The 57671-nt window shown below is 71.1% G+C and carries 50 protein-coding genes, 1 tRNA gene and 2 rRNA genes (2 of these 53 running past the window's edge); 14 read left to right on the top strand and 39 right to left on the bottom strand.

The genetic code is table 11. The features are described from left to right. From ACN269_RS32075 to ACN269_RS32065, 3 genes are all read right to left on the bottom strand, one after another. Positions 1-848, bottom strand: partial view of a hypothetical protein gene (locus ACN269_RS32075; protein ID WP_421476130.1) — the 5' portion only. Its footprint begins 601 nt before the window's first position; only the first 848 of its 1449 coding nucleotides appear in the window; its start codon is at positions 846-848; the stop codon falls past the left edge of the window. 5 nt (positions 849-853) lie between these two features. Further along, positions 854-1192, bottom strand: coding sequence for a pilin (locus ACN269_RS32070; protein WP_357108047.1), 339 nt, complete (start codon positions 1190-1192; stop codon positions 854-856). 307 nt (positions 1193-1499) lie between these two features. Beyond that, entirely contained in the window at positions 1500-2297 is a 798-nt protein-coding gene (locus tag ACN269_RS32065; protein ID WP_421476128.1) for a hypothetical protein, read from the bottom strand. 388 nt (positions 2298-2685) lie between these two features. Here ACN269_RS32065 and ACN269_RS32060 point away from each other — a divergent pair, with 388 nt between their 5' ends. The 4 genes from ACN269_RS32060 to ACN269_RS32045 all read left to right on the top strand — a co-directional run bounded on the left by ACN269_RS32060 (position 2686) and on the right by ACN269_RS32045 (position 5606). Then, positions 2686-3498: a hypothetical protein gene (locus tag ACN269_RS32060; protein ID WP_421476126.1), complete on the top strand. Its 813-nt coding sequence runs from the start codon at positions 2686-2688 to the stop codon at positions 3496-3498. Between the two features lie 333 nt (positions 3499-3831). Then, positions 3832-4488, top strand: a complete 657-nt coding sequence (locus tag ACN269_RS32055; protein WP_421476124.1) for a hypothetical protein — start codon at positions 3832-3834, stop codon at positions 4486-4488. A gap of 9 nt (positions 4489-4497) precedes the next feature. Next, entirely contained in the window at positions 4498-4815 is a 318-nt protein-coding gene (locus tag ACN269_RS32050; protein ID WP_421476123.1) for a hypothetical protein, read from the top strand. Between the two features lie 41 nt (positions 4816-4856). Next, entirely contained in the window at positions 4857-5606 is a 750-nt protein-coding gene (locus ACN269_RS32045; protein WP_421476121.1) for a hypothetical protein, read from the top strand. A 12-nt stretch (positions 5607-5618) separates the two neighbouring features. Here the strand turns inward: ACN269_RS32045 and ACN269_RS32040 are convergent, their stop codons facing one another. After that, positions 5619-6215 (bottom strand): hypothetical protein, encoded by a 597-nt coding sequence (locus ACN269_RS32040; RefSeq protein ID WP_421476119.1) that lies wholly within the window; start codon positions 6213-6215, stop codon positions 5619-5621. A gap of 98 nt (positions 6216-6313) precedes the next feature. Between ACN269_RS32040 and ACN269_RS32035 the strand changes: the two genes are divergently transcribed. Then, positions 6314-6571: a transcriptional regulator gene (locus tag ACN269_RS32035; RefSeq protein WP_421476117.1), complete on the top strand. Its 258-nt coding sequence runs from the start codon at positions 6314-6316 to the stop codon at positions 6569-6571. Between the two features lie 14 nt (positions 6572-6585). On the opposite strand, the gene ACN269_RS32030 is transcribed toward ACN269_RS32035, so the two are convergent. From ACN269_RS32030 to ACN269_RS32010, 5 genes are all read right to left on the bottom strand, one after another. Beyond that, on the bottom strand, positions 6586-6954 hold the full coding sequence (locus ACN269_RS32030; RefSeq protein WP_421476115.1) for a hypothetical protein: 369 nt from the start codon (positions 6952-6954) through the stop codon (positions 6586-6588). After that, positions 6951-8474, bottom strand: a complete 1524-nt coding sequence (locus ACN269_RS32025) for a hypothetical protein (protein WP_421476113.1) — start codon at positions 8472-8474, stop codon at positions 6951-6953. The genes ACN269_RS32030 and ACN269_RS32025 overlap by 4 nt, the downstream gene beginning before the upstream one ends. Positions 8475-8887: 413 nt before the next feature. Then, a complete protein-coding gene (locus ACN269_RS32020) occupies positions 8888-10246 on the bottom strand; it encodes a WXG100 family type VII secretion target (RefSeq protein ID WP_421476112.1) in 1359 nt (452 codons plus the stop codon). 1 nt (position 10247) lies between these two features. Then, a complete protein-coding gene (locus ACN269_RS32015; RefSeq protein ID WP_421476110.1) occupies positions 10248-10841 on the bottom strand; it encodes a hypothetical protein in 594 nt (197 codons plus the stop codon). A 33-nt stretch (positions 10842-10874) separates the two neighbouring features. Next, positions 10875-12257 carry a S8 family serine peptidase gene (locus ACN269_RS32010; RefSeq protein WP_421476109.1) on the bottom strand — a complete coding sequence of 461 codons (1383 nt, stop codon included), beginning with the start codon at positions 12255-12257 and terminating at the stop codon, positions 10875-10877. An 832-nt stretch (positions 12258-13089) separates the two neighbouring features. Between ACN269_RS32010 and ACN269_RS32005 the strand changes: the two genes are divergently transcribed. From ACN269_RS32005 to ACN269_RS31990, 4 genes are all read left to right on the top strand, one after another. Further along, a complete protein-coding gene (locus ACN269_RS32005) occupies positions 13090-13662 on the top strand; it encodes a hypothetical protein (RefSeq protein WP_421476108.1) in 573 nt (190 codons plus the stop codon). Further along, entirely contained in the window at positions 13655-14233 is a 579-nt protein-coding gene (locus tag ACN269_RS32000; RefSeq protein ID WP_269679783.1) for an XF1762 family protein, read from the top strand. Before ACN269_RS32005 ends, ACN269_RS32000 begins: the two co-directional genes overlap by 8 nt. Before the next feature lie 136 nt (positions 14234-14369). Then, on the top strand, positions 14370-15311 hold the full coding sequence (locus ACN269_RS31995; protein WP_421476106.1) for a tyrosine-type recombinase/integrase: 942 nt from the start codon (positions 14370-14372) through the stop codon (positions 15309-15311). A 539-nt stretch (positions 15312-15850) separates the two neighbouring features. Further along, positions 15851-16411: a hypothetical protein gene (locus tag ACN269_RS31990; protein ID WP_421476105.1), complete on the top strand. Its 561-nt coding sequence runs from the start codon at positions 15851-15853 to the stop codon at positions 16409-16411. 140 nt (positions 16412-16551) lie between these two features. On the opposite strand, the gene ACN269_RS31985 is transcribed toward ACN269_RS31990, so the two are convergent. Beyond that, entirely contained in the window at positions 16552-17109 is a 558-nt protein-coding gene (locus ACN269_RS31985; protein ID WP_421476104.1) for a hypothetical protein, read from the bottom strand. Between the two features lie 312 nt (positions 17110-17421). On the opposite strand from ACN269_RS31985, the gene ACN269_RS31980 reads away from it, so the two are divergent. Further along, positions 17422-19470, top strand: coding sequence for an NACHT domain-containing protein (locus ACN269_RS31980; RefSeq protein WP_421476102.1), 2049 nt, complete (start codon positions 17422-17424; stop codon positions 19468-19470). A 119-nt stretch (positions 19471-19589) separates the two neighbouring features. Here the strand turns inward: ACN269_RS31980 and ACN269_RS31975 are convergent, their stop codons facing one another. The 11 genes from ACN269_RS31975 to ald all read right to left on the bottom strand — a co-directional run bounded on the left by ACN269_RS31975 (position 19590) and on the right by ald (position 30043). Next, a complete protein-coding gene (locus ACN269_RS31975; RefSeq protein ID WP_421476101.1) occupies positions 19590-20204 on the bottom strand; it encodes a maleylpyruvate isomerase N-terminal domain-containing protein in 615 nt (204 codons plus the stop codon). A 391-nt stretch (positions 20205-20595) separates the two neighbouring features. Continuing rightward, entirely contained in the window at positions 20596-21552 is a 957-nt protein-coding gene (locus ACN269_RS31970) for a tyrosine-type recombinase/integrase (protein WP_421476100.1), read from the bottom strand. Between the two features lie 116 nt (positions 21553-21668). Then, positions 21669-21742, bottom strand: a tRNA-Pro gene (locus tag ACN269_RS31965). Positions 21743-21907: 165 nt separating this feature from the next. Further along, complete coding sequence (der, locus tag ACN269_RS31960; RefSeq protein WP_421476099.1) at positions 21908-23314, bottom strand: ribosome biogenesis GTPase Der; 1407 nt, start codon at positions 23312-23314, stop codon at positions 21908-21910. Further along, positions 23311-23994, bottom strand: a complete 684-nt coding sequence (gene cmk / locus ACN269_RS31955; RefSeq protein WP_421476097.1) for a (d)CMP kinase — start codon at positions 23992-23994, stop codon at positions 23311-23313. Before cmk ends, der begins: the two co-directional genes overlap by 4 nt. Positions 23995-24188: 194 nt before the next feature. Beyond that, positions 24189-24959 (bottom strand): pseudouridine synthase, encoded by a 771-nt coding sequence (locus ACN269_RS31950; protein ID WP_421476096.1) that lies wholly within the window; start codon positions 24957-24959, stop codon positions 24189-24191. Beyond that, complete coding sequence (gene scpB / locus ACN269_RS31945) at positions 24946-25830, bottom strand: SMC-Scp complex subunit ScpB (RefSeq protein WP_421476095.1); 885 nt, start codon at positions 25828-25830, stop codon at positions 24946-24948. Before scpB ends, ACN269_RS31950 begins: the two co-directional genes overlap by 14 nt. Beyond that, complete coding sequence (locus ACN269_RS31940) at positions 25823-26788, bottom strand: segregation and condensation protein A (protein ID WP_421476093.1); 966 nt, start codon at positions 26786-26788, stop codon at positions 25823-25825. Before ACN269_RS31940 ends, scpB begins: the two co-directional genes overlap by 8 nt. 41 nt (positions 26789-26829) lie before the next feature. Continuing rightward, positions 26830-27753, bottom strand: a complete 924-nt coding sequence (locus ACN269_RS31935; protein ID WP_357120878.1) for a ParA family protein — start codon at positions 27751-27753, stop codon at positions 26830-26832. 182 nt (positions 27754-27935) lie between these two features. Next, on the bottom strand, positions 27936-28916 hold the full coding sequence (locus ACN269_RS31930; RefSeq protein WP_421476092.1) for a site-specific tyrosine recombinase XerD: 981 nt from the start codon (positions 28914-28916) through the stop codon (positions 27936-27938). Positions 28917-28927: 11 nt separating this feature from the next. Then, positions 28928-30043: an alanine dehydrogenase gene (gene ald, locus ACN269_RS31925; RefSeq protein ID WP_421476090.1), complete on the bottom strand. Its 1116-nt coding sequence runs from the start codon at positions 30041-30043 to the stop codon at positions 28928-28930. A gap of 292 nt (positions 30044-30335) precedes the next feature. Between ald and ACN269_RS31920 the strand changes: the two genes are divergently transcribed. Next, positions 30336-30593: a TM2 domain-containing protein gene (locus ACN269_RS31920; RefSeq protein ID WP_421476088.1), complete on the top strand. Its 258-nt coding sequence runs from the start codon at positions 30336-30338 to the stop codon at positions 30591-30593. An 88-nt stretch (positions 30594-30681) separates the two neighbouring features. Here ACN269_RS31920 and ACN269_RS31915 read toward each other — a convergent pair whose 3' ends face one another. The 9 genes from ACN269_RS31915 to recN form a co-directional block, all read right to left on the bottom strand. Then, entirely contained in the window at positions 30682-31281 is a 600-nt protein-coding gene (locus ACN269_RS31915; protein WP_421476087.1) for an NUDIX domain-containing protein, read from the bottom strand. Beyond that, the gene (locus ACN269_RS31910) at positions 31278-33023 is read right to left on the bottom strand and encodes a CTP synthase (protein WP_421476085.1); all 1746 of its coding nucleotides are present in this window, start codon (positions 33021-33023) and stop codon (positions 31278-31280) included. The genes ACN269_RS31915 and ACN269_RS31910 overlap by 4 nt, the downstream gene beginning before the upstream one ends. 163 nt (positions 33024-33186) lie before the next feature. Then, positions 33187-35589 (bottom strand): hypothetical protein, encoded by a 2403-nt coding sequence (locus ACN269_RS31905; RefSeq protein WP_421476084.1) that lies wholly within the window; start codon positions 35587-35589, stop codon positions 33187-33189. Further along, positions 35589-36737, bottom strand: a complete 1149-nt coding sequence (locus ACN269_RS31900) for a glycosyltransferase family 4 protein (protein ID WP_421476082.1) — start codon at positions 36735-36737, stop codon at positions 35589-35591. Before ACN269_RS31900 ends, ACN269_RS31905 begins: the two co-directional genes overlap by 1 nt. Before the next feature lie 31 nt (positions 36738-36768). After that, the gene (murJ, locus tag ACN269_RS31895) at positions 36769-38460 is read right to left on the bottom strand and encodes a murein biosynthesis integral membrane protein MurJ (protein ID WP_421476080.1); all 1692 of its coding nucleotides are present in this window, start codon (positions 38458-38460) and stop codon (positions 36769-36771) included. A 1-nt stretch (position 38461) separates the two neighbouring features. Then, positions 38462-39328, bottom strand: coding sequence for a hypothetical protein (locus tag ACN269_RS31890; protein WP_421476078.1), 867 nt, complete (start codon positions 39326-39328; stop codon positions 38462-38464). Between the two features lie 43 nt (positions 39329-39371). Next, positions 39372-40313: a copper transporter gene (locus ACN269_RS31885; protein WP_421476076.1), complete on the bottom strand. Its 942-nt coding sequence runs from the start codon at positions 40311-40313 to the stop codon at positions 39372-39374. Between the two features lie 27 nt (positions 40314-40340). Next, the gene (gene steA / locus ACN269_RS31880) at positions 40341-41519 is read right to left on the bottom strand and encodes a putative cytokinetic ring protein SteA (protein ID WP_234591007.1); all 1179 of its coding nucleotides are present in this window, start codon (positions 41517-41519) and stop codon (positions 40341-40343) included. A gap of 119 nt (positions 41520-41638) precedes the next feature. After that, a complete protein-coding gene (gene recN, locus ACN269_RS31875; protein WP_421476074.1) occupies positions 41639-43396 on the bottom strand; it encodes a DNA repair protein RecN in 1758 nt (585 codons plus the stop codon). 102 nt (positions 43397-43498) lie between these two features. Between recN and ACN269_RS31870 the strand changes: the two genes are divergently transcribed. Continuing rightward, entirely contained in the window at positions 43499-44518 is a 1020-nt protein-coding gene (locus ACN269_RS31870) for a helix-turn-helix domain-containing protein (protein ID WP_421476072.1), read from the top strand. A gap of 82 nt (positions 44519-44600) precedes the next feature. Here ACN269_RS31870 and ACN269_RS31865 read toward each other — a convergent pair whose 3' ends face one another. The 5 genes from ACN269_RS31865 to ACN269_RS31845 all read right to left on the bottom strand — a co-directional run bounded on the left by ACN269_RS31865 (position 44601) and on the right by ACN269_RS31845 (position 51272). Continuing rightward, positions 44601-48314 (bottom strand): S8 family serine peptidase, encoded by a 3714-nt coding sequence (locus ACN269_RS31865; RefSeq protein ID WP_421476070.1) that lies wholly within the window; start codon positions 48312-48314, stop codon positions 44601-44603. Between the two features lie 158 nt (positions 48315-48472). Continuing rightward, a complete protein-coding gene (locus tag ACN269_RS31860) occupies positions 48473-49357 on the bottom strand; it encodes an NAD kinase (RefSeq protein WP_421476068.1) in 885 nt (294 codons plus the stop codon). Between the two features lie 88 nt (positions 49358-49445). Continuing rightward, positions 49446-50300 carry a TlyA family RNA methyltransferase gene (locus ACN269_RS31855; protein ID WP_421476066.1) on the bottom strand — a complete coding sequence of 285 codons (855 nt, stop codon included), beginning with the start codon at positions 50298-50300 and terminating at the stop codon, positions 49446-49448. Positions 50301-50337: 37 nt separating this feature from the next. Continuing rightward, entirely contained in the window at positions 50338-50619 is a 282-nt protein-coding gene (locus tag ACN269_RS31850; RefSeq protein WP_421476065.1) for a hypothetical protein, read from the bottom strand. After that, entirely contained in the window at positions 50616-51272 is a 657-nt protein-coding gene (locus ACN269_RS31845; protein ID WP_421476062.1) for a hypothetical protein, read from the bottom strand. Before ACN269_RS31845 ends, ACN269_RS31850 begins: the two co-directional genes overlap by 4 nt. A gap of 111 nt (positions 51273-51383) precedes the next feature. On the opposite strand from ACN269_RS31845, the gene ACN269_RS31840 reads away from it, so the two are divergent. Continuing rightward, on the top strand, positions 51384-51722 hold the full coding sequence (locus ACN269_RS31840) for an SCP2 sterol-binding domain-containing protein (RefSeq protein ID WP_355050207.1): 339 nt from the start codon (positions 51384-51386) through the stop codon (positions 51720-51722). Between the two features lie 129 nt (positions 51723-51851). Here the strand turns inward: ACN269_RS31840 and ACN269_RS31835 are convergent, their stop codons facing one another. Both ACN269_RS31835 and ACN269_RS31830 read right to left on the bottom strand, forming a co-directional pair. Beyond that, positions 51852-52877, bottom strand: coding sequence for an HAD-IIA family hydrolase (locus ACN269_RS31835; RefSeq protein ID WP_421476060.1), 1026 nt, complete (start codon positions 52875-52877; stop codon positions 51852-51854). Further along, positions 52874-53815: a Replicase polyprotein 1ab gene (locus ACN269_RS31830; protein WP_421476690.1), complete on the bottom strand. Its 942-nt coding sequence runs from the start codon at positions 53813-53815 to the stop codon at positions 52874-52876. Before ACN269_RS31830 ends, ACN269_RS31835 begins: the two co-directional genes overlap by 4 nt. On the opposite strand from ACN269_RS31830, the gene ACN269_RS31825 reads away from it, so the two are divergent. After that, the gene (locus ACN269_RS31825; RefSeq protein WP_421476058.1) at positions 53804-55552 is read left to right on the top strand and encodes a hypothetical protein; all 1749 of its coding nucleotides are present in this window, start codon (positions 53804-53806) and stop codon (positions 55550-55552) included. The genes ACN269_RS31830 and ACN269_RS31825 overlap by 12 nt on opposite strands. 90 nt (positions 55553-55642) lie before the next feature. On the opposite strand, the gene rrf is transcribed toward ACN269_RS31825, so the two are convergent. Both rrf and ACN269_RS31815 read right to left on the bottom strand, forming a co-directional pair. After that, positions 55643-55759, bottom strand: a 5S ribosomal RNA gene (rrf, locus tag ACN269_RS31820). Positions 55760-55844: 85 nt separating this feature from the next. Further along, positions 55845-57671, bottom strand: a 23S ribosomal RNA gene (locus tag ACN269_RS31815); it runs 1282 nt beyond the window's last position.

Here is a 57671-nt window from a genome sequence, read left to right as displayed (position 1 = left end):
CCGACGACGTTGTTGGACTGGCCCCCGGTGACATAGCGGCGCATCAGGGCGGGGATCTTCACCACGGCCAACAGCAGGCAGCAGATGATGAACAGGTTGAACGTCCCGGTCGGATCGTCGGGCAGGCCGAGGGCGGGCAGGTTCGCCGTCGGACTGAGGAAGACGGTCAGCGCGGTGTGCAGGGCGAGGGCTTGAGCGATGACGGTGGCCAGGGCACCGATGAAGGCCCGCCACCACAGCTTCGCCGCGGGTTCCGTCCACGGTGTGGCGTGGCAGGCCAACGCCACCGGTGCGATGCCGACGAGGATCACCAGCAGGCCGAGGCGCAGGATCCAACCAACCATGATCATTGCGACGAGAGCGGCGATGGCTATCCCGATGATCAGTGTGAGGAGCGCGTTGGCGGGGTTGGTGAGGGCGTCAACGACGGTGCGTTTCATCTGGGCGAGGGAGCCGTCGGTGGCGACGGAGTCACTGGTCAGTGCCTGGGTGAGCGCGTTGCCCAGTTCGATGAGCCCCTTCGACAACGGCGTCGCGAAGTTGGCTGCGATGAAGCCGATGACCAGGCGCGGCGCCAGCTCACCAACGCCGTAGCGTGCCTGCAGGCTGTCCCGACCTATGATCACGACACCGCAGGCGATGATCGCCAGCACGAAGCAGGTGTTAACGATCATCAGGGCTCGGGCGCTGATCGACTCCACCTGCGGCAGCCCAGTGACATCGGGTACGACGAGGAACGCCGAGGACAGCAACGACCACAGGGCGTCGATGATGTCGGCGACCCGCTGTGCCAGCCAGGTGAGGATCTCGTCCAGCAGGGTTCCGACTCCGACGATGTCCCAGAACATCGGAGTCAGGTCCCCAGGATGCCGCGCAGGATGGTCAGCAGCACCGGGGCCAGCACGGCGAGCGCGTAGCCCGTCGCTGCGCCCTTGAGTGCGCCCTTGGCCTTCTCCACCTGCCCGGGGTCGCCGCCGGCCATCAGGTACAGCGCCCCACCGTAGGTGAGGAACAGGGTGGCGACGCCGACGAGGATGCCAACGATCCACACGACCAGGTTGTTGATGACGGTCGGGAGGTCATTGACGGCAAGCAGGTCAGGCGCTCCGGCGATGGCCGGCGCGCCCAGGCCGAGCAGGACACTGGCGTTGGTCGTAGTGGACAGGGACAGTCGGTTCAGGATGCGGCGCATCGGTGGTCACCTCCCGCCCCACCTCTCGGTGGGGCGTGCTCGAAAGCGGTTGGGAGGCGCCGCCCGCACGAGCGGGGACCGTGGAAGCACTGCTCCTTCCACACCGGGTTCGGTTTCGTGGTGAGCACGGGCCTAAAGCCGGACCGAGTCACCACCCGTACCGGGCGGCGCCCGAGACCGCTCGCGCACCCCGGCTGGCATGTCGGAGGGGTGATCGGTCTCGTGACCGCCAAGAGCCCGTGTTGGGCCCGGTTCCCCGGGGCTGACCGGCCAACGCTGGCCAACCGTCACCCAACGGGTCGCCTGGTCACTGGCCGGGCCACGACCGCAGGGACGTGCGGCGAACCGGCTTGGCCGGACGGGTACGCAGCCTGACGTGGGCCAGTTCCCCGGCGCGGATGGCGTCCACCAGCCTCGACTCAGCCCGGTCGCGCCAGTGCGAGGCCAGCTGACCGGCGATGCCCCACCGGGCCGCCGCCGCTTGCACCGATGCGCCTTCCAGCCGCGTTTCGGCGATGATGTTGGCGTCGTCGGCGTCGATCACCCCGATCGCCACCGCGCGGGCCAGAACGAACTCCGGGTGGTCCCACGGCTGCAGCGGGGTACGCGGCCCGGGCGGCTCACTGTCGAAGGGTTCGGTGGTGACGTCGGCGTATCGCACCTTGAGTCCCGCCCGCCCGGCAGCGTCGAGCATGCGCGGAAGGATTCGCGGCTGGTCGACGTCCACCCTGCGCATCAGGCGGTCCCAGAAGGTCCCCAAAATCTCCGCGTCGATATCGTCGCTGTCGCCCCGGTAACCCCGCGCCAGCCCGCCGGCCAAGGCCCGCAGGCCGGGCATCGCGAGGCCGACCGCCCCCAACCCCCAGCCGGGGCCGTCCTGGCGCGACCGGACGACGAGTTCCCGCCAAACCAGGTCGCGTACCTGCCGCGAGGTGTCCCGGTCGAGGAGGAACCGCTTCAGCTCGTACAGGGACATCAGGCGGTCCGGGCAGCCGTCGAACCGGCAGCCGTCGAACTGGAGAGTCGTCGGCGGGTGGACGAGCAGGTCGAAAGCGCGCTGGGCGGAGTCCAGCGGAGACTCGGGCCACTCGGAAAAGGAGGGCATCGCAATACTCCCGGTGTGTGGCGGGCTGCCGCCGGCGGCGGTAGCTCTCGAGGCACATCCACACACGCGCACCCAACGCGACCTGGAGTTCGCCGATGCGCCACGGCTTCAGAAATCGGTGCACGCACGCTTGTTGTCCGCAGGCCAGAACGCCGGGACCGCCTGTTGGCCAACAGGACGTCGTACTTCGCGGGACCCCCTACGGAGATCACTAACAGGGCCTGTTTCGGCAGTTCAATAGTGCTGTTGGCTGGCGTTGGGTAGAAACTTTGCCAACGGGGTGCGTCCGGCTTTTCGTCTGCCCGTCCGCCGCGAGGTGGCACCTTACGGACCGAGTTGGCACCGTCCGGCTCGAGGCGGTCCAGCGTCGTAGGCGAGTATCGGATCTGTGGAGATCGTGGAGCAGTTCGTGCTGGGCAAGTCCGGCGATCCGCAAGTCTGCGAGGACTCAATCGTCGTGACCGCCGAGCATGCGGCTGTCATTGACGGCGCCACGGATGTGAGTGGCCGGCGCTACGGGAGCGCGGCGGGTGGATGGTGGGCTATGGCGGCTTGCCGGGACGTCCTGCAGCAGCTGCCGCACGACGTTGACTCACATCGAGCGGTTGCGGCCATGACCTCGGAACTGGCGGCCCGCCTCGACTCTGGGCTGACAGCAGCCGAGCGGCCGAGCGCGGCGGTCACCGTCTTTTCGCGAGCGCGTCGGGAGATCTGGCAAATCGGTGACGTCAGATTCTCCTATCGCGGACTCCCCGCGTCGGTCGGGCAGCCACGCAAACGTGTCGACCGCGTCGCTGCGTCGTTCCGGGCTGCGGTTCTCGCTGCGGAGGCCGCTGCCGGGACAATCAGCATGGATCGGGTGGTGGAAGCGGACCCAGGGCGGCTCGCGGCGCGAGCTCTGACCGGGCGGCAGGGTGCCATGCGCAACACCGTCGGGCCATATGGGTACGCCGCAATCGATGGGCAGCCCGTTCCTCCGTCGTTGGTGGTAGTGCATCCGGTGCCCGACGGCATCGACGAACTGGTGATTGCCAGCGACGGATATCCGGTCATCGGCGAGACACTGGCCACGTCCGAGTCAGAGCTTGCCTTGCTCCTGGCGAAAGACCCCTGGTGCGTAGCGGAGCTCGCCGGTACCAAGGCGATCTTGCCGGGACAGGTGAGCTTCGATGACCGGGCCTACCTACGTATTCGCCTCTGATCCAGCCGGGATCAGGTCGAACAACGGCAACCAAACCCATCGCCGAAAGTGCCGCTTAGACCCGGACAAGCAACCTCGATCTTGTCCGAGCGCACCTGGAACGACCGCAGCTCAGCGCTCACCACCAGATGCCACCTCTACCCGGACGGGACACCACCACTGAGATCGGCGCGGCCCCCGCAGACTCTCTGCCGCGACAATCTCCTCGCCGTGGCGAGACGTCCAGCCCAGCGCCCGGGGTCCCACGGATCTTGGTCATTCACGTACCGTGGTCCTACCTCGCCGTGGCGGGCGAATTACGGAAAGCGTTGACGAGCAGGAGGCCGGGGGCGAATGCAGCACGGCAGCAGGCGTGAACGCCCCGAACTGGCAAGTCTGGACTTCCTGGGCGACGATTCCGTCCTGCGCGAAAAGGCCGATCGTGCGCTGCGCGAGACGGGACGTGGGCTGCGACCCGAGGACTGCTCCGGGGCGGACCAAACCGGCTCCGTCCGCGTGGTGGTCGACACCCAACGAGAGGTCTCAGCTGTCACGATCGCTCGCGACTGGCGCAGCCACCTCGGCCCCAGCGGGTTCGCCGATGCGCTCTTCGAGGCGTACGCCGCCGCCGTGCAGGCTGCCCTCGAAGCGGCGGCGCTCCTTCATCTGCAGACGCAGGAGAGAGATCCTGCAGCGTCGGATCAGGCGCCGCTAGACAGGAGCCCCGATCGGGACGTCGACGAGTACACGTGGCTGCGCGACACCTGGCGAACTCTGTCCGACCTCGACGCTGAGCTCGACGCTGCGACTCGCTTGCCCAGGCGGACGGACGAGTCGAGCATGTCGAGCCCCAACGGCTGCCTGACGTTACACATCCGCGCCGGCGGCATCGCTGGCATCACCGGCGACGTCAGGCGGATCGCACGGGCGGACGCGGGTCAGCTGCAGTTCGAGGCCCGTTCCCTATTCCGCGCGTTCGAGCTGGCCAGCCCCGGACGGACTGGATCGTGAGGTAGTGAGATGGCTGACCTGAACGTCATCACCGATTCGCTACGCGATGAGGGAGGTAAATGGCTGACGCTGTCGGACCGTGTCGCTGCCATCAAGGTCGCTGCGGAGCAGCTGCATCTCGACCCGTCGGCCTTCTTCATCGGTGATGCGAACGTCCTTATCCACTCGCGGGCATACAACGACTTCCATACCTTCATGGTCGCCGTTCTGAGTGGGGCGGTGACCGAATTCGAACAGGTGGGTAAGGCCCTGCGACACATCGCCGACGAGTACGACCGGGCCGACGAGATCGTCTCACTGGACCTAAACAAGATCTACAAGGCCTAGCGGCCCACCGCGCGACGTTCGGAGAGGGCACGGAGCACCCCATGCAGCCAGGGACCACTGATCTTGAATACGGGGAACCGTTCAACAAGGCGTTCGACCAGATCCGCGCCGGCATCGACACCGCGATCGTCAAGTTCAATGAGATCGTCGAGCAGGTCCAGCAGTGGAAGTGGCTCCTCGGACCCGCAGCACTCTTGTGGATCAAGCACAGCCTGGACAGCACCAAAACGGCACTGAACGCCGTCCTCGACCGCGTCGAGCAGGCCTTGGAGCATCAACTGCCGGTGCTCTCGCTGATCGAGGTCAGCTTCCGCTGGGTCAACGACGTGAAGACCCCGGTCTCCGAGCTGTCGTCTGCCACCACCGACCCCGCCAACGAGAACCTGCCCAAGTGGACCGGCGACGCCGCGAGTGCCTACAACGCCAAGGCACTCAAGCAGAAGGCCGCGGTCGACGAGTCCGTCGTCAAGTCCGAGTTCATCAGCCAGTGGCTGTTCACGATCGCCAAGGCGAACGTCGACTACGCCGTTGAACTCGCGAAGATCGTGACGGGCCTGGTCGGCAAACTGGTACAGGCAGCCGGTGAAGGGGGAACCGTCATCGACCTACCGTGGGCCATCTCCACCCTCGCCGAGTCGGTCGGGGACCTGGTCACTGCCGGCCTGGACGTTCTGCTCACCATCGGCCAGCGTTTCGTCGACGCGCTGGGCAACGTCCGGGACATCGCGACGCAGGTCGGCGATCATTCGAAGCTGCCCGGTGGGCGGTGGCCGGAGGCCGTCCGGGGATGACCGACGGGCGCATCACCCCGTGGGTACGGCCGCCTGGGTCGCCTTGAGCAACGTCAGCGCCTTCGGCGCAAGTGTCTCGGTGGCGGCGTACGAGGCACCGCCGACGGCCAGCCAGACCTTCACCACCAGGTTGCCCGTGCGCGCGCGGACCATGTACTCGGCGTACTTGAAGCCGGGCTCGGAGCGCCTGGTGAAGGCTTCGGCCTCGTCGCCCACGCCGGTGATGACGCCGGCGGGAGTCATCACCGTCACCTGCGCCGTGGCCCGGTAGAGCAGCCGAGCCTCCTGCTCGCTGGCGGGCGTGGCCGCCTCCACCCGCAGGTTCGCCTGGTGCCCGTCCTTCGTTCGCATTTCGAACAGGCACGACGCACCCGGTTGCCCCAGCGGCGGCTTGGGATCGGTGCGGGTCACTGTCAGGGACAGCTCCGCCAACGGCCGAAGATCAGTACGCTTGCACAGCTCCAGATCTTGAGCGCGATACATGGGGCCGGCCGAGCCGGTGGGCGCGGTGGAGGCAACGCTGCTGGTGGCTGGCCCGACGGTCGGCGCACCGGCAGGATCCGGGGCACCGTCACAGGCGGCAGTGGCGAGCACCGCGACGAGCGCCACGACAAGACGAGAAACACCGGCCGGCGCAGACACGTCTCGAACATACCGCCTGCCCGGCTGGCAGACTGCCCGAGCGACGAGCCACTATGGTGCCGGGTATGACCGCCACAGAGACCCCGGAGCACATCGCCCGGACCCGCATGGTCACCGCCCGGGCGGTCCTGCAGGGCCAAGCTGATCTTCGGACGTACCCCTATCGTCTCTTGGCCGTGGTCTCCCACCACGGCGTCAGCGGCGAGAAGGTCAGCGAAGCGGTTGCTGCCGCCGAGGTCCTCGGCCAGTTCGGCTGGGACCTCGTCAACATCTCAGAGTTCGCCTCCAACAAGATCGTCTACGCCTTCCTGCGGCGACGGTGACGATGAGGCGGACGCTACCCCTGCGGACGGGCGTTGATCCGCTCGACGGGCGGGAGCCGCCGAACGGGTTCGTCACCGATGGAGTAAACCTCCAGGCAGCACAGATAGCCCTCACCATCAACGAGTAGCACGATGCCGGCGGAGAACTCGTCGTCGCAGATGTCAGCCGAGACTGGTACACCGGACAACACCGGAGCCGGCGCTGCGACGCGATCCACAGCAAGGTTGACGGTCACACAGCCGCACCCGCACCGACCCTCGACTGCGGCGAACGGCAACTGCGCACGCAACTCGTCGCGCCCAGGGAACGGCACGGACAACAGCCGCGCGATGACGTCCCGCTCGATGTCGCTGAGCGAGCGAGGCATGTCATTGCCGGTCATAGCGCCGCCTGATGGGGCAGGCCGGCATGGAACCGCAGCAGCCGGACCTTGTCCTCGCCCAGGATCGGACGAGCACGCTCGATCAGCGTGTCGAGTTCGGCGGCACGATCGCGGGATGGACCGTGATAGGTCGTGGCGGCCTGCCGATTGAGCCACGCGGTGAGGTCCGCCCGCGCGCTGCCGCGCAACCGGTCGTTGGCATCATCGATCAGCCGTAGGTTGGTGACCAGCCGTTGCCAGGCGTTCCCCGCGACCAGTAACCGGTAGCCCGCGAACCGGATATGCGGCGCGTTGCCCGGCCTGAGCAGGGCCTCAAGCATCTCCGGGTCAAGTGCGGGGAGGTCGTGTCGCAGGGCCGCCACCACCTGGCGGGCCACTGCACCAGACTCGTCGCGCAGCAGTGGCACCAGTTCGGCCGACCGGGTCACGCCGAGGCGACGCAGCGCTCGGACCGCTTCGACCCGACCACGCGAACGTGGATGCGCCAGCCACCGTCGAACCAGGCCGGCATCCTCGACGTCACCGGTCTCGCCCAGCCCGGCGATCACCCCCGGCGCCGGCGCCTCCCGCCGAGCACGCAGGCGATAGAACTCTGCCGGATCCGCTCCGCCGCGGCGGAGCGCGGCCTGAGCGATCGCCCGCACCAACGGATGCCGATCAGGCAACGCCGCCTCAGCAGCGCCCAGATCACCGACCGCAGTCACAGCCTGCAGCGCCTCAGCCCGAACCAGCGCAGTACGGCTGACCAGCAACCCCCGCAATTCAGCCGGGCCCGTCGCGGCCTGGACGGCACCACGGGCGCACAGGGACCGGATCGGCAGGTCGTCGTCCTTCATCGCCGCCGTGATCAACCGGCTCACACTCAACAGGCCACCGGCCGTCGCTGCCCGGTACGCCGCCCGCCGGGTCCGACGATCCCGCGCCGCCAGCAACGGCTCCAGGCCGCTCAAGGGCAGGTCCCGCAGGACACCGTCGACGCGCTCGGCCAACCAGGCGCCCTGACCCCGACTGCGCAGCGCGAACGCCATCTCCGTGAGCTGGGTCAACGACTCCAGCGATGACGCCAGCCGACCATCCACCGCCGCCCTTGCCCGCTGGCGCACCTCGGCCACCCAGTCCGCGCTGCGAAGCGCCAGCACCGCCACCGCAGCCGGATGCGCGTGATCAGCCAGGTGAACGACCGCCGCTTCACGGATCCGCCCGTCACGGTGACAGCCGGCCACGACCAGGCGCAGTAACTCCACCTCACCGTCAGCCAGGTCCGCCGCGAGTCTCCGCGACCAGCGCGGCGCCGACCACCACCGCTCCCGCAGCGCTTCATCCACCGGCAACCACCACCGCGAATCAGCGGAACCGAGCGCATCCACAGTTGCGTCCTTCAGGCCGGGCTCACCGTCGCGGGCCACCGTCAGCAACACGGCAGAGAACTCTGCAGGGCTGACGCTTCGATCGTCGCCGCCGGCCGCAGCCCGCAGCCACTCGGTGGCCGGCAGGTCAGGCAGGTAATCACGTTCAGGCAACTCGCTCGAGCCGGCAGACATGGCTCGCAGCCACCGCCGCAGCACTGTGCCCAGCGACATCGCGCCCCCGTCCCCTACCGCCGACCACCATGATCGCAGCCATTCTGTCGCCCATGAGCCGACAGGGCGAGCGCATTCACCCGCAGCCTCGCGGCGACTCCGAAGCGGGTGGCGACCAACCGTCAGACATCGCCCAGACCAACTAAATGATCTTCGCGGTACGGAGAAGGCGGCCAGCCGCCGTTGGACCGAAACTCGTCGTCGTTGGGTGACGGCGCCCCCGCTGTTGGGCTGACCTGGCGGGCACGTCGCTATCCCTGTTCTCCGGATGAGTCTGCCGCGATCATTTGTCGGGCACGACCCCAGGGACGACCGCTGCCGTCAACGTGCGGAGCGCTGGTCGATGGCGAGCCTCAGCGCAACACGCCGTCCGTGCCGTCGTCGTCCGCGCCCCATACGTCGTCGTCTTCCCTGAGCCAGGTGCCGTGTTGGGACTCTTCGTTGCCGTCGTCGGCCCCGCTGTTCGTCCCAGCCAGGCCGCCCCGGACGCCACCGCCGGCAGCACGGGAGCCCGTGCTGCCGGACCCACCCCGGCCGCCCGCGCCGACCATGCCAGGTGCCATCGCCGCACCGCCCCTGCTGGACGGACCATTGGCACCGCGCCCCGCCCCACCGGCACCAGCCGCGCCGCCCATCATCGGCGACATGCCGAGGCTGACCGGGCGGCCCAGGGAACCGCCGCCCGGAATAGGGGCACCGGCCCCGCCCAGGCCTGCCGTGCCACCAAGACCACCGCCCCCAGCGCCCAGGCCAGTCGCGCTGGGCACGCCACCGCCGGCACCGAACCCGGAGTTCACGCCGGTGAGGGTCGCCGTACCTGCGCCTGCCCCGGCCAAGCCGCTGCTGTACTCGCCGGCCAGAACGCCGTCACCGAGGTCGTTACCGACGCCCGAGGACGCGCCGCTGCCGGTTGGGGTGTTGGCGTCGTAGCCGCCGGTGCCGGAGGAGAGATCCGGGTGGCTGGCCGAGCCGAGGCCTGCCCCGCCGGAGCTGACGTGGCCGGTTCCCAGAGAAGGTTCACCGCCGAGACCGCCGGTTGAAGGCCCTCCACCGAGGCTGGCCGCCTGGCCGGCACCGCCGGTGCCCGTCGGACCTTCCAGGTCCACCCCGCTCGGACCGCTGCCTGTGCGCTTCTCCGACAGATCACCTCCGGGCGTCTCCCGCTCCCGGGCTGCGTAGTCGTTGCTGACCTGGTCGTAGGCTTTGCGCGCGTCCTCGGTGTTGTTGTTGAAGAATTCGCCGATCCGGTCGTTGAGCTGGCCGAGCTTCTCCATCGGCCAACTACCCGCGAAGTCGGCCCGGATGCTCGCCTCGAACAGCCCCGTCTCGATGACTATGGCACCATTGCGGGCCGCCGCCAGGTCGCCCACGCACCCCTGTGGGACCGGCATCGCGTTCTGCGCACGCTCCAGATCCTGCGCCGCGGTTTGCAGGACGGTCACGATGCTGTGCTGACCGCTGCCCGACTCCCGGGCGCCGTCCACAATCGTTTCGGCCTGCTTGGCCAGCCCTTCCATGTGCGTGCGAAACGCGTCATACGCCGGGCCCTTCCAGCTCTCGCCCAGGTCGATGACGTCGGCGTCCACCAGCCGCTTCACCTCCTCAACGTTGCCCAGCAGCGCCTGCCAGCCCAACGCCGCGCTGGTGATATCGGCCGGCCGGCCGGCGACCAGCACCTGCCGCGCCATGTCCTCCCAGCTCAGGGCGCTCACGTCAGACTCCTTCCGCGCTGGGGCCTAGACCCAGGCCGCTGGCCTTCAAGGTCCGCTGCATCTCCTGCGCTGACATCTTGTTCGCGTCTTCGGCGGTGTCGTACTTGCGCTTGACCTCGCGCAGCGCATCGGCCGCCCGGTACATGTCGTCGGAGAGCTTCGTCAGCGACTCCGAGGTCGTCCGGTGCAGAGCATGGTGCGCCGCGGCCAGGCTCAGCCCTTTGGGAAAGCTGCCCAGCGCGCCGCCCGGGCTGGCCAGCGCCGCTTCGCCGCCGAGCAGGTCCTTGATCTCCTCCATGTCGACGGCGAGCCGGCGCAAGTAGCTTGCATGCCGCTCGATGTTGTCGGCGGCCGCTTCCAGACGGTCCGCCTCCCACTCGGTAACGTCGCGCTGACCGGGCCCATCCACGAGCTGCGACGGCGCCGATCCTGCGCCGGCGCGGACGTCATCCTGGCGGAACCCAACGGACGGCCCGTGCGCAGCCACCGTGGCAATAGGCCGCAACGGGCCGCCCGCCGGCATCGCATCAGCGACGCCGGGCGGCACCCGCATCCAGGCCTCCACCTGCGGTGGGCTGTTGCCCTCGTCGCTCATCTCCGTCCTCCCCGTTGATCGGTCAGTGGTGTATCAGCGCTGGTGCGGGCCGCCCAAGCCCTGGGGCGGTGCGGTCCCGGGCTGCCCCGATCCACCGGGCTGCCCCGGTAGCGCCGCGGGCGGAGGGAGTGGGGGTCCGGGCTGCGGCCTGGGCTGATGTGGATGAGGATGCTGCGCATCCGACCGCGGGGGCGGCGAAACTCCCGGCGGGCCGTAGCCGGGCGGCGGGACGCCCGGGTGGCCGTACCCGGGCGGCGGGAACTCCGGACCACCCACCAGCGCTCTGCCCGGTCCGGGTCCGACCGGCGGCGCGGTGCGACGGCGCCGACGGCGGGCGACGACTACGGCCAGCACCACCGCGCCGATGACGACGGTCAGGCACAGCACGCCCGCGACCATGATGCCGGTCTTGTTCTTAACCTTGATGGCGACAGCCGGCCCTCCAGTCTGCCCGCCTGCGGGGGAGGCCGTCGCTCCGTCCGGCTGCGCGCCGGCAGCCAGCAGCGGGTTGACGTCTACGGCTGACACCGGCCGCTGCAGCGCCGCAAGCACATCCACCGCGCCGAAGCCGAACTCCGGATCCCGACCCGGCACCCCCACGTCCCGGGCCGTCCGGATCAGGCGATTGATCACGTTCGCCGCGTCCAGGTCCGGGTAGCGTGACCGCACCAGCGCGACCACCCCGGCCGTGATGGCAGTCGCCTGACTAGTGCCCGAGGCAACCGCGTAACCGTTGCCCTCGACCACCGTCGGCACGGGAGCGATGATGTCGTCACCCGGAGCGGCGAGGACCACCTCGGAGCCGCCGACCGAGTAGCGGGAGAGGTCCCCCGACCTGGTTGTCGCATTGACCGCAATCACACCGGGCGCGATCGCCGGAGAGTTGACCGTCCGCCCGCCCTCACCGGTTGCGGCGACCAGCACGACGTTCTTGCTCAGGGCGTACTGGACCGCCTCGACGATCCGGACGCTGGCGGGCTGCTCGAAGCCGATGGACAGGCTGATCACGTCGGCTCCGGCATCGGTGGCCCAGCGGATGTCCCGCGCCACCTCAGCGTCGTTGCCGTCGCCCTCGCTGCCACTCAGCGCGATCGGCAGGACCTTCGCCTCCGGCGCGATCCCCAGCTGCCGGTTCCGGTCGCCGCCCCGCCCGACGATCAGGCCAGCCATCGACGTGCCGTGTCCCGCCTCCTTATCCCGGTCGATCTGGCCTTGCGGAGATCCCGCTGGGGCGGCACCGGGGCGGCCGGTCAGTTGGCCCGCGAGCGCCGGGTGCGTCGCGTCGACACCGCTGTCGATGACAGCGATCGTCACCCCACGTCCCTTAGTGATCTCGTGGGCCTGCGGAATCTGCAGCGCGTCGAGATACCACTGCAGACCGCGTACCGTGTCGGCCGCCGACGCTGGAGCTGGCACGCCCACCACCCCGGACCCAACCACCACGCCGACCATCGACACGGCGACGGCGAACTTCAGCCCTGATCGGCGACCCTCACCCGTACGCACGGCACTCCCCGAACCTCGTCGACTAGCTACACGCGGCGGCTCCGGTCCGGCTCGAGCCGGACCGGAGCCGCACGTCTGATGTTCTCAGCCCCGCACCTTGGTTGGCCTCGCCCATCTTGGTGGAGACGTCGCTGCGCGGCCAGCACCGGCGGCGCCGCCGATCTCATTCAAAATCTTGCCAACGTCCCGGACGGCGGGGCAGTCGCTGCTTCGATCTCAAACACCAGTTCACGCCCTTCCGTCTCTTGTGGCGCTGGAACCGCAAGGCGGCCCTCCACCGCATGGCCGCCAACCAACCGGCCGCGTTGCAGGTGAGACGCTAGCGCAACGCGTCAAGATCCCGCCACCCTGTGTTACCAGCTGAGCCGGCACGACACCTCGTGCAGGTGATCCGACGGTCGCCATCCACGCCGGACTCGTCGGCAACCCGCCGCACAGTCCGACACCACCGCCGGACCGGAGGTTGGCCAACCGTTGGCCAACGGTTGGGTAGCCAACGCGCTGCTCCCCCAGCAAAACCCACCGTCACGACCGCTCTTGGTGGTCGTGAGCACGGGCCAGCCGGTGTGGAAGCCACCCACCGATGACCAGATCCTCCGCGACACCCGAGAATCCCAGCGGGCCGGACCCATCGTCCCGAGACGGCAGACCCGACCCATACGCCGACAGCTCCACCTTCGGCCACCACCACGACTTCCTTCACGTCGACGTCACCGTCGGTGGCTCGCCGACCTGGATATCGGTGTGGCGCAGCGGCGCCCTTGGCGAGATCAGCGAGTCCACGTTTCGCCGCCAGCTGGCGCGTCGGATCATCGCCGTCTACAGCCGGCGCGGCACGACCGTGGTCGACTTCGACGGCGACCCGACCGTTCGCGACGAGAGCATTGCCGCAGGCCGCGCCTACCGTTCTGTCACCCATGATGCGGACCTGGCCGGTCTTGACACCGTGGAGCAGGTCGACCTGGTCGTACTGCGCTGGCCGCGACCCCAGCCGCTTGCGCGACCCAGGCCGGTCGACGGTGCGGTGGCCGATCTCTTCCGTGCCCTCCGGCTGGTCATTAGCCCGGACGGCTTCGCGGTCCTCATCGTCGAGCAACGTCCGACCCAACCGTTTCCGACCGAGGTCGTGCACCTGGCCGGGCTTGTCCCCGAGGCCCACGCCGGTGGGATGGACTACCTCCAGCACATTCTCGCGATCACCACACCAGTAGGCCTCGCTGCGGACAGCGCAGACGCCGAACGGTCAGCGGCCAGTCAGTACGGCTCGCCGACTCACCTGCTGGTCTTCGTCGTACGAGCAGGCCACCGTGACTGACCAGCCGGAGACTGCCGCCCACCACCGTCCGTCGCGTCGCCGCCCAGCCCGTCCGCGGGTACGGCCAATCAGCTACCGACAGGCGTGCGCCTACATCAGCGGCCACCATCAGCAGCGCGAACGACCGCAGGGACACACGTTCTCCCTCGGTCTGACCAACCAAGCCGGCCACCTCATCGGGGTCGCAATGGTCGGCCGTCCCGACGTCCGCCACCACGACGACGGCCTGACCGCCGAAGTCACCCGCCTGGCGACCGACGGGCCACGCAACGCGCACTCGGTCCTGCTTGCCGCCGCATGGCGAGTCGCCCGGCGCATGGGCTACCGACGCATGATCACCTACACCCGCACCGACAGGCCCGCCGCCGGCCTGCGGGCCGCGGGTTGGAAGGTCGTCACCGAAACGCCTCCCGCGCACGGGCGAAATCGGCTCAGCCGGCACCGAGCGCCGCGCAGCACCGGCGACGCAACCCGCACACACTGGCAGGTCACCACCGAGGACTGGCGTACCCGAACCGAAGCCGCCGACCGCGTCCCCCGGCAGGCCAGAGAGGTACAGGACCCACGGTGACCGGCCACACCACAGCCGCGCACGCACCAGCAGATCGGTTGCTCAACCACCGCGACGGGCCCATCGGCACCCTGCGGCCGGCCCTCGACGAATGCTCGACCTGGAGCGTCACCCCATGCCAATAGACGCAGGAAAGATGCTCGCTGACCTGTCCACTCCCTGGCGCGGCTTCCTGGAGGACTGGCATCGGTCACTGCGGTCCGGAAACTATCCGGAGACGACCCGCTACAACTATCTGCTCGCCGCGGCACAGCTGGCCCGCTACCTGCAGGACCGTGCGGCATCGGCACCTGACACGTCGGAGGCAGCCCACGATCCCACCGCCGTGGCCCGGGCACATGTCGAGGAGTTCCAGGCGTGGATGGTGGAGACACGCTCACCCGCAACCGCCCTGAACAAGCACAAAGCTCTGCAGCAGTTCTTCAAATGGCTCGCGCTCGACGAGGAGGAGATCGATCGATCTCCGATGGAGCGCGTCCGGCAGCCCAAGACGCCGCAAAAGCTGATACCGATCATGCGGGACGACGACACGCGACGCATCCTGGACACGTGTCGCGGCAGAGCGTTCGTCGACCGGCGAGACGAGGCGATCATCCGCCTGCTGTACAACACGGGTGCGCGGCTGTCCGAGGTCGCCAACCTTCATGTTGACGATGTCAGCCTCGCCGACACGGACACTGTCCGCTACCACGGCAAGGGCGCCAAGGACCGCCGGGTACGGCTGGGACCCAAGACCGCACGGGCCATGAGCCGCTATCTCCGAATGCGGTCCCAGCACAAAGGGTCACTCCTTGCCGAGCTTTGGCTCGCGGAGCGAGGCACACGGGCACTAGCGGCCAACGGCATCAAGCTCATGCTGAAACGCCGCGGCCGGCGCGCCGGCGTCGCGAACGTCCACGCCCACCGCTGGCGGCACAACTTCGCCCACGAGTGGAAGCGCGCCGGCGGCGACACGGGCGACCTGATGCTGCTGCTCGGCTGGACCTCAGACGACATGCCCCGGCACTACGGCGCCAGCGCAGCCGCCGAACGCGCCCAGGAGAGCCAATCCCGTGTCGGGATCGGTGAGCGTGTCTGAGCCCGACGAACCGACAGCCGGGTCGACGGGGCTGACACCGGAGCAGCGTCGCCGCCGGGCACGCATAGCCGCCCACGCATCCTGGGCCAGAACGACCGACCGCCGCGCCCGCACGGCAGCCGGCACGCAGGGCTTCCTCAAGCGCTTCGAACGACAGGTCGACCCCGAGGGCCTGCTCGATCCAGATGTACGCACGGAAATGGCACGACACGCCAGGACGGCGTACATGTTGCAGCTGGCGGAGCTGTCCCGGAAGTCCCGCCGTCCGCGCACAGATCCGAGTCCATAGGCAGGTACGCCGTGACGTACAAGGATCGGCATGGCAAAGGGCTCCTGCGGCGCGCCGGTGAAGCCAGTCCACCACGATGGTCCCTCCAACCGAGACAATCGCGCCAACAAACAGGGGTCTGCTGTCACCGGATTCGTCTGTAGGCCGGCGTGGATGCCACCGGCAGCGCGGCCGGCGCCGCCGGCATGGCAACTGACGGTAGTGAAATCATGGCTGACGGGCTGGGTCCAACCACGGCGAGGGGACGTCGATGAGACTAGTGGAGACGATGATGCCGCAGGTAGCGGCGCTGATCGGCGTGGTGGTCGGCACTGTCGGCACGATCATTGCCACGACAGTGGCCGAGCGGGCTCGGTGGCGGCGCAGTCAAATGGTGCGATGGGACGAGCGGCGGCTGGACGCCTACGCCGATTTCACACGTGCCGTGAAGGAAATCCACCTGCTGGCGCTGGGAATGCTCAGCGCCCATCGGCCCGGCGCCCGTACCCCCGCACTTGACCGCGAGGAGGGGTTGGCGCGGTTGGCTGAGGCGGATGTGCGGCACACGCTGACATGGGAGGCAGTTCTGCTGCTCGGCGATGAGGTCACCGTAGGGGCGGCCTCCGCATGGCGTCACGCGGTGCGCGCTTTAGAGCAGGCCGCGCGGTCCTTACCGGACCCGCCCGACGACCTTACGGACCTGGTTCGGCAGGCCGATGAGACTCGTGACGGCTTCTACCGCGCCGCGCGGGGGAGCCTCGGTGTCCGCGGCGGCATCGTCGACCAGGTGCGGCGGCCGGCCGGCAATGGTGTGCCGGCCATTCGCCTCTGACGTAGGTCCATAACACGAGCACTTGGCGGCGGGCGGCGGTGGTGGGTGGCGTCGCGCTCAGTGAGCACCGGCTTTGCCCTATGGGCCGCCGCATTCGCTGACCCACCGCCGGCAGGCCGGTGGGTGATGTGCGGTTCGTGTCAGTCGTGGCGTCGGGGTGCGGGTGGGTGACCGCGGTTCGGATCGTGTTTTCGGAGGGAGTCCTCGCTTTCGTTGGCGAGTCGTTGTAGTAGCCATTCGGTTGCCGCGTGCACCTCGGTGGCGGCACCGAGCGGGGTCTCGACCGGCGGACAGGTCTGGGCGTCGACCTGGTGGCCGCCGCAGCCGGTGGGGTCGGAGTCGCAGCTGAGGGAGATCGTGGTGTGCACCTGCCATGGCGGTCCGGGTCGGTGGTAGGGCATGCTGCCTGCCGGGGCGCAGAGGACATCTACCCAGATCTGATTCGATCCCCCTTCGCCCGCCAGTATCGTGACCGGGAACTCCGGTTCGGGCCCGAGCCGCTGATAGCGGAAGCGGTTCAGGGTTACGCCCCAAAGCTGAGCGTCGGATCGTGCACCCAGCCGCTGTCCAAGCCGGAAGAGGGTCTCGTCGGCAGACTGCAGAAGCTGACGAACGCGGTCGTGTTCCGTCCGATCCGCCAGGGCGGGGAACAGCCAGCCGATCTCGCCCAGCGGCAGCGGAATATCCCGAGAGGTCACGACTCAGTCTGTGTTGCCGAACCACGCAACGTCCACCCTTTACCTGCGCGCCGCCGCGCGGTCAGCGGCAGATCAGCGTACCCGATCTTGACGGCAGCAGCCGGTGGCTCGGTGGTTCCGCAATAGGTCGGATGCAAGTAAGACGTGCCCGTCCGGCTCCTGAAGCGACGGCGAGGCAACTGGTTGTCGCATATCCGACTCGAAGGGATGCGCTTTACCACGCCGGTTGCGGTCACAGGTCATGCGAACAGGCAGCAGAGTTCAATAACCGCGGGAACCACCGGTGTGCGCGGTGCTGGCATGATGCCCGTCATGAATTGGGGACCAGTTAGGCGCCAAACGCTGAGACGCTTCGTTCTCGTTCCGCTGATCGTGGCGCTAATGCTCTTCGGCGGTGGGTTGATTCTGAAAGCGTTTGCCAGCGGCGATGCCGAGGTGGCCCGACTCGCTGGGTATGCCGGCATAGGCTCGTTCGTGTTGGCTGTCCCTGCATCGGTGGCCGCTGTCTGGCAATTGGTCGCGAGCCGTTCCTCTCGGGCGGACGTTCTTCAGGTGCTGGCGGGTGCGGTGTCCAAGCAATGGTCGGAGGAGTCCAGGTGCCTGGATCTCGACGATCGGCTGAACGTCGCATGGAAGCCGGTCATTGCCCACAACACCGCACGCGCTTCCGGCCGTCGGCAACCCGACCGGGTACGCCCCCCAGCCAGAACGCTATCCGAAGCGTTCCTGCGGCTACCGCACCGGCGCCTTGTACTCCTCGGATCTGCCGGAGCGGGCAAGACTGTCGCCGCGATCATGTTGGTCCTTGATCTTGCTAGGGAATCGCGTGACAACGTCCCCGTACCCGTTCTCATCGGCCTCGCGGGCTGGGATCCCAGCGCCGAGGACCTGGACCTCTGGCTAGCTCGTCGGCTCGCCGAAACATACCCCGTCCTCAGCAGCGCCAGCGCCCGCGACCTGCTCGAGCGCGGATCGGTCATGCCGATACTCGATGGGCTTGACGAAGTCGCCCCGCAGCTACGGGCACGCGCCCTACAGCGAGTCAGCGAAACGGCCGTGACTGGCCGCCCGTTGGTGCTGACCTGCCGAAAGAATGAGTACGACACGCTGATCGCCTCAAAGGCACTCCTCGTCGCCGACGCGTCTGTCTGGTGCCTTGAACCCGTTAGCCGGACCGAGCTAGAGCGCTATCTGAACCGCAGGCGTCCACGCGGGGACCGGCACTGGCGAGTGATCGTTGACCATGTCCGGGCGAAGCCGAATGGTCCGCTGGCCGTCGCACTAACTACGCCGCTCATGGTGAGCATGGCTCACGCCGTCTACTCGTCGGCCGACGCGGATCCCGCTGACCTGCTGAACTTTCCCGACCGGGACAGCGTCGAGCTACACCTCCTCGACGCGTTCCTCCTCCGCGTGTACGGCCGTGACAGCGCTCGCGTCCGCCAGCACCTAGCAGCCTTAGCCGAACTGATGGGAGACGGTGGCGAGTTCGTGTGGTGGAAACTCCACCACACCGTCTCGACATTCCGACCAGGGTGTCTGTTGGCCCTTGCGGGCGGACTGTTCGGCGGATGGGTCGGCTCTATAATCGTGCTTCCAGCCGACGCAGGGTGGCGTCGGATTCTAGTGGTCGCTGCGTTCGCCGTCCTGGGATTCTTCGCCCTATTTAGTAACTTCACAACGGAGCCCGCGGCTGGAGGCCGACGCAAAGCGGGGCCAAGACCGCGTCGGCTGGCATGGACATTCGCCCAGCGCAAGCGTGGCGACAGCTTGATCCACTACCCGGATCTCGTTCACCGGTACTTGTATGCCGCCGGTCTTGGCACCCTGGCTGCTCTCGTAGTGTTCTGCGGGTACGGCTCGTGGGACCTGGGAATCATCCTTCTCGCATATCTTGGTCTCGCTGGCATCGGCGCTATCAGTGGAGCCATGTTGGAGATCCTGTACCGATGGCTTAGCGCTCCAGCGCCGGTTGAACGTGCGGCCAGCCCGCTGTCGGTGTTGCGGCAGGACCGGACCGCGGCGCTGCTGGCGCTGCCGCCGTACCTGCTGGTCGGCGCGATGGCCGGAGTATTCCTCGGCACCGACCTGAGTCAGATGCCGCCCGGACCGACGAACGTCGCCGCCGTCGTGATCGGATTCGCGGTCGGGTTCCTAGCATGGATCGGGCACACCCTGACCTCTACCGCGTGGGGTTGGTTCTGCCTAGCCCGTGCACGGTTGGCAACGGCCGGGACGCTGCCGTGGTCATTGATGAGATTCCTTGCTGGCGCACATCGACGCCAGTTGCTGCGCCAGGTAGGGCCAGCGTATGAGTTCCGGCACAGCAGGCTCCAAGAGTTTCTACGCTCGCCCCGGTGATTGAGGTTCAGTCGCACACCCTCGATTGCTGCTGGTTCGCGGAAATGGGCTGGACCCTTTTCGACGGACAGGGTCGATGTGTTGATCTTAGTCAGTCACTCCACAAGAGGCTCCACCAGCTAGAGGGCAGAGATGGACGTAAGAGCTCGTTCTTGCCGAGCTAGCGCGCGTATCACGTTCAAGGATCCGTGTCGCCAAGCCGCGAGTCTGCACAGCAGCTGGATTGTCGCTTCAGTCGCTGTCTGCGGCATCGGTGGGGTCGGCAAGCCGAGGCTGACTGCCAGGTCGTCGGTGTGCACGACCAGCTCCATGACCCGGGTCAGCAGGAAGTCGTCGACCTTTAGGCCCCAGTTGCCGAGGTCCACGATGCGGTCGGGCGGCTGGGCTGTCACCATGGCACCCAGGTCGGTCAATGCCGCATCGACCGCGTCCGCCAGCTCCCTGGGGTTCGTCGCTGCAGCTGTCTGCTCACTGCGGCGCCGGATGTCGATGTTGTCGGCACTGTCCACGCCTGAGGTCACCCAGGCGTTGCCGGTGAAGTGCTCCAGCACCGAGACCGCCGAGCCTCCCGGCGGCGCGGCGAGGAACGTCACGGTCTGAGTGACCTGGTTGGCCAGATGACGGGCGAGGCCACCGGTGGAGAAGTCCGGCAGTGCGCTGGGCGAGGACCATCGCTCGGCCAGTATCGGATTGCGCAACAGGGCCAGGGCAGTCGCGGCGGCGTCCAGGAACACGGGTCGGATCATCGAGTGCACGTTATGCGCGCACAGGAACCCTTGTCATCCCCCGCACGAGCCAGCGAGGAGCGGCTCCCCGTTTCGAATCGGTGATCACCGGCAGATCTGAACGCCGAGCCGCGCGTCGCTGGCACGCCATCCGTTACGCAACGTCGCCAATCGGAACGTCCGCCGGTCCTCCACGCATCACGAATGCCGATCAGGCGATCAGGCGATCAGTGGGAGGCCAGCCACCCCGATGCAGCTCTGCACGACAAGACGTACCGGAATCTGCACCGGAGCCAGTGCGCCGAACCCCGCCTGACTCGACTTGGGTCCGCCGATCAACGACGAAAGCAACGCGGTCGGTCGAGCCGGTACTCGGACCGGCCGACCGCGTTGCCGGCGTCTACACCCCTTCCCCGATGCCCAGCTGCACCTGGATCTCCTGGGCGCGTTCCGCCGCCGCGCTGGCGCCGTAGTGCCGGGGCATGTCCTCCGAGGTCCAGCCCAACAACAGCATCAGGTCACCGGTGTTCCCGCCGGCACGCTTCCACTCGTGGGCAAAGTTGTGCCGCCAGCGGTGGGCGTGCACATTCGCAACGCCGGCGGCGAGGCCCAGCCGCTTCAAGCGAATCTTGATGCCGTTGGCCGCCAACCTCCGACCGCCACGGTCGGCGAGCCACAGATCCGGCAGTTCAGAACCCTTGTGCTTGCCTCGCGCCCGTAGGTAGCGGCTGATGGCCCGGGCCGTCTTCGGCCCGAATCGCACCCGGCGATCCTTGGCACCCTTGCCGTGGTAGTGCACCGACTCCGTGTTCAGGTCGACGTCATCGAGCAGCAGGTTGCCGACCTCCGACAGCCGCGCTCCGGTGTTGTAGTACAGGCGAATGATCGCCTCGTCGCGCAGGTGCGGAAAGGTCTTGCCCCTGCAGGCGTCGAGGAGCTTCTTCGTGTCCTCGTCCCGGATGATCGGGATCAGCTTCTGTGGCGTCTTGGGCTGTCGGACCCGATCCATCGGAGAACGGTCGATGTCCTCCTCAGCCAGCAACCACTTGAAGAACTGCTGCAGACCCTTGTGCTTGTTCAACGCGGTCGACGCGGACCGGGTCTCGATCATCCACGCCTGAAACGCCTCCGCATGTCCCCGGGTCACCTCGGTGGGGTCCTCCGCGGCGTCGGCGGCATCAGGGTCGGGCGAGTGCTCGGCCAGGTAGCGGGCCAACTGCGCTGCCGCGAGGAGGTAGTTGTACCGGGTCGTCTCCGGGTAGTTGCCCGCCCGCAGCGTCCGGTCCCAGTCGCGCAGGTATCCCGCCCAGGTCGAGGACAGGTCGGTCGTGAGCTTGGTGAGGTCCAGTAGAGCCATGTCGGTCACCCGTCGAGTCAAGGGGTCGATAAGCGGCGTGCTCGACCTCGACGAACCACCGTGAACACGAAAAAGAGGGTTTCCACAGGCTCTGACCTGTGGAAACCCTCTCGCTGTCGGGACGGCCGGATTCGAACCGACGACCCCTTGACCCCCAGTCAAGTGCGCTACCAAGCTGCGCCACGTCCCGCCCCCGCAGAGTTCCCCCTGCGACAGCCGGTACAGCTTAGCGCAGCACTTCTGCCCCGTCCGCACAGGCCCCACCCGCGTTGTCGGAGCGGCGAACCACCCCACAACCCCTAGAGCGTCCTAGGAGGGTGGGCCAGGAGGAAGCCTGGCCCACCCCTTCGGAAGGTCAGCCGTGTGCCTTGCCCCGGCCGCCGGGGCCGAGCTTCTTGCGGGGGCGTACGGAGATCTCGATGGGACTGCCCTCGTACCCGAACTCCTCGCGGAGCTTGCGCTCGACGAACCGCTGGTATCCGGCGTCGAGCGGGCCCGTGGTGAAGAGCACGAACCGCGGCGGCGCCACCCCGGCCTGCGTGGCGAACAGGATGCGGGGCGCCCGTCCACCGCGCACCGGGTGCGGGGTGGCCTGCACGAGCGCGGTGAGCCACTGGTTGAGGTGCGCGGTCGGTACGCGCAGTTCCCAGCTCGCCAGGGCCTTGTTGAGGGCCGGGGCCAGCTTGTCCACCGCGCGGCCGGTCATGGCCGACAGGTTCAGCCGGATCGCCCAGGGGATGCGGCGCAGCTCCCGGTCGATCTCCTTGTCCAGGTAGTACCGGCGGTCGGCGTCGACCAGGTCCCACTTGTTGAACGCGATGACCAGCGCGCGGCCGGCCTCGGTCACCATCGTGAGGATCCGCTGGTCCTGCTCGCTGATCGGCTCGCTGGCGTCCAGCAGCACGACGGCCACCTCGGCGGCCTCGATCGCGCCGGCGGTGCGCAGGCTGGCGTAGTACTCGGTGCCGCTGGCCTTGCCGACCCGCTTGCGCAGGCCGGCGGTGTCCACCAGCTGCCAGGTCTGGCCGCCGATCTCGACCAGGCTGTCCACCGGGTCCACTGTGGTGCCGGCGACCGAGTCGACGACGGCCCGGTCCTCGCCGGAGAACCGGTTGAGCAGGCTGGACTTGCCGACGTTCGGCCGGCCGACCAGCGCCACCCGGCGCGGCCCGCGCGGCCGGTTCTCGACGATCGCCGGAGCCTCCGGCAGCGCGGCGAGGATGGCGTCCAGCAGGTCACCGGAGCCGCGCCCGTGCAGCGCGGACACCGGGAACGGCTCGCCGAGGCCGAGCGACCAGAGCGACACGGCCTCCATCTCGATGGAGTTGTTGTCGGCCTTGTTGGCCACCAGGATGACCGGCTTGGCGCTGCGCCGCAGCATCTTCACCGCGGCCTCGTCCACGTCGGTGGAGCCGACCATCGCGTCGACCACGAACAGGACCACGTCGGCGGTGACCACCGCCGTCTCGGCCTGCGCGGCGATGGCTGCCGCGCGGTCCTTCGCGTCCGGTTCCCAACCGCCGGTGTCGACCACGGTGAACGACCGGCCGTTCCACTGCGCGTCGTACGGCACGCGGTCCCGGGTCACCCCGGGAATGTCCTCCACGACCGCCTGCCGGCGGCCGATGATCCGGTTGACGAGCGTCGACTTGCCCACGTTGGGGCGGCCGACGACCGCGACCACCGGCTGCGGACCGGTCGGCTCCTCGACGGCGAGGTCCGGCTCCCGCAGCTCAACCCACCCAGCGGAATCGGCGCTCATGCCGCCACTCCCCGCTCGGTGAGCAGGTCCCGCAGCCGGGCCACGACCTCGTCGATGCCCAGCTCGGTGGTGTCCAGCACGACGGCGTCCGTCGCCTGGGCCAGCGGGTTGACCTTGCGGGTCGAGTCGAGCCGGTCGCGGCGGGCCAGGTCGGCGGCGGTGGCCGCCACGTCGGAGGCGTCCTCGGCGCTGCGCCGGGCCGCGCGGGCCGCCTCGGAGGCGGTCAGGAAGACCTTCAGGTCGGCGTCCGGCGCCACGACCGAGCCGATGTCCCGGCCCTCGACCACCATCCGGCCCGCGTTGACGATCATCTCGCGCTGCCGGGCGACCAGCAGCTCACGGACGGCCGGCACGGCGGCGACGGCGGAGACCGCCTGGGTCACCTCGGGCCCGCGGATGTCCGCGTCCACGCTCACGCCGTCGACGGTCACGCCGTACCCCTGGGGGTCGGTGCCGATGCGCAGGTCGGCCTCACCGGCGACCTTGGCCACCGACGCGGCGTCCGTGAGGTCCACGCCGGAGCGCAGCACGGCCCACGTGATCGCCCGGTACATCGCCCCGGTGTCCAGGTAGCGCGCACCGATGCCGGCGGCGAGCCGCCGCGACACGGTGGACTTACCCGAACCGGACGGCCCGTCCACAGCGACCACACATCGCTCGGCCCGTACGTTTTCCTCCACCGTGTCCTCCTCAGCCCGTACCTCGCGATCGCCCGGTGCTGGCGCCGCAAGCGGTTGTCCATCGTCGTCCATCATGCCCGGGGCCCGTGGCGGACCCACACGCGACGCCGCCCGAGGCGACCCACGCCACCCTCCGGCGGCCGCTTCCCGGCCGCTGCGGAGCCTACCGGCAGCCGTACCCGCAAGGCCGGGGGTCAGTCACCCACCGCGCGGAACAGGGCGGCGACCTCCGCGTTGGTCAGGCGCCGCAGACGCCCGGTGCGCAGGTCGCCCAACCGGATCGGACCGATGGAGGTACGCACCAGACGGGTGACCGGGTGCCCGACCTCGTCCATCAACCGCCGGACGATGTGCTTGCGCCCTTCGTGCAGGCTCAGCTCCACCTGGGCGCTCTTGCCCAGGGTGCCGACCACCTTGAACGAGTCGACCTTGACCGGCCCGTCCTCCAGCTCGACGCCCGCGAGGAGCCGCTTGCTCAGGTTGCGCGGGATCGGCCCGACCACCTCGGCCAGGTAGGTCTTCAGCACCTCGTACGAGGGGTGCATGAGCTTGTGCGCGAGGGTGCCGTCGTTGGTGAGCAGCAGCAGGCCCTCGCTGTCCGCGTCGAGCCGCCCGACGTGGTAGACCCGCTGGTCCAGCCGCCGGCCGATGAAGTCGGCCAGCTCGGTGCGGCCCTTCTCGTCCGCCATGGTGGTGACCACCCCGCGCGGCTTGTTCATCGCCACGTAGACCAGGCGGACGTCGACCTGGAGGCGCTCGCCGTCGACGTGGATCACGGCCTTCGCCGGGTCGACCTTGTCGCCGAGCTTGGCGACCCGCCCGTCCACGGTGACCCGACGCCGGAAGATCAGGTCCTCGCAGGCGCGCCGGGAACCCACGCCGGCGGCGGCCAGCACCTTCTGCAGGCGTTCCGCGCCCTCGTAGACGGGGGCGTCGGGCTTCGGGGAACGGTTATCGGGTCGCATCGGCAAGCTCTTCTACGTCGTCGGGCAGGAAGGGTGCGAGAGGTGGCAATTCGTCGACGGTGTTCAGCCCGAGCTTCTCCAGGAACAGCGTGGTGGTCCGGTACAGGAACGCCCCGCTGTCCGATTCGGTGCCGCACTCCTCGACGAGACCGCGAGTGACCAGCGTACGGATGACGCCGTCGCAGTTGACACCCCGGATGGCCGAGATCCGCGACCGGGTCACCGGCTGCTTGTACGCGACCACGGCCAGGGTCTCCAGAGCCGCCTGGGTCAGCCGCACGGACTGCCCGTCCAGGACGAACCGCTCGACGTACGTAGCGTATTCCGGCCGGGTGTACAACCGCCAACCGCCGGCGGCCCGACGCAGCTCGAACCCGTTGCCGGCGGCCGTGTAGCCAGCGGCGATCTCGTCGAGCATCGGCCCGATCCGCTCGGCCGGCTGCTCCAGCACCTGGGCCAGGACCAGCTCGCTGACCGGTTCGTCCACCACCAGGAGGATCGCCTCCAGCGCGCCGCGCAGCTCGGCGTCGGGCAGCTCGGGCGCGGGCTCCGGCACGACTGTCGCCCGCCGCCGCCCGGCCGCTGGCCGAGGGGGTACGTCCGGGGTCGCCGTCTGCGGGGCTACGGCCGGCTCGGCGGTCTCTACCGTCGGGACGGTCCGGATCGACTCGGTTGACTCGGAGGTCCCGGCGGGCTCGGTTTTCGCTGGCGGCTCGGCGGGCTCAGGCGTCTCGTCGGCTTCCGGGTGCTGCGCGGGCACCGACGCGGACTCGGGGGTGGTGGTCGGGGCCGCCGGGCGGGGGCGTTCCCACGGGGGGACCCAGGCGGCGGCCTGGTCGGCCAGCGAGTCCCGGCGTTGCTCGTCACTCATCCCGCTCATCCTCTGTCGCGTACGTCCCGGAAGTACCGCCGGTCTCCCCCACCACTTCCGGCCCCGCCAGTTCCAGCCTCGCCGGCTCCGGCCCGGGCGGCGGGTCGGGCTCGGCAGCCGTGCCGGCGTACTCGTCGACGTGCAGCTCGGTCTCGCCGTCGGCGGGCCCGGTCCAGCGCACGGTCAGCTCCTCCAGGGCCTGCTCCTGCACGAAGGCCACCAGACCCTCCCGGTACAGCTCCAGCAGCGCCAGGAACCGGGCCACCACCTCCAGTGTGGCCTCGCAGTCGGCGCAGAGCAGCGAGAACGTGGCCGTGCCGGCCCGGCGCAGCCGGGCGGTGAGGATCGCCGCGTGTTCCCGCACGCTGACCCGCACCATGTGCACGTGGGCGATGGACACCTCCGGCGTCGCCTTCGGGGTCATCGCCTTCACGGCCAGTTTCAGCAGCCGCTGCGGGCCGATGCCGAGCACCAGGTCGGGCAGCGCCTCGGCGTAGCGGGGTTCCAGGCTCACCGCGCGGGGGTAGCGGCGGCCGCCGACCGCCTCCAGCTCGGCGATGTGTGCCGCCGCCTCCTTGTACGCCTTGTACTGCAGCAGCCGGGCGAAGAGCAGGTCCCGGGCCTCCAGCAGGGCGAGGTCCTCCTCGTCCTCGACGTCGGCGGCGGGCAGCAGCCGGGCGGCCTTCAGGTCGAGCAGGGTCGCGGCGATGAGCAGGAACTCGCTGGCCTCGTCCAGGTCCCAGTCGTCGCCCATGGCGCGGATGTAGGCGATGAACTCGTCGGTGACCGTGTGCAGGGCCACCTCGGTGACGTCGAGCTTGTGTTTGCCGATGAGTTGCAGCAGCAGGTCGAAGGGGCCGGTGAAGTTGGCCAGTCGCACCGTGAACCCGGCGGGCTGCGCACCGTCGACCACGGCCGGATCGGCGGTGTCGGGCGGGTCGAGGGGTGGCGCGGTCACCGCACGACCGTAGTCCACGAGACGGGCACCGGGACGTCCGGCTACCGCTCCGACTGGGCGGCGATCACCTCGCGGGCCAGCTGACGGTAGTTGCGCGCCCCGGAGGAGGCCGGGTCCATCGTCGTGATGGGGGCACCGGCCACGGTGGACTCCGGGAACTTCACCGTCTTGGTGATGACCGTCTGGTAGACCTTGTCGCCGAACGCCTCGACCACCCGCTGGAGCACCTGGCGGCAGTGAGTGGTGCGGCTGTCGTACATGGTGGCGAGGATGCCTTCGAGCTCCAGGTCGAAGTTGAGCCGTTCGCGCACCTTGTCGATGGTGTCCAGCAGCAGGGCCACACCGCGCAGGCTGAAGAACTCGCACTCGAGCGGGATGAGCACGCCGTGCGCGACGGTCAGCGCGTTGATCGCCAGCAGGCCGAGGGACGGCTGGCAGTCGATCAGGATGTAGTCGTACTCCTTGCGGACCGAGCGCAGCACCCGGGCCAGGGCCATCTCACGGGCGACCTCGTTGACGAGCTGGATCTCGGCGGCGGAGAGGTCGATGTTGGCCGGCAGCAGGTGCAGGCCCGCGACGTCGGTCTTGATGAGGACGTCCTCGGCGGTCACGTCGTCCTGCATGAGCAGGTTGTAGACGGACAGGTCGAGGTTGTGCGGGTTGACACCCAGGCCCACCGAGAGCGCGCCCTGCGGGTCGAAGTCGACGAGGAGCACCTTGCGGCCGTACTCCGCGAGGGCCGCGCCCAGGTTGATGGTGGTGGTCGTCTTGCCGACGCCACCCTTCTGGTTGGCCATCGCGATGATGCGCGCCGGGCCGTGCCGATCGGTGGGCATCGGCTCGGGAATCGGCTTGCGCATGGTGTAGGCGGCCGGGTCGGCCGGACCCAGATCGTTGCCGAGCGCGGCCTGCTGCTCGCGGAGCTCCGACGTCCACGTCTCGGCACGGTCACCGTTGCCAGCCATGTCCTCGTTGCCCCCTCCCGACGACCCACCCGGCGTCGGAGCCGTCCGACGTCCTTCGCGGCGCCGCTGCGCACCCCGGTCTGTCGCCCCAGGAGGTCCGCGCCGATGCCGACTGTACGCCACCGACCAGCAGGGCGTTCGGCACCGGCCCGGCGTGTCGGGGCCGATGCCCGCCGGGGCCGTCAGTCACGGGCGCGCGGGTGGGCGGTGGCGTACACCTCGCGCAGCCGTTCGACGGTGACGAGGGTGTAGACCTGGGTGGTGGTCACCGAGGCGTGGCCGAGCAGTTCCTGCACGACCCGTACGTCGGCGCCGCCGTCGAGCAGGTGGGTCGCGTACGAGTGGCGCAGGGTGTGCGGGGACACCGCCGACGGTCCGTCGACCGGCAGTCCGGCGCGGGCGGCGGCGTGCCGCAGGATGATCCAGGCGCCCTGGCGGGACAGCGCGCCACCCCGGGCGTTGAGGAACACCGCCGGGGTGCCCCGGCCGGCGGCGGCCAGCGTCGGGCGGGCCCGGACCAGGTAGGCGCGGACCGCGTCGACGGCGTACCCGCCGATCGGAACGAGGCGCATTCGGCCGCCCTTGCCGCGCAGCAGCACGGTGCCCTCGTCGACGTCCAGGTCGTCGATCGCCGCGCCGACCGCCTCGGAGATGCGCGCGCCGGTGCCGTACAGGAACTCCAGCAGCGCACGGTCGCGCAGCGCGAGCGACGCCCCGTCGCCGGTCGCGGTGACCGGGCCGGCGGTCTCCAGCAGCCGGACCACGTCGTCGACTCCCAGCGCGCGGGGCAGCCGGCGGGGTGGGGTGGGCGGGCGGACGTCGCGGCTCGGGTCGGCGCCGGCCAGCCCTTCGCGCAGGGCGAACCGGTGCAGGCCCCGCACCGCGCTGGCCGCGCGGGCGGCCGACGACACGGCAAGGGGCGGGTGGTCGTCGTCGCCGGCGCGCAGTCGGGCCAGGTGCGACTCGACGACGCCGGGGGCGACCGACGCGAGGTCGGCGACGCCGGCGTCGGCCAGGGTGGCCAGGTAGCGGTCCAGATCCCGGCGGTACGAGGCGAGGGTGTTCGCGGAGAGGCCGCGCTCGACGGTGAGGTGGTCGAGGTAGCCGCGGACGGCACGGCGCAGGGCCGGCGCGGGTTCGACGCCCGCACCGGCCCGCGGCACCGCGGAGTCGGTCAGCCCAGCACCTCGGCCAGCGTCAGCACGGGCATGCCGTGCGCCTCGGCGACCGGGCCGTAGGTGACCTGGCCGTCGTGGGTGTTGAGGCCCAGCGCCAGCGCGGGGTCGCTGCGCAGCGCGTCGCGCCAGCCCTGGTTGGCCAGTTCGAGGGCGTACGGCAGGGTGACGTTGGTCAGCGCGTAGGTGCTGGTGTTCGGCACCGCGCCGGGCATGTTCGCCACGCAGTAGAAGATCGACTCGTGCACCTTGTAGACCGGGTCGGCGTGCGTGGTGGGGCGCGAGTCCTCGAAGCAGCCGCCCTGGTCGATGGCGATGTCGACGAGCACGCTGCCCGGCTTCATCCGGGAGACCAGCTCGTTGGAGATGAGCGTCGGGGCCTTCGCGCCGGGCACCAGCACCGCGCCGATGACCAGGTCGGCGTCGAGGACGGCCCGCTCGATCTCGTACGCGTTGGACGCGACGGTCTGCAGATGCCCCCGGTAGATGGCGTCGGCCTGACGCAGCCGGGCCACGTTCTTGTCCAGCAGCAGCACCTCGGACTGCAGGCCCAGGGCGATGGCGGCGGCGTTCAGGCCGGAGACGCCGGCGCCGATGACCACGGTCTTCGCCGCGTACACGCCGGAGACACCGCCGGGCAGCACCCCGCGGCCGCCGCCGGTCCGCATCATGTAGAACGCGCCGACCTGCGGGGCGAGCCGGCCGGCGACCTCGGACATCGGCGCGAGCAGCGGCAGCGACTTGTCGGGCAGCTCCACCGTCTCGTACGCGATGCCGGTGACCTTCCGGTCGACCAGCGCGTCCGTGCACTCCTTGGAGGCGGCCAGGTGCAGGTAGGTGAAGAGCACCTGCCCCTCGCGCATCCGGTGGTACTCCTCGGCGATCGGCTCCTTGACCTTGAGCACCAGCTCGGCGGTGTCCCAGACCTCGTCGGCGGTGGCCAGGATCTTCGCGCCGGCGGCGGCGAACTCCTCGTCGGTGATGCTGGAGCCGACGCCCGCGCCGGATTCGACGAAGACCTGGTGGCCGCTGCGGGTGAACTCGTTGACGCCCGCCGGCGTGATCGCCACGCGGTACTCGTGGTTCTTGACCTCGCGTGGGATTCCGACCTTCACGATGCAGACACCTCTCTTCGGGGGTGCGTTCCCCCCGACCGCTCGGTGCCACGACGGCCCCATTGCCACCGCGGTCCACCGGTCCCGCCGGCGGCAGTCTAGGCGCGTCCGACCCCGCGACGAGCCAGCACAGTGCCATCCGGTGCCCGGGCGACCTGACGGAGTGTCAGGGCACGGACCGGGCCGGCGGTGGACGACACCTCAGCCGTCAGGACAGTGTTCGCCCATTATCGTCCCATCTGCCGGCTGGCGGTACGGACAGCGGGTGAGTGGATCACTATTGTGTCCGCCCATGACCACTCCTCCTTACCACCCCGGGTACGCCCAGGGTTACTCCGACAAGAGCAAGGTCGTCGCGGGCATCCTCGGCATCCTGCTCGGCACCTTCGGGGCCGGTCGGTTCTACACCGGACACACCAAGATCGCCGTCCTTCAGCTCGTCGTCGGCGTCTGCACTGGCGGTATCGGCGGCCTCTGGGGCCTCATCGACGGCATCCTGATCCTCGTCAACGGCGGTACGGACGCGCAGGGCCGCCCGCTGCGGGACTGACCTGCCACGTCGCCACCCAAAGGGGCCCCGCCGTCGGCGGGGCCCCTTTGGCGCGTACTCGATGATCGGCTGGACCGGCGGCGGCCGCTCAGCGCGGCAGCGGCGCCTGGGCCCGGCGCAGCGCCGCGAAGCCGGTGTCCCGGCCACGCGCCGCCGCGAGCAGGCCGGCCACCGCGGACGCGTTGGTGATCTCGCCGGCCAGCACCATGCCGACCGCCTCGTCGAGATCGACGCGGACGACCTGGAGGTCGGCCTCCTCGTCGTGGCGCTCGTGCCGCTCGTCGGCCGGCACGTCGGCGAGGTCCCGGGCCAGGAACACCCGGACCAACTCGTTGGTGAACCCGGGCGAGCTGTGCAGGTCGACCAGCACGTCGATCCGCCCTGCGGTGAGGTCGGCCTCCTCGGCCAACTCCCGCAGCGCGGCGGCCGGCAACTCCTCGCCGGAGACGTCCATCAGCCCGGCCGGCAGCTCCCAGAGGTGCCGGCCCACCGGGTGCCGGTACTGGCGGATCAGCACCACCTGACCGGCGTCGTCGAGGGCCACCACGGCCACCGCCCCGACGTGCCGCACCAGGTCACGCCGCCCGGTGCCGCCGCCCGGCATGGTCACCTCCTCGGTGACCACCTCGAAGATCGGCCCGCGGTACCGCTCCTCGCGGGAGCGGACCTCGTAGCGGTGGTCGGTCACGCCGACGCCTTCGTGGCAGCGCCGTTGCGGGCTGCCTTGCGGGTCGACGGGGCCTCCGCGGCGGGCTCGAGGTCGACCGGCAACTGGTCGGCCTGCGAGTACGTCACCGCGGCCTTGACGAACGACGCGAACAGCGGGTGCGGGCGGGTCGGGCGGCTCTTCAACTCGGGGTGCGCCTGCGTGGCCACGAAGAACGGATGCAGGTTCCGGTCCAGCTCGATGAACTCGACCAGCCGGCCGTCCGGCGAGGTGCCGGAGACGTGCAGACCCGCCTTGGTCAGCGCGTCCCGGTAGGCGTTGTTCACCTCGTAGCGGTGCCGGTGCCGCTCGCTGATCTCGGTGCTGCCGTACGCCTCGGCGACGATCGAGCCCTCGGTCAGGGTCGCCGGGTACGCCCCGAGCCGCATGGTGCCGCCCAGGTCGCCCTTGCCGGCGACGATGTCCTCCTGGTCGGCCATCGTGGCGATGACCGGGTGCGCGGCCTGCTCGTCGAATTCGAGCGAGTTCGCGCCGTCCAGGCCGGCCAGGTGCCGGGCCACGTCGATCGTCATGCACTGCAGGCCGAGGCAGAGGCCGAGCAGCGGAATGCCGTTCTCCCGGGCGTACCGGGCCGTGCCGATCTTGCCCTCGATGCCGCGGACGCCGAACCCGCCCGGGATGAGGATACCGTCCACGCCGGCCAGGGCCGCCGCCGCGCCGGCCGGGGTGACGCACTCGTCGCTGGGCACCCACTTGAGCTGAACCCGGGACCGGTTACCGAAACCGGCCGCCCGGATCGCCTCGCTCACCGACAGGTACGCGTCGGGCAGGTCGACGTACTTGCCGACCACGGCGACCGTCACCGTGTGCCGGGGGCGGTGCACCCGCTCCAGCAGGTCGTCCCAGCTCGCCCAGTCCACGTCCCGGAACGACAACCCGAGCCGGCGCACCACGTACGCGTCGAGCCCCTCGCGGTGCAGCACCTTCGGGATGTCGTAGATGCTCGGCGCGTCCGGGGCGGCGACGACCGCCTCGCGGTCCACGTCGCAGTAGAGCGACAGCTTCTCCTTGAGCTTCTCCGGGATCTCCCGGTCGCAGCGCAGCACGATGGCGTCCGGCTGGATACCGATGTTGCGCAGCTGCGCCACGGAGTGCTGGGTCGGCTTGGTCTTCAGCTCGCCGGACGGCGCCAGGTACGGCACCAGCGAGACGTGCAGGTAGAAACAGTTGTCCCGGCCCAGGTCGTGGCGGACCTGACGGATCGCCTCCAGGAACGGCAGCGACTCGATGTCGCCCACCGTGCCGCCGACCTCGGTGATGACCACGTCGGGCAGGACGCCGTCCTCGTCCGGGTCCGCCATCGCCAGGATCCGCGACTTGATCTCGTTGGTGATGTGCGGGATGACCTGGACGGTGTCACCCAGGTACTCGCCGCGCCGCTCCTTGGCGATCACGTCCGAGTAGATCTGCCCGGTGGTGACGTTCGCCTTGCCGGACAGCGCCCGGTCGAGGAAGCGCTCGTAGTGCCCGACGTCGAGGTCGGTCTCGGCACCGTCCTCGGTGACGAAGACCTCGCCGTGCTGGAACGGGTTCATCGTCCCCGGGTCGACGTTCAGGTAGGGGTCGAGCTTCTGCATCACGACGCGGAGCCCGCGCGCGGTCAACAGGTTGCCGAGGCTGGAGGCGGTGAGGCCCTTACCCAGCGAGGAGGCGACGCCCCCGGTGACGAAAATGTGCCTGGTCGTCCGTGCTGATGGGGCCAAGGCCTGCTCCCGTGTCGTCTGTCGCGGTCATGCAGACCGCCGTGCTCGATCACCAAAGTGATCACGCGATCCACGGGATTCCACGGTAACACCTCCACGACGGGTACCCGCAGGCCGCACCCCGGCTGGGACCGGAACGGGCCGCCCCGGCGACACCCGGCGGTCAGGAGGCGGCGACCCCACTCGATGGCGCCGGGGTGTCCGCCGGACGCCGCTGCGCCGGAGCGGTGGCCGCCGCGCCCGCCGTCGGACCTGCCGACCGGCCGGAGTCGTCGGCCGGCGGTGGGCCCAGGTCCGGCCCGGGGACGACCGTACGGGGTGGCGCGGCGGGCGAACCGCTGACCGGCCGGGGATGACCCGCCCCGAGCGGACCACCGCCGCCGGTCGGACCGCTCCCCCCGCCGGCCGGTCCGTCGCCCCCGGAACCCGGGTCGTCGTCGGCCTCGTTCTCCCGTGCGCGGCCCGTGGCGGGGCGGGTCCGGTCGGCGGCGTGCCCGAGGACCCGCAGCGACGCCAGCGCCGCCAGCGGCACCACCAGGGCCGCCGCCGCACCGGCCACGTCCAGTGCCGCGCCGTCGAGCACACCGCCCAGCACCGCCGCGACCGCCGTGCCGCCGAACGCCGCCCGCACCGCCGGGTAGATGCCGAACAGCCGCATCAGCCCACCCCACGGCTGCAGCAGGGCGAACCACACCAGCAGTCCGCCGGCGAGCGCCAGCACCGTCAACGGGCTGTTCACCAACGTCTCGAAGTTCGCGGTGCTGGACCGGTGCACGGTGAACCCGCCGGTGCCGTCGCCGACCGCGGACAGGAACCGGCCGAGGCTGCCCCGTTCGGCCGGCGGCCGGCGCAGATCCACGACGGCGAAGCCGATACCGACCGCCAGGGCGGCCATGGTGGCCCACGCCAGTCGGCTGATCGTCAGCCAGCCACCGGCACTGATCGCCGCCGCCACGCTGAGGCCGGCGGTCAGCGCGATCGCGCCGACCGGGTCGGCACCCAGGTAGGGGCTGCCGGCCACCACCACGGCGAGGCCACCCACGGCGACCATCACCGCGGGCCGCCAGCGACGGTGCACCCGCTGGGCGAGCCACCCGCCGGTCACCAGCGCGCCGGCCAGGAACACCCCCAGCGCGACCGTGCTCAGCCCGGCGTACCGGCCGCCCTGCAACGCCGAGTAGCCGACCACGCCGTTGAGCTGGAGGCGGGCCCCGGTCAGCACGTCCACGCCGACGATCAGGGTCGTCAGGCCGGCCACCGCGCCAACCGGCCCGAGGGTCTTCGCGTACCCGGGGGCGAAGCGGACCGCGGCCGTTCCTGCCGCGACCAGCAGCGCGGTCACCGCGGCGAAGATCCATCCGGGATGCCCGCCGCGCCACCAGGGGACGGCGTCGGCCAGCAACGCGGCCGGGACGGTCAACGCCGCCGCGACCAGCAACAGCTCGACCACCCCCAGAACCCGGGCCGGGATCGGGGTCGGGCCGGTCGGGCCCGCGTGTGGCCGCGCACGGCGCAGCAGCGGCAGCACGGCCAGGGCCAGCAGCACCTGCGCCCCCGCGAGCAGGGTGAAGAACCCGCCGGAGACGGTCCGCTGGGCGGCCGCCTCCCGGTCGGCGTCCGCCGGGGCGTTGATCGCCTCCGTCAGGTCCGCCGGTCGACCGCCGGTGCGGACCGCCGGCCGGCCGAGGAACAGCCGCTCCGGCATCGGCCGGCCCAGCGCGGCCAGTGCCGTCGGCGCGAGGTCGACGAGTTGGAGGTAACCGTCCCGGCCGGTGCTGGCCGAGGTGAGCCAGCCCCGCTCCCAACCCGGCCCGTCGGCGATCGCCACGTGCAGCCGCGACGGCCGCTCGGTGTCGGAGATGCCGGCGACCAGCACCAGCGACCGCGGCGGTCGGGCGGCCAGGACCCGGGCCAGGTGGGCGTCGGCGACCCGTGCCTCCTCGGCGCGCGCCGCCGGGTCGGTCGCCTCGATCGTGCCGAGGTCGACGATGCTCAGGACGCACGAGCCGAGCAACCGACGCGGATCGGCCGGCAGGCCCGCGGCGTACCTGTCGACCCGGCCGAACGGTCGGGCGGCGGCGACCGCGGCGCCCGGTCCGACGGCGACCGAGCAGCGCACCGACTCCGACAGCGACCCGGGCAGGGTGCCCCACGGCAGCCGCTGCTGGTTGTACTGGACCACGCTCTCCTGATCGGGCAGGTTCGCGCCGATCCCGTCCGGCTGCTCCACGGCCACCGAGGTCGGCGGGCAGCCGCCGTCGGGGCGGGCGCCGTTCCATCCGGCGAAACTGCCCGCGCCGAGCGTCAACCAGCCGTCCACCGGGCAGGTGGGCCGGTGCGCGGACCGCACCGACAGCGAGCCGATCGAACCCTGCTGGGCCATCCGCCACAGCGTCGGCGTGCGCTGCTGGTCGACGTCCTCCCAGCGCAGTCCCGCGATGCCGGCGAGCACCACGAAGTCGGCGGTGCGCTGCGGCGTGCCCTGCGGCGGCCGGACGGCCAGCGCGGCCACGCCCAACGCCACCACGAGCACGGTCAACAGGGCCGGGGCCAGTCGACGCATCATCAGCGGTGTCCCGTCACGGGCGCGTCGGAGCCGGGCGATGCCGGATGGGCGGACAGTTCGGCGTAGAGGGCCGCCAGCACGGCGACCGTGTCCGCCTCGGTGGGCCACGTCGCCGCCCGTTCGGCGCCACGCCGACCCAGTTCGGCCCGGGCCGCCGGGTCGTCAAGGAGCGCGCGCACGGCCGCGTCGACCGCGTCCACGTCGACCGAGGGGACCAGCGCGGCGGCGTCACCGACCAGTTCGGGCAGGCCGCCCACCGCCGTCGTCACCAACGGCACGCCGGCCCGCATCGCCTCCTGGGCGAACAACTGCCGCGCCTCCCAGTCGCTGGTGACCACCGCGAGGTCGGCGCCGACGAGCAGGTCGGCCACATCGGTACGGTGCCCCAGCAGGGTCACCGGAGCGCGGGCCGCCGAGATCCGCGCGGCCAACGCCAGGTACGCCGGGCCGCTCCCGGCGATCACCACGACCGGCGCAGGGGTACGCGTCCGCCAGCGGGCCGCCGCGTCGACCAGCACGTCGTAGCGCTTCTGCGGGTGCAGCCGGCCCACCGAGAGGATGAGCGGCTGCTCCGGTCCCACGCCGAACTCGGCGCGGACGGCGGCGCGACGCCGACGCGGCGCGGCCAGTGTCGGGGCGGCGACCGGGGCGAGCCGCGCGTCGGCGGCGCCCAGCGCGGCGGCCCGCGCGACCAGGTCGGCGGACGCCCCGAGCGCCACCCGGACCCCCCGGGCGACCACCCGCTCGACGAGCCGGGACACCCCGCCGCGCAAACCGCCCGCCAGGACCGCGTTGTGCCAGGTCACCACGAGCGGGGCGGTCGGCCGGGCCAGGACGGCGACGAGACCGGCGCGCAGGCCGTGCGCGTGCACCACGTCGACCCGGGCCGTGGCGAGCACCCGGCGCAGGGCGAGCACCGCCCGCGCGTCGGCCGGGGTCGGGCTGGCCGGGATCTCCACCGGTTCGAAACGCGCCCCGACGCCGGTGAAGTCGAACTGCTCCTGCGTCGCCGCCGGCCCGCAGACCAGCACCCTCGCCCCGGACGCGACGAGCCCCCGTGCCACCGAACGGACGTGCTGGCCGACGCCACCGGTGCTGGACGCCAGCACCAGCGCCACCGCGCCCGACCAGCCGTTGGTCGTCGTCATGCCGGCCACCGCCGGTTGGTGTTGACAACGCTCACCGAACCGCCGTCTCCTTCCCGTCGCCCCGCTCCGGGGGCACCGCGCCCGGCGTGGACGTGCCGGCCCGGCCCCGCTGGCCCCGCCGCAGGCGGCGAACCACCCCGGTCAGTAGCGGCCGTACGTCCCGCCGGTCGACGAACCAGACCACGACGAGGAACACGACACCGACCAGAACCCCGGACAGCATGCCCTGACCGAGCGCCACGGCCGTCGTCGGGGTGCCGTCGTCCAGCCTGTCGAGCCAACGGCTCAGGGCCAGCCCGGCGAACGCGGCGAGCAGCCCGGCGACGAGGCCGGCCGCCCCGGCCCGCGCCGCGCCGGCCAGCGCCGCCGCACCGGCGGCCCGCGTCACCGCGACGACCAGCAGCGCACCCAGCACCACCATGCCCACCGAGTTCGCGGACGTCACGGCGAGCACCCGGTCGGTCAACGGCAGGATCCTGCCGAGCGCCAGCACCGCGACCGGCACCACGAGGAAACCGACGGCGGTCGCCACCGTCGCCGCCCGGGTCTGCCCGCGCGCGTAGAGCGCCCGGGTGAGGATCGCGAACAGGCCGTAGCCGACCAGGCCCGGGGCGTACCCGATGATCGCGGCGGCGGCGGTGGGCGCGGTGGACGCGGGAAAGAAGAAGTGCCCGATCGGCACGGCTGTGCCGACCAGCGCGGCCGCGCCGAGGCAACTGAACAGCAGCACCCCGCGCACGGCCGGCGCCAGGGTCGCCCGGTAGGCGTCCTCGTCGCCGGCCGACCGCGCCGCCGCGAGGGTCGGATAGGCCGCCACGGCCAGCGGCACCGCCAGCACCGCCCACGGCAGCAGGTAGACGGTCTGCGCCAGGTTGTAGACGCCGGGGTTGCTGCGCGCGCCCGCCGTCACCTGGTTGAGGCTGACGATCAGGGCGATCTGCTGGGTGGTGACGGTGACCGCGCCCGCCACCGCCAGCGCACCGACCCGGGCCCGCGCGTCGGCGGGGAACCCGAACCCGGGCCGCGCCCCCAGCCGCAACCGGCGGACCGGGATGAGCAGCGACAGTGACAGCACCACCACGCCGAGGGTCGTGCCGGCGGAGAGCAGCACCTCGCCGCCGGGGCTCACCCCGGCGACCGTGGCATAGCGGCCCTGGGTGGCCGTGAACCCCAGGTAGACCACGATCACGGTGAGGCTGGACAGCAGTGGGGCGAGCACCGGCCAGGCGAAACGGCGGTGCGCCTGGAGCACCCCGGTGAGCACGATCCCGACCCCGTACAGCGGTAGCTGCGGCGCGAAGACCCGCAGCATCCGTACGCCGCTGCGTTGCTGGGCGTCGGTGAGGTGGTGTCCCAACGACTCGACCACCGGTCCGGCGAACAACGCCACGAGCAGCGCCAGCGGCACCAGCAGGACCAGCGTCCAGGTCAGCAGCGCGCCGGTGGTCCGGGCGACCGTCGTACGGTCACCGGCCTCGACCGCGCCGGCCAGCAGCGGTACGACGAGGCTGGCCAGCGCGCCACCGGCGACGATCTCGAAGATGAAGTTCGGCACCGCGTTGGCGACCACGTAGGTGCCACCGAGGTCGGTGTTCCCGAGGCTCCAGGTGAACAGGGCGGTCCGGCCGAAACCGGCGAGCCGGCTGAACACGGTGAGGACGGCGATGAGCGCGGCTGCCCCGGCCAGCCGGCCGGCGCCGGCGAGGGGGGCCGGTCTGGTCACGTCAGTCGGTGCGCCGGCCCAGTGCGTCGAGCTCCCGCAGGCCCGGAGTCCGCTGGATCACCGCCGTGAAGCTGACCTTCTCGCTGGCGGCGGTGAGCCCGGCCAGCACGGCGAGCAGTCCGGCGCGGCCGAGCGGGCCGGTACGGGCGGCCAGCGCCACGCCGAGCAGCGCGCCGAGCGCGTTCGCGCCGCTGTCGCCGACCATGACGTCCTCGGACAGGTCGTCGCCGAGCAGGCCGGCGGCGGCGCCGGCCGCACCGGCGGCGATCCCGCCGTGCGGGCCGCCGGTCAGCGGCGCGGCCAGCAGCAGCCCGGACTTGATGGCCCGGCCGGGTCGCAGGTCGAGCAGGTTGAGCAGGTTGGCGGTGCCGGCGATCACGCCGGCGCCGAGCAGCACGTCGACGCCCCGGCCGAACGCGCCGTGGCGCTGCCGGCGCGGGTGCGCGGAGACACGGGGGTCGGCGGCGAGCAGCGCGGCGGCGCCCAGCCCGGCCGCGCCGACCCCGGCCACCTTGACCAGCCCGGCGGTGACCCGCCCCTCGCGCAGCGCGGCGAGGTGCCCGGCGAAGCCCTTGGCCGCCTTCTGCTCCGGTCGCGCCCCGACCACGTCGTCGTAGAGCCCGACACTTCCGGCGCCGAGGCCGGCGACCAGCGCGGCGCCACCGGAGGCGGCGCTCGTCGCGCCGAACGCGCCCGCGGCGCTCGCTCCGGCCGCGAGCGCCGGACCGGCGGCCAGGGTCACCGTACGGCCGCGGAAGTTGGTGCGCTCCAGCGTCGGCCCCACCGGGGCGGTTCGCACCTCGCGCAGCGCGTAGCGGGCGGCGGCCGCTCCGGCGGCGGCGACCAGCAGCCGTCCCAGCGTGCTCATGCCGGCACCTCGTCGATCACGGACACGGCGGTACGTCGTTCGCTCACTGGGGCAGTCTAGGCAGCAGGGACGCGGCGTTGTCGCCGACGCCGTACTGGCCGGCCTTCTTCTCGGTGAGCTGCTGCACCAGGGCCAGACTGGTGACCAGTTGCCCCTGGACGGTGTTGGCGTTGTCGACGGTCGAGATGGTCTGCGACAGCACCGGGTCGCCACGGACCACGGACACGACGTTGCCGCCGGCGGAGCCGTTGCCGCTCACCACGATCGCCCCGGTCCGGTCGAACTGTTCGGCGATCTTGACGACCGACTCGTCCCGCTTCTCGGAGTCCTTGTCGACGTACGGCTGGCCGCTGACCACGACGACCGCCTCCGCCGGACCGGTCACCTTGTTGTTGTCGGTGGTCAGGTAGCCGGCGTTGTTGTACGCGGCGAGCACCGCCCGCCGGTCGGCGTCGCTGACCGGCGCGGTCCCCTGGGCGCGGTCCAGCAGGACGCTGGCCAGCAGCGCGCTGGACGTCTCCACGCCGTGCCCGTTGCCGGGCAGGCCGGTGGTCTGCGCGGTGGGCCGGGCGGCGGTGACGGCCAACTCCAGCAGGTTGGAGTTGTTGTCCGGGTTGATGAACTTGTCCTGCAGGTCCACCCGACCGGTGATGGTGGCGCCGGCCTGCTGCAGCTTCTTGAGCACGCCCTCGGTGTGGTCACGCCCGTTCGGCAGGCTGAGCACCACCACCCGGCGCCCGGTGAGGGTGCCCGGCAGGACCACCTGGGACATCTCCTCGGCGAACTCCTCCTCCAGACCGAGCTGCTTCTCCATGTTGGCGACCTGCTGACGCCACTGCTGGTTGTCCTTGCGCAGCCCGGTGACCTGCTGCTTGAGCGAGTCGGCGACCGGACCGTTGAGGGCGGCGGTGCCGACCACCAGGCCGATCGCCAGGGCCAGGAAGACCGCGGTGAGGGACACCACGTGGTAGCGGAAGTTGATCACGCTTGCAGCCTCTTGATCGGTCGGGAACTAGAAGAGCCGGTACAGCTGGAACACGAAATTGTCCCACCATTCGGCGACCACACCCAGGTACGCCTTCCCGACGGTGGAGACCGCCACCGCGGAGGCCATCGCCGCGATCGCCGAGAGCACCAGCAGCAGCAACGACGAACCGGAGATGCTCTGCCGGTAGAGCCGGCTCACGCCCTTGGCGTCGACCAGCTTGCCGCCGACCTTCAGCCGGGTCAGGAACGTCGAGGCCATTCCGCCGCGGCCCTTGTCGAGGAACTCGACGAGGGTGGCGTGGGTGCCGACCGCGACCAGCAGAGAGGCGCCCTTCTCGTCCGCGAGCAGCATCGCCAGGTCCTCGCTGGTCGCGGCGGCCGGGAACGTGATGGCCGGGACGCCGAGCCCGTTGACCCGGGGCAGGCCGGGCGCCCGCCCGTCCGGGTAGGCGTGCACGATCACCTCGGCGCCGCAGCGCAGCACGTCGTCGGTGACCGAATCCATGTCCCCGATGATCATGTCGGGGGTGTACCCGGCCTCGACCAGCGCGTCCGCGCCGCCGTCCACGCCGATCAGCACCGGCTTGAACTCCCGGATGTACGGGCGCAGCACGTCCAGGTCGGCCTTGTAGTCGTAGCCGCGCACCACGATCAGGCAGTGTCGGCCCTGGATCTGGGTCTGGATGTCCGGTACGCCCACGCCGTCGAGCAGCAGGTCGCGTTCCTGGCGCAGGTAGTCCATCGTGTTGGCGGCGAACGCCTCCAACTGCACCGACAGCCCTTCCCGGGCGTCGGACATCGCCTTGGCGACCGACTCGGCGTCCTGGAGGGTGCCGTGCGCCACCGGCTCCTCGCCCGCGAACACGGTGTTGCCCTCGATGCGTACCTGGTCGCCCTCGCGGATGCGCTCGAAGACGCCCTCGCCGAGATCGTCCAGCAGCGGGATGCCGGCGGCGATCAACACCTCCGGCCCGAGGTTGGGATAGCGGCCGGAGACCGACGGCTTGGCGTTGAGGACCGCGGCGACACCGACAGCGACCAACGAGTCGGCCGCCACCCGGTCCAGGTCGACGTGGTCGATGACCGCGATGTCACCGGGGCGAAGCCGCCCGACCAGGCGTTTCGTCCGGCGATCAAGGCGCGCGGTGCCGAGGACTCTGCCCGGTTCGGCATTCCGGTTCCGGCGCAACGTGGGTAGACGCATCGTGACCATCCTGGCATGTGAGGCAGGCTTTTCTGTCGCGACATGCCTGAGCAGGGCCGCCTACCCAGGGAAGCACACGCCGACGCGAGCCGGTGTGCTTGCGCCCACAATACGCGGCGTCACAACCGCCTCTCCTTCGCCGCGACCGCCAGAAGCTCCTCGGCGTGAGCGATACCCAGATCCGAATCGGGCAAACCGGCGAGCATCCGGGCCAGTTCCCGGGCCCGTTCGGTGTCCTCCACGACCCGTACGCCGCTGGTCGTCACCGCTCCGCCGGTGTCCTTCGCCACCACGAGGTGCCGGTCGGCGAACGCGGCCACCTGCGGCAGGTGTGTGACGACCAACACCTGGTGACTGCGCGCCAGCCGGGCCAGCCGCCGGCCGATCTCCACCGCGGCCTGACCGCCGACACCCGCGTCGACCTCGTCGAAGACGAGCGTGGGCGGGCCGCCGGAGCCGGCGAAGACCACCTCGATGGCGAGCATCACCCGGGACAGCTCACCGCCGGAGGCGCCGCGCTGCAACGGCAACGACGGCGCGCCCGGGTGGGCCAGCAGCCGCAGCTCCACCTCGTCGCCGCCGTCGGCCGCGACACCCACCTCGACGCCGTTGACCGTCAACGACGGCTCGGCCCGGCCCGCCGGCCGGGGCAGCACCGCCACCTCGATCCGCGCGTGCGGCATCGCGAGACCGGCCAACTCGACGGTGACCTGGTCGGCGAAGCGGACCGCCGCCTCCTGCCGGGACACCGACACCCGCGCGGCCAGGTCGGCCACCTCCGCGGCCAACCGCTGCCCCTCCCGGTCCAGCTCGTCGAGCACGTCGTCGGAGGTGTCCAGGTCGGACAGTCGGGTGCGGGCCCGCTCGGCCCACGCGACGACCCCGTCGACGTCGTCGGCGTACTTGCGGGTCAACGCGCGCAGCGCGGCCCGTCGCTCGTAGACGTGCTGCAACCGGGCCGGGTCGGCATCCAGCGTCGCCAGGTACGCCGACAGCTCCGCCGACACGTCGGTGACCAGGGTGGCCGCCTCCTCCAGACGGGCCGCCAGCTCACCCAGCGCGGGATCGGTGCCGGCCTGCGCCTCCAGGGTGCGCCGGGCCGTGCCGAGCAGCGCCGCCGCGTCCGGCGTCTCGTCGGCCGCCTCCGCGCCACCCGCCACGCACTGCTGGGCCAGCTGGGCGGCCGTGCGCAGGCCCTCGGCGTGCTCCAGCCGCTGCGCCTCGGTCTTGAGCTCGTCGTCCTCGCCGGGCTGCGGGTCGACGCGGGTGATCTCGTCGAGGCCGAGCCGTAACAGGTCGGCCTCCTGGCTGCGCTCGCGGGCGTTGCGCCGCCGGTCGGCCAGGTCGTCCACGACCCGCCGCCAACCCGTGTACGCCTCGCGCAGCGCGTCGAGCAGCTTCTCGTGCGCCGGCCCGGCGAACCGGTCCAGCGCGGCCCGCTGCTCGGCCGGACGCAGCAGGCGCAGCTGGTCGGACTGACCGTGCACGGCCACCGCCTGCTCGCCGACCTCGCCGAGCATCGACACGGGCATGCTCCGGCCGCCCAGGTGGGCCCGTGAGCGGCCCTCGACGGTCACCGTACGACTCAACAGCAGCGAACCGTCCTCGTCGGGCTCGCCACCGGCGTCGCCGATCCGGGCGTGCACCGCGTCGGCGACGCGCCCGGCGAGGCGCAGCCGCCCCTCGACCACGGCCCGGCCCGGCTGGGCACGCACCCGCCCGGCGTCGGCCCGGCCGCCGAAGAGCAGGCCGAGGCCGGTGACCACCATCGTCTTGCCGGCACCGGTCTCGCCGGTGATGACGTTCATGCCGCCGGTCAACGGCAGCGTGGTGTCCTCGATGACGCCGAGTCCGGTGATGCGCAGCTCTTCCAGCACAGCAACCGACAGTAGACGCGAGGGCCGACAGTTGACCAGCCGACGGGCCCCACGACCGGGCCGCGGTGCGGCCGTGACCTCCCCGACGTACAGTCTTGCCCCGTGTTGGACGTGATCGGCCTGACTTCCGCCGAGGAGGCGCTCTACCGCTGCCTGCTCCAGCTCACCACGGCCCGCCCCGACGAACTGGTCCACCGGCTCGACTGGCCCCGGGCGAGGGTGGTCGAGCAGGTCGAGGCCTTGCGGGCCAAGGGTCTCGTACAGCTCACCGACGACGATCCGGACGCCCCGCTCTACCCCACCGCACCGGACGTCGCCCTCGGCGCCACGTTGCTGCGCCGCCAGGAGGACCTGGAGGCCGCCCGCCACCGGGTCACCCAACTGGCCGAGGAGTACCGCGCCGGCCTGCGCCGCCACCACGTCGACCACCTGGTCGAGGTGATCCGTGGCGGACGGGCGCTGCGCGACCGACTGCGCGAGGAGCAGAACTCGGCCCGCGAGGAGGTGCTGTGGTTCTGCCGCGCGAACCCCCTCGCCATGGCCGGCCCGGAGAACGTCGAGGAGTTCGACGCCCTCGCCCGCGGGGTGAGCTACCGCGCCATCTACGAGCGGGACCTGCTGCTGGAGCCGGGCGCGCTGGCCGACCTGGCCAAGGGGGTCGCCGCCGGTGAGCAGGCCCGGGTGCTGGACCGGCTACCGGTCCGACTGGCCATCGTGGACGCGCGTACCGCCATCTGCCCGCTGGTGCCCGACCGGGACGGCGGCGAGCCGAGCGCCGCGGTGATCGGCCGCAGCCAACTGCTCGACGCGCTGCTCGCCCTCTTCGAGAGTCACTGGCGGGTCGCCACTCGGCTGCGACTCGACGATCCGCTGCCCGGCGCGGCGACCGTGCACCGCCGCGCCACCGGCGACGACGCCGCGGCCGACGGCTACCGGCCGGACGCCGACGAGGCCCGGCTGCTGTCGCTGTTCGTGGCCGGCGTGCCGGACAAGTCCATCGCCTCCCAGCTCGGGGTGAGCCGCCGGACCGTGCAGCGCCGCCTCGCCGACCTGATGGACGCCGCCGGTGTCGACACCCGACCCGGGCTGGCGTTCCAGGTCGCCCGGCGCGGCTGGCTCTGACCCGGCGCTGCGGCCGCGGCGCGACGACGGACGCGGCCGGGCCCACCGTCGAGGTGACGGTGGGCCCGGCCGGGTTCTCCGATCAGCGCAGCCCGTACGCCCGCAGCACCGTCTGGTCGACGGTGTTCCCGGCCCGGTCGGCGGCGTGCACCCGCAGCGACACCGTCGCGCGGCCGGCCGGCACCGTCGCCGTGTAGCGGACGCCCGAGCCGTGGACCGGTACGGACCGCCAGGTGACGCCCTCGTCGAAGGAGACCTGCACGGTCAGGCTGGCGCCCTTCGGCGCGGCCACCCCGGCGGGCTGGCGCAGGGTCAGCCCCACCTGGTGCGGGCGGTTGCCGGGCACGGTCCCGGACAGGTCGGCCGGCACCCGGTAGTCCACCTGCAACAGCGACAGCGGGCTGGCCGCGTCACCCGCCGGGCGGGCCGACGTGAACTGCCAGGCGGTGTCCGTCCGGGTGCCGTAGCGCCACCCGTCCGAGGCCCGTCGCGTCGTCACGTCGAGCCGGTAACGGGACGGTCCCGCCGTGGTCGGCACCGGCGTCCAGCCGTCGGACAGGTCGGCGATCTGCCGCCCGTCCCGGCTGAGGCGGGCCTCGACGCTGTCCGACTCCTCGCTGTCGCCCGCCACGCTGTAGTGCCCGTCGGCGTCGACGAACTCGGGCACCCGCACGTCGAGGACGTCGCCGGTCCGCGTCGGCACCGGCGCGCCGCTCGCCGGCACGGCCGGACGGACCACCGGGGCGTGCCAGGACTCGGTCTCGCGGTCGTCGGCGGCGTACCGCCGCGGCTCCTGGGTGAGGCCACCGGTCAACTGCCCCCACTGCATGAACATCTGCTTGTGCAGCACCCGGTGCTGCCACCAGTTGTCACCGGCGCTGACGAACTCCTGCCGGATGGTCCCGTTGTGGACCAGGCGCTGGTCGTCGTTCCAGGCGTACTCCTGCCACGGACGCCACCCGAACCGCTCCTCGGTGGCCCAACCCGCGCCCGTGTCGCCGTAGCGTGCGGTCACCTCGGCGGTGTTCTTCGCGGTCACCGTGTGCACGATGCGCTCCGGCACCCGCCCCTTCGACACCTGCCACACGTCGTACAGGTAGGGGCTGTCCACGGTCAGCGTGAGGTCCAGCGTGGCGCGACCCCGGCGCGCGGCCGCGATCAGTCGCTGCCCGTCGTCGTACGCCACGACCATCGCCGGTACGGGCAGCCGCTCCCCCTCCGGCCGCCAGACCGTCCACGCGCTCTGGTCCTCGGGGCGGACGATCAGCACCGCCGCCGCACCGGCCGCCGCCACCGCGGCCACCTGCTCCTCCTCGCTGCGGTTCGGGTCCGTGGCGAGCAGCGCCGCCGCGCCCCGCACCCGGGTCAGCTCGGCGGGCGTGCCGGTGCCCGCCCAGACCAGCGGCAGCTTGCGTCGCCCGGTCGGCGCCGGGGACGTGCCCAGCAGGTTGATGTCCGACGGCGCGGACACGCCGGTGACCGTGGCGTCCACCATGGGCGCGACGAGCTGCCAGCGGGAGGCGAACTCGAACTCGCCCTGGCGCACCGGCCGGGTCGGCGTGACGTTTACCTGCTGGACGGTGCTGTACGCCATGACGCCGTGGTCGACCTGCCGGCCGTTGCCCAGCACCCGGTGCACGTAGAAGCTGAGCGTGGCCCGCTGTTCGCTGGGCTTCGGCGTCTCGACGCGTACCGGCGTGCCCTTGCGGGCGTCCAGTACGACCGTCAGGTCCCGGTCGACGGTCAGCTCGGGTTCGACGGTCTGGGTCAGCTGCTCGTCCAGCGGAGCACCGTGCTCGACCAGCGCGGTCAGCAGGTAGCTGCCCTCCTCGACCCGCAGGGTGCCCTCGCCCGGCCACCAGCCCCAGTAGTCCGACTCGGGCTGCTCACCAAAGAGGGTCAGGGCGGGCGAGAGGGTCGGCTGGCCCTGCCGGCCCAGCACCTTGATCGTGACGTCGTGCTGCGGCCCGCTGACGGTGAGGGCGACCGGCGTGCGCACGGCGACGCCGTCCGCGCCGGTCGCCACCAGAGCGCCCCCGTGCGGGCCCCGGGCCAGCTTCGCCGGGTCCGCCCGCAGCGGCACGGCCACGCTGCCGCCCGCCGGCACGGTCACCTCGTCCGCGCCGACGGCGACGCCGTCGGTCTCGGCCGCGCCGGTGTCCAGGTTGCGCAGCTCCAGGGCGAGGCGCAGGGTCCGCGCGACGGACGTGCCATTGGTGTACGTCACACTGCGCTCGGCCACCGGTCCGCCGGTGCCGACCCGGCCGAAGTCGGCGGTGGCCGACGCGTACACCCGTTGGGTGAGCGCCCGCGCGACGTCCACCCGACCGCCGCCCTGCTCGAAGACGGTCAGCTCCGGATTCGCCTTCGTGGTGCTGACCAGCGCGTCCTTGAGCGTGCCGGCTCTCCAGTCCGGGTGGTCCTGGGCGAGGATCGCCGCCGCGCCCGCCACGTGCGGGGTGGCCATGGACGTCCCGGACGCCGCCGTGTAGGCGTCGCCGACCGGCGTACCCATGGTGGTGCCGGCGGCCCGCGCGGCGACGATGGCCACGCCCGGCGCGGTGATCTCGGGCTTGATGCCGTTGTCGCCGACGCGGGGGCCCCGGCTGGAGAAGTCCGCCAGGTTGTCGGCGCGGTCGACCGCGCCGACGGTGAGCGCCGCCGTGGCCGCGCCCGGCGCGTTGACGCTCCGCGCCGCGCCCGAGTTGCCGGCGGCGATCACGAACAGGGCACCGGTCTCGGCGGTCAGGTCGTTCACCGCCTGGCTCATCGGGTCGGTGCCGTCGGTCGGGCTGCCGCCGAGGCTCATGCTGACGACCTTCGCGCCGGAGTGGGCGGCCCACTCCATGCCGGCGATGATGGCCGAGTCGTAGCCGGAGCCGCCGTCGTCGAGCACCTTGCCGACCAGCAGCCGCGCGCCCGGCGCGACGCCCTTGCGCAGCCCCGCCGACGCCGCTCCGCTGCCCGCGATGGTGGCGGCGACGTGGGTGCCGTGGCCGTGACCGTCGCGGGCGCTGCCGCTGCCGGAGAAGTCGCGCGCCTCGGCGATCCGCCCGGCCAGGTCGGGGTGGGTGGCGTCGACGCCGGTGTCGAGCACGGCCACCGTCACGCCGGTGCCGTCGCGGCCGGCCGCCCAGGCCGCCGGAGCGCCGATCTGCGGGACGCTGTGCTCCAGCGTCGGGCGCACCCGACCGTCCAGCCAGACGCGGGCGATGCCGCCGCCCAGCCGGGGGGTCGTGGTCCGGGTCGTCGGCGTGCCGGCGAGGGTGGTCCACAGGCCACCCAGGTCGGCCTTGCCGACCCGCACCGCGGCACCGTTGATGCTCGGCAGGGGCCGGGCGTCGGTGACGCCGCCGAGCGGCCGGACCCGGCCGGCGGACGGCTCCTGGTAGCGCACGATCAGCGGCAGCGCGCCCTGCGCGGCGTCGCCGTAGCCGTCGGCGGCCAACTCCTGCACGTCGAACAGGTTGGCGTCGAGGATGCCGCTGGAAATGTAGGGCGCGGCGTCGCTGGGCAGGACCCGCAGCCCGCCGTCGACCTCCAGGGTCTGGAAGATGATCCGTTCCCGCCCGGGTCCCGGGCGTACGGTGGCGGCTACCCGACCCGGCGCGGCCGGCGACAACTCGACCTGGTCGCCGGTGATGAGGGTGATGCGGACGGGCGCGACGGCCGGGGCGGACGCGCCCAGGCTCGGGCCGGTGGGCCGGACGGGCGGCGCGGCGGAGGCCGGCGCGGCGAGGCCGACCACCAACGCGCCGACCGCGCCGGCGCTGAGCCAGCGGGGGGACCAGTGCATGCGATGCGCTCCTTCACTCCTTCGGGCCCGACATCCGTGGATGGGGACCGATCGGAGTCTGCGACGCAGCGCACAACCAGGTCACTAGCCTCTCGCCGCCGCAGCGGCGACATGTCGTCAGGTGGACAACCGCCGGACACCGCCGGTGTGTGCCACCGTCACCGGCGGCTGCCCCGCCAGCCGTGCACCGGAAGGCCGAACTTGGCGACCAGCCGGTCGGTGAACGGGCGGGCGCGCAGCCGCACGATGCGTACCGGCAGGGCACCCCGGCGTACGGTCACCCGGGCGCCCGGTGGCAGGTCGTACACCCGTCGGCCGTCGCAGGCGAGGACGGCGAGGGTGGTGAACGGGTCGACGGTGATGACGAACGTTGACGTGGGCGCGGTGACCAGCGGACGGCTGAACAGCGCGTGCGCGCTGATCGGCACCAGCAGCAGGGCCTCCACCTCCGGCCACACCACCGGGCCGCCGCCGGAGAACGCGTACGCGGTGGAACCCGTCGGAGTGGCGCAGACCACGCCGTCGCAGCCGTACCGGGACAGCGGACGGCCGTCCACGTCGACCAGGAGTTCGAGCATCTGCGCCCGTTCGCCCTTCTCGACGCTGATCTCGTTGAGCGCCCACGACTCGATGGTCGGCCCGCCGTCGAACTCGGCGGTGACGTCGAGCGTCAGCCGCTCGTGCACGGTGTAGTTGCGCTCGACGACGTCGCGGACCGCGGTGTCCAGATCGTCGATCTCCGCTTCGGCGAGGAAGCCGACCTTGCCGAGGTTGATGCCGAGCAGCGGCGCCTTCGCCGGACGCGCCAGTTCGGCCGCCCGCAGGAACGTCCCGTCCCCGCCCAGCGCGAAGACGATCTCGGCGCCCTCGGCGGCCTCCGGGCCGGCGACCGGGACCACGCCGGGCAGGTCGAGGTCCTCGGCCTCGTCGGCGACGACCCGCACCTCGAATCCCGCGGCGATCAGGTCGGCGGCGACCGACCGGGCGTGCTCGGTGCTGCGCCGACGACCGGTGTGGGTCACCAGCAACGCCGTGCGGCTCATCGGACCGGCCGCCCGTCCACGACCGCAGGGCCCGACGCCCACGCCCCGGCACGCCCGTGTGCCGTCGCGTGCCGCTCGCTGTAAGCCTTCACCCCGCGACCTCCTCCGCCGCCACGTCCGGCACGTCGCCGGCCGTCGTCGTGCCGTCCGGCCCGGCGTCCACCACGGCCCGTACCCGCTGCGGGTCGGCCGCCGGAGCGCCCCGGCGCAACCATATGAAGAACTCGACGTTGCCGCTGGGCCCCGGCAGCGGGCTGGCCGCCACGTCCGCCAGGCCGAGGCCGAGCTGGGCCGCCGCGGCGGCCACGTCGAGCACCGCCTCGGCGCGCAGCGCCGGGTCGCGGACCACGCCGCCGGCCCCGACCCGCTCCTTGCCCACCTCGAACTGCGGCTTCACCATCAGCGCCAGGTCGCCGTCCTCGCGGGTGCAGCCGGCCAACGCCGGCAGCACCAACCGCAACGAGATGAACGACAGGTCGGCCACCGTCAGGTCGACCGGCCCGCCGATCGCGTCCGCGACGAGGGTACGGACGTTTGTGCGTTCCAGAACCCGGACGCGCTCGTCGGTCCGCAGGGACCAGGCGAGCTGCCCGTAGCCGACGTCCACGGCCACCACCTCGGCGGCGTCGGCGCGCAGCAGCACGTCGGTGAAGCCCCCGGTCGAGGCCCCCGCGTCCAGGCAGCGCCGCCCGGCGACACGCAGCCCGCCGAACGCGGCGAGGGCACCGGCGAGCTTGTGCCCGCCCCGGGAGACGTACTCCTCGGTCGGATCGGCGCCGGTGACCAGCAGCGGGTCGGCGGGGTCGACCATCGCGGCGGCCTTGCGAGCCTGCACTCCGCGCAGCTGGACCCGGCCGGCGTCGACCAGCGCGGCGGCCTGCTCACGCGAGCGGGCGAGCCCGCGACGGACGAGTTCGGCGTCCAGCCGGTTGCGACGTGCCATGGGTGTTTCTCCGGTCTGTCGGGCGGGGTCGCCCTGCTCAGGTCTGGTCGATGGTGGCGAGGGTTTCGCGCAGCGTCTCGTAGGCCGCCTCGTACTGCGCGATCTGGTCGGCCGGGGCGAGCGCCGCCGCGTTGTCCATGGCCCGCACGGCCGCCTCGACCGCCGGGTGGCTCGCCGCGTCGTCGGCACCGGCCGTCAGGTCGGGCGGCGGGCCGGGGCGGACGCCGGCCGGCGGGCCCGGCCGGGCCACGAACGAGCCGGCCGGTGGCGGACCTGGTCGGAAGCCACCGGGTGGACCGGGACGCGCCACGTCGCTCACGACTCACCGTCCGGGCGGCGCTTGCGGACGGCCTTCTTCGCCGGCATGTCCGCCGGAGTCGGGGTGTCGTCCTGGTCGGCCGGCTGATCGTCGCCGGTCCGGCTGATCGTCGCGGGAGGCTTGCGGACGATGGCCTTCTTCGCGACGGCCTTCTTCGCGATCGCCTTCTTGGCGACGGGCGCGGCCTTCTTGGCGACGGGCGGCGCGGCCTCCTGGGCGACCGGCGCTCCGGCGGGGCCGTCCGACGGCACCAGGCCGGCACCGGGCTGCGCCGCCCGGGTCGGATCGGGCTGGGGCGCGGGTTCGGCGGCGGACGGACCGCTGGTCGTCGTCGGGGCGGGCGACTCGGTGGCCCGCGCCTCGCGCAGTTGCCGTTCCAGGTCCCGTACCCGTCGGGTCAGCTCGGCCACCTCGTCGGCCGTCGCCAGCCCGACCGCGCCGAGGGCCCGGTCGACCTCGAAGCGGACCAGCTTGGTCAACGACTCCCGGTTGGCGGCGCTGGTGCTGACCAACTCCTCGGCGAGCGCCTGCAGCTGGGCGGCGGTCGCCCCGCCCGTACCGACGACACGACGCACCGCGTCCTGCGCCTTCTTCCGGGGCGTCTCCGCCAGGCCCAGGGCCAGTTCGAGGTAGGCGCGCCACGCGTCCTGCATGCCATGGTCCTTCCATCGGGCGGGGTCTGCAGGTGTCACGCTACCGGGCACCCCGGACTGTCCCGTGCGGTACGGTGCCGGGGACGGCGTGGCAATCGGCGAGGGGGACATGTGGCCAGCGTGGACGAGTGCCGGCAGGCGTTGCAGGAGCTGGCCGCCCGGTTGGACCGCAACGCCGAGACGGTCCGTGAGCGTATCGACCTGGAACGCACCCTGGCCTGCCGCATCACCGACCTGGACACGGCCTTTCACGGACGGATCAGCGGTGGCCGGCTGGTCGAGCTCGCCGACGGCGACGACCCGAAGGCCAAGATTGCGCTGAGCACGTCCAGCGACGACCTGCTCGCCCTCGTCCGTGGCGACCTGGACGTCACCAAGGCGGTCACCTCCCGCCGGGTGTCGATCAAGGCCAACCCGTTCGACCTGATGAAGCTACGCAAGCTGCTCTAGACGTTCGCGCTCGCCCGACCCGGCGTGGCGGCGGCTGGCCTCACCCGTCAGCGTGCCCGTCGTCGGCCAGCCCTCACGCGATGCGGGCCGCCTCGCGCGGCGCCCAGCCTTACACGTCGGCGCCCAGCCTTACACGTCGGTGGGCAGCCCGAAGCTCTTCAGGGCGGCAGCCGCGTCCGGGCCCGCGGGGCGGATCGCCGGCACGGCGGGGACCGCCCAGGCCGCCGCGCACAGGGCGGCCAGCGCGTCCAGCGCCCGCCCGTCCCCCGCCAGTTCCAGCGTCCCGTCGCGGTCCGTGACGGACCAGCCGCCGGTGTCCGTCGAGCCCGGGACCCGCACCGCCGCCGCCGGGTCGAAGAGCCCCGCCAGGTCCCGCGCGACGTACGTGGGCCGCCGTCGTGGCTCGGCCGCGAGCAGCTCGGGTACGTCACTGACACCGGTGAGGACGAGCAGGCTGTCCAGCCCCGCGCGGCGGGCGCCCTCGATGTCGGTGTCCAGTCGGTCTCCGACGACGAGTGCCTTCCCGCCGTCGCCGCGCCGGGCGGCGGTCTCGAACAGGGCCGACTCCGGCTTACCGACCACCAGGTCCGGCTCCCGCTGCAACGCGGTCCGCAGCACCGCGACCAGTGACCCGTTGCCGGGCAGCGGGCCACGGGCGCTGGGCAGCGTCCGGTCGGTGTTGGTGGCGACCCAGATCGCGCCGGCCCGGACCGCGAGTGACGCCTCGGCCAAATCGGCCCAGCCGACCTGAGGGCCGTAGCCCTGCACCACCGCAGCCGGCTTCTCGTCGGCACGACTGACCGGGGTCAGTCCAACCGCCCGTAGCTCGGCGCGCAGCGCCTCCGCACCCACCACCAGCACCGGCGAGCCGGCCGGCAGCCGCTCCCGCAGCAGCTCGGCAGCCGCCGCGGCGGAGGTGAGAACCTCCTCCGGCCGCGCCGGCACGCCCATCCCGGTCAGCAGGTCGGCGACGTCGCTGGACCGGCGTGAGGCGTTGTTGGTGGCGTACGCGACCCCCCGCCCCTCCGCGTGCAGTTGGGCCACCGCCTCGACGGCGCCGGGAATCGGCCGGTCGATCAGGTAGATCACACCGTCCAGGTCGAAGACGACCAGGCTGTACCCGTCGATCAGCCGCTTCCCGGCGTCCGCGCTCACCGCTGCGTCGACTCCGGCTCGTCGCCCCGCACGGGGGCGGCCTCGTCGCCGTTCACGACCCGGTTGCCGGTGTCGACGGGCGTGGTCAGGGCCGGGGAGGCGTCGTCCTTCTCCGAGGCGCGGACGTCGACATCCTCGTCGTCGCCGTCGACATCCTCGGTGTCGACGCGGTCGGCGTCCTGCGCCAAGCGGCCGGTGACGCCGTCCTCCTCGTCGTCGTCGAAGTCCTCGTCCTCGTCGGCGGCGTAGTCGTCGTCCTCGTCGGCGTCGCTCGCGGTCAGGTCCGTGTCCGGCTGGGCCGGTACGGCGCCCGGCGCGCCCGGGCCGGCGGCGATCTCCTCGGCGTCGTCCTCGTCGTCGCCCTCGATGAGAACGCCGTCGAGTTCGAGCAACCGCTCGGCGGCGTCGGTCTCGCCCTCGGTGTCCACGTCGGCGGCGCGGGAGAACCACTCGCGGGCCTCATCGCGCCGGTCCACCGCGAGCAGCGCGTCGGCGTACGCGTACCGCAGTCGTGCCGTCCACGGCACCGTCGTCTCGCTGGTGAGGTCGGGCACCTGGAGCATCGCGACCGCGGCGTCCTTCTGGCCGAGATCACCCCGCGCGCCTGCGGCGACGATCAGCAGCTCGATGGCGACGGCCTGGTCCAGCTTCTCCTGGTCGGCGCCCCGGTACAGGTCGATCGCCCGCTCCGGCCGGCCGAGAGCGCGCTCACAGTCGGCGAGCACCGCGAGGTGACTCTGCAAGCCGGTCATCCGGTGGTACGTCCGCAGCTCGGCGATCGCGGTCTGCCACTCCCCCGCGTGGTACGCGGCCAGGCCGACCGCCTCGCGGACAGCGGAGATCCGCGACGCCAGCCGCCGGGCGGCCAGCGCGTGGGCCAACGCCTCGGCCGGGTCCTCGTCGATCAGCTGACCGGTGGCGACGAGGTGTCGGGCCACGGTCTCGGCGACCGGCTTGTTCAGCGAAAGCAACTCGGCACGGACGTCCTTGTCGAGGTCGGTCGCGACGATGTCGTCCGGCAGTGCCGGGGCCGCACCGCGCCCACCCTCGGTCGCCTCCGGGCCTGCCCCACGCTCGTCGCGGCGGTGGTCGTCCTCGCGACGAGGCCGGTCGTTAGCCCGGAAGCCGCCGTCACGGTCGCCACCGCGGTATCCGCCCTCACGGGGCGCACCACCCGGCCGGCGGTCGCCGCCCCGGAAACCACCATCGCGGTCGCCGCCCCGGAAACCGCCCTCACGCGGCGGACCGGAACGACCACGGTCACCACCGCCCTGGTAGCCACCCTCACGACGCTCGCCGCCACGGAAACCACCCTCACGGCGGTCACCACCACGGAAGCCACCCTCGCGGTCACCACCACGGAAGCCACCCTCGCGGTCACCACCACGGAAGCCACCCTCGCGGTCACCACCGCGGAAGCCGCCCTCGCGACGCTCACCGCCACGGAAGCCGCCATCGCGGTCACCACCGCGGAAGCCACCTTCGCGCGGCGGACCGGAACGACCACGGTCGCCACCGCCCTGGTAGCCACCCTCACGACGGTCACCGCCACGGAAACCGCCCTCGCGACGCTCACCGCCACGGAAGCCACCATCGCGGTCACCACCACGGAAACCGCCCTCACGCGGCGGACCGGAACGACCACGGTCACCACCGCCCTGGTAGCCGCCTTCACGACGCTCACCGCCACGGAAGCCACCCTCGCGGTCACCACCACGGAAACCGCCCTCACGCGGCGGACCGGAACGACCACGGTCACCACCGCCCTGGTAGCCGCCTTCACGACGCTCACCACCACGGAAGCCACCCTCGCGGTCACCGCCACGGAAGCCACCCTCACGCGGCGGACCGGAACGACCACGGTCACCACCGCCCTGGTAGCCACCCTCACGACGGTCACCACCACGGAAGCCACCCTCACGCGGCGGACCGGAACGACCACGGTCACCACCGCCCTGGTAGCCACCCTCACGACGGTCACCACCACGGAAACCGCCCTCGCGGTCACCGCCACGGAAACCGCCTTCACGACGCTCACCGCCACGGAAGCCACCCTCGCGGTCACCGCCACGGAAGCCACCCTCACGCGGCGGACCGGAACGACCACGGTCGCCACCGCCCTGGTAGCCACCCTCACGACGGTCACCACCACGGAAACCGCCCTCGCGGTCACCACCACGGAAGCCACCCTCGCGACGCTCACTACCACGGAAACCACCGTCACGGTCACCACCACGGAAACCGCCTTCACGACGCTCACCGCTACGGAAACCGCCCTCGCGGTCAGCACCACGGAAGCCACCCTCACGCGGCGGACCGGAACGACCACGGTCACCACCGCCCTGGTAGCCACCCTCACGACGGTCGCCACCACGGAAACCGCCCTCACGACGGTCACCACCACGGGTGCTGCCCTCGCGGGACGGGCCGGAACGACCACGGTCACCGCCGCGGAAGCCACCGTCGCGGTCGCCGCGGAAGCCGCCCTCACGACGCTCGCCGTCGCGGGCGCCGCCATCGCGACCGCCGGTGTAGCCGCCACGGGCGCCGCCGGCGTTGTCACGGTCTCCCCGGTACGGGGGCCGGTCGTCGCGGCGCGCTCCACGGTCGCGGCCACCTGGGCCGTCGGCGCGGTCCTCGTAACGACGCGGACGGTCTCCGCCCTGCGGTCCTGAACTCACAGGTACATCCTTCCTGATTGCGCCACCAATGGCGCCACGCAGTCGAGGGCCGACCCTGATGGGGCGGCCCTCGACTGGAAGATTGTCCGGCGGTGTCCTACTCTCCCACACCCTCACGAGTGCAGTACCATCGGCGCTGGAGGGCTTAGCTTCCGGGTTCGGAATGTAACCGGGCGTTTCCCCTCCGCCATGACCGCCGTAACTCTATGAACATATCAACCAACCCGGCACAACACTCACGGGTGGGTGTTTGTTCAGAGTTGCACAGTGGACGCGTAGCAGCTTAGTAGTCAAGTCCTCGGCCTATTAGTACCGGTCAACTGAACCCGTTACCGGGCTTACATTTCCGGCCTATCAACCCAGTCGTCTAGCTGGGGGCCTTACCCCACAAAGTGGGTGGGATACCTCATCTTGAAGCAGGCTTCCCGCTTAGATGCTTTCAGCGGTTATCCCTTCCGAACGTAGCTAACCAGCCGTGCCCCTGGCGGGACAACTGGCACACCAGAGGTTCGTCCGTCCCGGTCCTCTCGTACTAGGGACAGCCCTTCTCAAGTATCCTACGCGCACGGCGGATAGGGACCGAACTGTCTCACGACGTTCTAAACCCAGCTCGCGTACCGCTTTAATGGGCGAACAGCCCAACCCTTGGGACCTGCTACAGCCCCAGGATGCGACGAGCCGACATCGAGGTGCCAAACCATCCCGTCGATATGGACTCTTGGGGAAGATCAGCCTGTTATCCCCGGGGTACCTTTTATCCGTTGAGCGACACCGCTTCCACTCGCAAGTGCCGGATCACTAGTCCCGACTTTCGTCCCTGCTCGACCTGTCAGTCTCACAGTCAAGCTCCCTTGTGTACTTGCACTCAACACCTGATTGCCAACCAGGCTGAGGGAACCTTTGGGCGCCTCCGTTACCCTTTAGGAGGCAACCGCCCCAGTTAAACTACCCACCAGACACTGTCCCTGAACCGGATAACGGTCCGAAGTTAGATACCCAAATCAACCAGAGTGGTATTTCAAGATTGCCTCCACCCATACTGGCGTATGAGCTTCACCGGCTCCCACCTATCCTACACAAGCTAACTCAAGTACCAATGTCAAGCTATAGTAAAGGTCCCGGGGTCTTTCCGTCCTGCCGCGCGTAACGAGCATCTTTACTCGTACTGCAATTTCGCCGGGCCTGTGGTTGAGACAGTGGGGAAGTCGTTACGCCATTCGTGCAGGTCGGAACTTACCCGACAAGGAATTTCGCTACCTTAGGATGGTTATAGTTACCACCGCCGTTTACTGGCGCTTAAGTTCTCCGCTTCGCCCCGAAGAGCTAACAGGTCCCCTTAACGTTCCAGCACCGGGCAGGCGTCAGTCCATATACATCGAATTACTTCTTCGCATGGACCTGTGTTTTTAGTAAACAGTCGCTTCCCCCTGCTCTCTGCGGCCATACAACGCTCCACCCGCGCGGGGCTTCACGTCTCCGGCCCCCCTTCTCCCTAAGTTACGGGGGCAATTTGCCGAGTTCCTTAACCACAGTTCGCCCGATCGCCTCGGTATTCTCTACCTGACCACCTGTGTCGGTTTGGGGTACGGGCCGCTAAGAACTCGCTAGAGGCTTTTCTCGGCAGCATAGGATCACTGACTTCACCTGAATCGGCTCGGCATCACGTCTCAGCCCTAGTGTGTCGCGGATTTGCCTACGACACGGCCTACACGCTTACCCCGGCACAACCACCGGCCGGGCTCAGCTACCTTCCTGCGTCACCCCATCGCTTGACTACTACCCGCCAGGTTCCCACGCTCCCCAACATCCGTCCGAAGACATCAGCCAGTTCGGGTGGTTAGCACAACGAGGTTCATCAGGGACGCTCTTTCGCGGGTACGGGAATATCAACCCGTTGTCCATCGACTACGCCTCTCGGCCTCGCCTTAGGTCCCGACTCACCCAGGGCGGATTAGCCTGGCCCTGGAACCCTTGGTCATCCGGCGGAAGGGTTTCTCACCCTTCTTTCGCTACTCATGCCTGCATTCTCACTCGTGCCGCGTCCACAACTGGGTCACCCCGCTGCTTCACCCCCGGCACGACGCTCCCCTACCCATCCACACACCTGCACGCA

This window comes from Micromonospora sp. WMMD736, assembly GCF_049179015.1.
Lineage (GTDB): Bacteria > Actinomycetota > Actinomycetes > Mycobacteriales > Micromonosporaceae > Micromonospora.
Note: the sequence above shows the minus strand (reverse complement) of the source record. Positions and strands in the feature narration are given on the sequence as shown.

What these genes read in the sequence shown, in the direction of transcription:
- ACN269_RS32070 (WP_357108047.1), bottom strand. Translation starts at nt 1,192, where the DNA reads ATGCGCCGCATCCTGAACCGACTGTCCCTGTCCACTACGACCAACGCC.
- ACN269_RS32065 (WP_421476128.1), bottom strand. Translation starts at nt 2,297, where the DNA reads ATGCCCTCCTTTTCCGAGTGGCCCGAGTCTCCGCTGGACTCCGCCCAG.
- ACN269_RS32055 (WP_421476124.1), top strand. Translation starts at nt 3,832, where the DNA reads ATGCAGCACGGCAGCAGGCGTGAACGCCCCGAACTGGCAAGTCTGGAC.
- ACN269_RS32050 (WP_421476123.1), top strand. Translation starts at nt 4,498, where the DNA reads ATGGCTGACCTGAACGTCATCACCGATTCGCTACGCGATGAGGGAGGT.
- ACN269_RS32045 (WP_421476121.1), top strand. Translation starts at nt 4,857, where the DNA reads ATGCAGCCAGGGACCACTGATCTTGAATACGGGGAACCGTTCAACAAG.
- ACN269_RS32035 (WP_421476117.1), top strand. Translation starts at nt 6,314, where the DNA reads ATGACCGCCACAGAGACCCCGGAGCACATCGCCCGGACCCGCATGGTC.
- ACN269_RS32030 (WP_421476115.1), bottom strand. Translation starts at nt 6,954, where the DNA reads ATGACCGGCAATGACATGCCTCGCTCGCTCAGCGACATCGAGCGGGAC.
- ACN269_RS32015 (WP_421476110.1), bottom strand. Translation starts at nt 10,841, where the DNA reads ATGAGCGACGAGGGCAACAGCCCACCGCAGGTGGAGGCCTGGATGCGG.
- ACN269_RS31995 (WP_421476106.1), top strand. Translation starts at nt 14,370, where the DNA reads ATGCTCGCTGACCTGTCCACTCCCTGGCGCGGCTTCCTGGAGGACTGG.
- ACN269_RS31990 (WP_421476105.1), top strand. Translation starts at nt 15,851, where the DNA reads ATGAGACTAGTGGAGACGATGATGCCGCAGGTAGCGGCGCTGATCGGC.
- ACN269_RS31980 (WP_421476102.1), top strand. Translation starts at nt 17,422, where the DNA reads ATGAATTGGGGACCAGTTAGGCGCCAAACGCTGAGACGCTTCGTTCTC.
- ACN269_RS31970 (WP_421476100.1), bottom strand. Translation starts at nt 21,552, where the DNA reads ATGGCTCTACTGGACCTCACCAAGCTCACGACCGACCTGTCCTCGACC.
- der (WP_421476099.1), bottom strand. Translation starts at nt 23,314, where the DNA reads ATGAGCGCCGATTCCGCTGGGTGGGTTGAGCTGCGGGAGCCGGACCTC.
- ACN269_RS31950 (WP_421476096.1), bottom strand. Translation starts at nt 24,959, where the DNA reads ATGCGACCCGATAACCGTTCCCCGAAGCCCGACGCCCCCGTCTACGAG.
- scpB (WP_421476095.1), bottom strand. Translation starts at nt 25,830, where the DNA reads ATGAGTGACGAGCAACGCCGGGACTCGCTGGCCGACCAGGCCGCCGCC.
- ACN269_RS31935 (WP_357120878.1), bottom strand. Translation starts at nt 27,753, where the DNA reads ATGGCTGGCAACGGTGACCGTGCCGAGACGTGGACGTCGGAGCTCCGC.
- ACN269_RS31920 (WP_421476088.1), top strand. Translation starts at nt 30,336, where the DNA reads ATGACCACTCCTCCTTACCACCCCGGGTACGCCCAGGGTTACTCCGAC.
- ACN269_RS31905 (WP_421476084.1), bottom strand. Translation starts at nt 35,589, where the DNA reads ATGATGCGTCGACTGGCCCCGGCCCTGTTGACCGTGCTCGTGGTGGCG.
- ACN269_RS31900 (WP_421476082.1), bottom strand. Translation starts at nt 36,737, where the DNA reads ATGACGACGACCAACGGCTGGTCGGGCGCGGTGGCGCTGGTGCTGGCG.
- ACN269_RS31890 (WP_421476078.1), bottom strand. Translation starts at nt 39,328, where the DNA reads ATGAGCACGCTGGGACGGCTGCTGGTCGCCGCCGCCGGAGCGGCCGCC.
- steA (WP_234591007.1), bottom strand. Translation starts at nt 41,519, where the DNA reads ATGCGTCTACCCACGTTGCGCCGGAACCGGAATGCCGAACCGGGCAGA.
- ACN269_RS31865 (WP_421476070.1), bottom strand. Translation starts at nt 48,314, where the DNA reads ATGCACTGGTCCCCCCGCTGGCTCAGCGCCGGCGCGGTCGGCGCGTTG.
- ACN269_RS31860 (WP_421476068.1), bottom strand. Translation starts at nt 49,357, where the DNA reads ATGAGCCGCACGGCGTTGCTGGTGACCCACACCGGTCGTCGGCGCAGC.
- ACN269_RS31855 (WP_421476066.1), bottom strand. Translation starts at nt 50,300, where the DNA reads ATGGCACGTCGCAACCGGCTGGACGCCGAACTCGTCCGTCGCGGGCTC.
- ACN269_RS31845 (WP_421476062.1), bottom strand. Translation starts at nt 51,272, where the DNA reads ATGCAGGACGCGTGGCGCGCCTACCTCGAACTGGCCCTGGGCCTGGCG.